Annotated in this window: 56 protein-coding genes (2 of these 56 only partly in view); 25 read left to right on the forward strand and 31 right to left on the reverse strand. The window is 55.4% G+C overall.

The window, feature by feature from the left end:
• The 3 genes in view from Q2T52_RS10025 to Q2T52_RS10035 are tightly spaced (each overlapping or abutting the next) and all read left to right on the forward strand, a layout consistent with a single transcriptional unit that may run on beyond the window.
• A protein-coding gene (locus Q2T52_RS10025) for a hypothetical protein (RefSeq protein ID WP_302076575.1) crosses the window boundary here: on the forward strand, nt 1-257 show its final stretch. 1,135 nt of this gene lie to the left of the window's left edge; 257 of the gene's 1,392 nt are visible here — the last part of the coding sequence; the start codon falls outside the window, past its left edge; its stop codon occupies nt 255-257.
• Complete coding sequence (locus tag Q2T52_RS10030) at nt 258-1,238, forward strand: DUF7483 domain-containing protein (RefSeq protein WP_302076576.1); 981 nt, start codon at nt 258-260, stop codon at nt 1,236-1,238.
• Nucleotides 1,235-1,837, forward strand: coding sequence for a hypothetical protein (locus Q2T52_RS10035; RefSeq protein WP_302076577.1), 603 nt, complete (start codon nt 1,235-1,237; stop codon nt 1,835-1,837). Before Q2T52_RS10030 ends, Q2T52_RS10035 begins: the two co-directional genes overlap by 4 nt.
• A 27-nt stretch (nt 1,838-1,864) precedes the next feature.
• On the opposite strand, the gene Q2T52_RS10040 is transcribed toward Q2T52_RS10035, so the two are convergent.
• Nucleotides 1,865-2,041: a YdcA family protein gene (locus Q2T52_RS10040; protein ID WP_302076578.1), complete on the reverse strand. Its 177-nt coding sequence runs from the start codon at nt 2,039-2,041 to the stop codon at nt 1,865-1,867.
• A gap of 84 nt (nt 2,042-2,125) precedes the next feature.
• Here Q2T52_RS10040 and Q2T52_RS10045 point away from each other — a divergent pair, with 84 nt between their 5' ends.
• From Q2T52_RS10045 to Q2T52_RS10060, 4 genes are read left to right on the forward strand one after another with little or no spacing between them, the layout of a single operon-like run.
• A complete protein-coding gene (locus Q2T52_RS10045) occupies nt 2,126-2,827 on the forward strand; it encodes an NlpC/P60 family protein (protein ID WP_302076580.1) in 702 nt (233 codons plus the stop codon).
• A gap of 24 nt (nt 2,828-2,851) precedes the next feature.
• A complete protein-coding gene (locus tag Q2T52_RS10050) occupies nt 2,852-3,178 on the forward strand; it encodes a cell wall anchor protein (protein WP_302076581.1) in 327 nt (108 codons plus the stop codon).
• Nucleotides 3,179-3,208: 30 nt separating this feature from the next.
• Nucleotides 3,209-3,547: a hypothetical protein gene (locus Q2T52_RS10055; RefSeq protein ID WP_302076582.1), complete on the forward strand. Its 339-nt coding sequence runs from the start codon at nt 3,209-3,211 to the stop codon at nt 3,545-3,547.
• A 10-nt stretch (nt 3,548-3,557) separates the two neighbouring features.
• Entirely contained in the window at nt 3,558-3,977 is a 420-nt protein-coding gene (locus Q2T52_RS10060) for a hypothetical protein (RefSeq protein WP_302076583.1), read from the forward strand.
• 5 nt (nt 3,978-3,982) lie between these two features.
• Here Q2T52_RS10060 and Q2T52_RS10065 read toward each other — a convergent pair whose 3' ends face one another.
• Nucleotides 3,983-4,651, reverse strand: coding sequence for a polysaccharide biosynthesis/export family protein (locus tag Q2T52_RS10065; RefSeq protein WP_302076584.1), 669 nt, complete (start codon nt 4,649-4,651; stop codon nt 3,983-3,985).
• 332 nt (nt 4,652-4,983) lie between these two features.
• The gene (locus tag Q2T52_RS10070) at nt 4,984-5,703 is read right to left on the reverse strand and encodes an SOS response-associated peptidase (RefSeq protein WP_302076585.1); all 720 of its coding nucleotides are present in this window, start codon (nt 5,701-5,703) and stop codon (nt 4,984-4,986) included.
• Between the two features lie 48 nt (nt 5,704-5,751).
• Here Q2T52_RS10070 and Q2T52_RS10075 point away from each other — a divergent pair, with 48 nt between their 5' ends.
• Nucleotides 5,752-6,033 (forward strand): hypothetical protein, encoded by a 282-nt coding sequence (locus Q2T52_RS10075; RefSeq protein ID WP_302076586.1) that lies wholly within the window; start codon nt 5,752-5,754, stop codon nt 6,031-6,033.
• A 26-nt stretch (nt 6,034-6,059) separates the two neighbouring features.
• Here the strand turns inward: Q2T52_RS10075 and Q2T52_RS10080 are convergent, their stop codons facing one another.
• Together Q2T52_RS10080 and Q2T52_RS10085 are read right to left on the reverse strand one after the other, a co-directional pair.
• On the reverse strand, nt 6,060-6,263 hold the full coding sequence (locus Q2T52_RS10080) for a hypothetical protein (protein ID WP_302076587.1): 204 nt from the start codon (nt 6,261-6,263) through the stop codon (nt 6,060-6,062).
• A 301-nt stretch (nt 6,264-6,564) separates the two neighbouring features.
• On the reverse strand, nt 6,565-7,584 hold the full coding sequence (locus Q2T52_RS10085; protein WP_302076588.1) for a LysR substrate-binding domain-containing protein: 1,020 nt from the start codon (nt 7,582-7,584) through the stop codon (nt 6,565-6,567).
• A gap of 18 nt (nt 7,585-7,602) precedes the next feature.
• Here Q2T52_RS10085 and Q2T52_RS10090 point away from each other — a divergent pair, with 18 nt between their 5' ends.
• The gene (locus tag Q2T52_RS10090; RefSeq protein WP_302076589.1) at nt 7,603-8,139 is read left to right on the forward strand and encodes a cupin domain-containing protein; all 537 of its coding nucleotides are present in this window, start codon (nt 7,603-7,605) and stop codon (nt 8,137-8,139) included.
• Nucleotides 8,140-8,369: 230 nt separating this feature from the next.
• Nucleotides 8,370-8,600, forward strand: a complete 231-nt coding sequence (locus Q2T52_RS10095) for a hypothetical protein (protein ID WP_302076590.1) — start codon at nt 8,370-8,372, stop codon at nt 8,598-8,600.
• Between the two features lie 214 nt (nt 8,601-8,814).
• On the opposite strand, the gene Q2T52_RS10100 is transcribed toward Q2T52_RS10095, so the two are convergent.
• Together Q2T52_RS10100 and Q2T52_RS10105 are read right to left on the reverse strand one after the other, a co-directional pair.
• Nucleotides 8,815-11,820, reverse strand: a complete 3,006-nt coding sequence (locus tag Q2T52_RS10100) for a cadherin domain-containing protein (protein WP_302076591.1) — start codon at nt 11,818-11,820, stop codon at nt 8,815-8,817.
• 294 nt (nt 11,821-12,114) lie between these two features.
• Complete coding sequence (locus Q2T52_RS10105; RefSeq protein WP_302076592.1) at nt 12,115-12,927, reverse strand: hypothetical protein; 813 nt, start codon at nt 12,925-12,927, stop codon at nt 12,115-12,117.
• 329 nt (nt 12,928-13,256) lie between these two features.
• Between Q2T52_RS10105 and Q2T52_RS10110 the strand changes: the two genes are divergently transcribed.
• Entirely contained in the window at nt 13,257-13,643 is a 387-nt protein-coding gene (locus tag Q2T52_RS10110; protein ID WP_302076593.1) for a hypothetical protein, read from the forward strand.
• On the opposite strand, the gene Q2T52_RS10115 is transcribed toward Q2T52_RS10110, so the two are convergent.
• Nucleotides 13,609-14,040, reverse strand: a complete 432-nt coding sequence (locus Q2T52_RS10115) for a hypothetical protein (protein ID WP_302076594.1) — start codon at nt 14,038-14,040, stop codon at nt 13,609-13,611. The genes Q2T52_RS10110 and Q2T52_RS10115 overlap by 35 nt on opposite strands.
• Nucleotides 14,041-14,146: 106 nt before the next feature.
• Between Q2T52_RS10115 and Q2T52_RS10120 the strand changes: the two genes are divergently transcribed.
• From Q2T52_RS10120 to Q2T52_RS10130, 3 genes are read left to right on the forward strand one after another with little or no spacing between them, the layout of a single operon-like run.
• A complete protein-coding gene (locus Q2T52_RS10120; protein WP_302076595.1) occupies nt 14,147-15,397 on the forward strand; it encodes a DUF4297 family anti-phage-associated protein in 1,251 nt (416 codons plus the stop codon).
• A gap of 9 nt (nt 15,398-15,406) precedes the next feature.
• A complete protein-coding gene (gene herA, locus Q2T52_RS10125; RefSeq protein WP_302076596.1) occupies nt 15,407-17,146 on the forward strand; it encodes an anti-phage-associated helicase HerA in 1,740 nt (579 codons plus the stop codon).
• A 16-nt stretch (nt 17,147-17,162) separates the two neighbouring features.
• Nucleotides 17,163-17,987 (forward strand): hypothetical protein, encoded by an 825-nt coding sequence (locus Q2T52_RS10130; protein WP_302076598.1) that lies wholly within the window; start codon nt 17,163-17,165, stop codon nt 17,985-17,987.
• Between the two features lie 17 nt (nt 17,988-18,004).
• On the opposite strand, the gene Q2T52_RS10135 is transcribed toward Q2T52_RS10130, so the two are convergent.
• Nucleotides 18,005-18,772, reverse strand: coding sequence for a hypothetical protein (locus Q2T52_RS10135; protein WP_302076600.1), 768 nt, complete (start codon nt 18,770-18,772; stop codon nt 18,005-18,007).
• A 211-nt stretch (nt 18,773-18,983) separates the two neighbouring features.
• Entirely contained in the window at nt 18,984-20,153 is a 1,170-nt protein-coding gene (locus tag Q2T52_RS10140; protein WP_302076601.1) for a metallophosphoesterase family protein, read from the reverse strand.
• A 23-nt stretch (nt 20,154-20,176) separates the two neighbouring features.
• Here Q2T52_RS10140 and Q2T52_RS10145 point away from each other — a divergent pair, with 23 nt between their 5' ends.
• The gene (locus Q2T52_RS10145; RefSeq protein ID WP_302076602.1) at nt 20,177-20,998 is read left to right on the forward strand and encodes a metallophosphoesterase; all 822 of its coding nucleotides are present in this window, start codon (nt 20,177-20,179) and stop codon (nt 20,996-20,998) included.
• A 2-nt stretch (nt 20,999-21,000) separates the two neighbouring features.
• Here Q2T52_RS10145 and Q2T52_RS10150 read toward each other — a convergent pair whose 3' ends face one another.
• Entirely contained in the window at nt 21,001-21,729 is a 729-nt protein-coding gene (locus Q2T52_RS10150) for a hypothetical protein (RefSeq protein ID WP_302076603.1), read from the reverse strand.
• Between the two features lie 325 nt (nt 21,730-22,054).
• On the opposite strand from Q2T52_RS10150, the gene Q2T52_RS10155 reads away from it, so the two are divergent.
• The 7 genes from Q2T52_RS10155 (at nt 22,055) to Q2T52_RS10185 (ending at nt 30,604) form a co-directional block, all read left to right on the forward strand.
• The gene (locus tag Q2T52_RS10155) at nt 22,055-22,513 is read left to right on the forward strand and encodes a hypothetical protein (protein ID WP_302076605.1); all 459 of its coding nucleotides are present in this window, start codon (nt 22,055-22,057) and stop codon (nt 22,511-22,513) included.
• A gap of 44 nt (nt 22,514-22,557) precedes the next feature.
• Complete coding sequence (locus Q2T52_RS10160; protein ID WP_302076606.1) at nt 22,558-24,549, forward strand: AAA family ATPase; 1,992 nt, start codon at nt 22,558-22,560, stop codon at nt 24,547-24,549.
• A gap of 457 nt (nt 24,550-25,006) precedes the next feature.
• Nucleotides 25,007-25,180: a hypothetical protein gene (locus Q2T52_RS10165; protein WP_302076607.1), complete on the forward strand. Its 174-nt coding sequence runs from the start codon at nt 25,007-25,009 to the stop codon at nt 25,178-25,180.
• Nucleotides 25,181-25,308: 128 nt separating this feature from the next.
• Nucleotides 25,309-25,920, forward strand: coding sequence for a hypothetical protein (locus Q2T52_RS10170; protein WP_302076608.1), 612 nt, complete (start codon nt 25,309-25,311; stop codon nt 25,918-25,920).
• A gap of 9 nt (nt 25,921-25,929) precedes the next feature.
• Entirely contained in the window at nt 25,930-28,197 is a 2,268-nt protein-coding gene (locus tag Q2T52_RS10175; protein WP_302076609.1) for a TnsB C-terminal domain-containing protein, read from the forward strand.
• Complete coding sequence (locus Q2T52_RS10180; RefSeq protein WP_302076610.1) at nt 28,194-29,144, forward strand: TniB family NTP-binding protein; 951 nt, start codon at nt 28,194-28,196, stop codon at nt 29,142-29,144. Before Q2T52_RS10175 ends, Q2T52_RS10180 begins: the two co-directional genes overlap by 4 nt.
• Nucleotides 29,141-30,604 carry a TniQ family protein gene (locus Q2T52_RS10185; RefSeq protein ID WP_302076611.1) on the forward strand — a complete coding sequence of 488 codons (1,464 nt, stop codon included), beginning with the start codon at nt 29,141-29,143 and terminating at the stop codon, nt 30,602-30,604. Before Q2T52_RS10180 ends, Q2T52_RS10185 begins: the two co-directional genes overlap by 4 nt.
• A 380-nt stretch (nt 30,605-30,984) precedes the next feature.
• Here Q2T52_RS10185 and Q2T52_RS10190 read toward each other — a convergent pair whose 3' ends face one another.
• The 4 genes from Q2T52_RS10190 to Q2T52_RS10205 form a co-directional block, all read right to left on the reverse strand.
• A complete protein-coding gene (locus tag Q2T52_RS10190) occupies nt 30,985-31,836 on the reverse strand; it encodes a phosphoribosyltransferase (protein WP_302076612.1) in 852 nt (283 codons plus the stop codon).
• 198 nt (nt 31,837-32,034) lie between these two features.
• On the reverse strand, nt 32,035-33,105 hold the full coding sequence (locus tag Q2T52_RS10195; protein WP_302076613.1) for a CBASS cGAMP-activated phospholipase: 1,071 nt from the start codon (nt 33,103-33,105) through the stop codon (nt 32,035-32,037).
• The gene (locus Q2T52_RS10200) at nt 33,102-33,545 is read right to left on the reverse strand and encodes a type II CBASS E2 protein (protein WP_302076614.1); all 444 of its coding nucleotides are present in this window, start codon (nt 33,543-33,545) and stop codon (nt 33,102-33,104) included. Before Q2T52_RS10200 ends, Q2T52_RS10195 begins: the two co-directional genes overlap by 4 nt.
• Nucleotides 33,542-34,792: a nucleotidyltransferase domain-containing protein gene (locus Q2T52_RS10205; protein ID WP_302076615.1), complete on the reverse strand. Its 1,251-nt coding sequence runs from the start codon at nt 34,790-34,792 to the stop codon at nt 33,542-33,544. Before Q2T52_RS10205 ends, Q2T52_RS10200 begins: the two co-directional genes overlap by 4 nt.
• A 205-nt stretch (nt 34,793-34,997) precedes the next feature.
• Here Q2T52_RS10205 and Q2T52_RS10210 point away from each other — a divergent pair, with 205 nt between their 5' ends.
• Both Q2T52_RS10210 and Q2T52_RS10215 read left to right on the forward strand, forming a co-directional pair.
• Nucleotides 34,998-35,327: a helix-turn-helix domain-containing protein gene (locus Q2T52_RS10210; protein ID WP_302076616.1), complete on the forward strand. Its 330-nt coding sequence runs from the start codon at nt 34,998-35,000 to the stop codon at nt 35,325-35,327.
• On the forward strand, nt 35,324-36,223 hold the full coding sequence (locus tag Q2T52_RS10215; RefSeq protein WP_302076617.1) for an ImmA/IrrE family metallo-endopeptidase: 900 nt from the start codon (nt 35,324-35,326) through the stop codon (nt 36,221-36,223). The genes Q2T52_RS10210 and Q2T52_RS10215 overlap by 4 nt, the downstream gene beginning before the upstream one ends.
• 343 nt (nt 36,224-36,566) lie before the next feature.
• On the opposite strand, the gene Q2T52_RS10220 is transcribed toward Q2T52_RS10215, so the two are convergent.
• On the reverse strand, nt 36,567-37,370 hold the full coding sequence (locus Q2T52_RS10220) for a DUF6236 family protein (RefSeq protein ID WP_367187291.1): 804 nt from the start codon (nt 37,368-37,370) through the stop codon (nt 36,567-36,569).
• A 369-nt stretch (nt 37,371-37,739) separates the two neighbouring features.
• Between Q2T52_RS10220 and Q2T52_RS10225 the strand changes: the two genes are divergently transcribed.
• Nucleotides 37,740-39,350 carry a Fic family protein gene (locus tag Q2T52_RS10225; RefSeq protein WP_302076618.1) on the forward strand — a complete coding sequence of 537 codons (1,611 nt, stop codon included), beginning with the start codon at nt 37,740-37,742 and terminating at the stop codon, nt 39,348-39,350.
• Nucleotides 39,351-39,787: 437 nt separating this feature from the next.
• On the opposite strand, the gene Q2T52_RS10230 is transcribed toward Q2T52_RS10225, so the two are convergent.
• From Q2T52_RS10230 to nikE, 15 genes are all read right to left on the reverse strand, one after another.
• The gene (locus tag Q2T52_RS10230; RefSeq protein WP_302076619.1) at nt 39,788-41,053 is read right to left on the reverse strand and encodes a three-Cys-motif partner protein TcmP; all 1,266 of its coding nucleotides are present in this window, start codon (nt 41,051-41,053) and stop codon (nt 39,788-39,790) included.
• Nucleotides 41,054-41,086: 33 nt separating this feature from the next.
• Nucleotides 41,087-41,923 (reverse strand): DUF5131 family protein, encoded by an 837-nt coding sequence (locus tag Q2T52_RS10235; protein WP_302076620.1) that lies wholly within the window; start codon nt 41,921-41,923, stop codon nt 41,087-41,089.
• A gap of 62 nt (nt 41,924-41,985) precedes the next feature.
• Complete coding sequence (locus Q2T52_RS10240; protein ID WP_367187296.1) at nt 41,986-42,504, reverse strand: DNA adenine methylase; 519 nt, start codon at nt 42,502-42,504, stop codon at nt 41,986-41,988.
• Nucleotides 42,505-42,553: 49 nt separating this feature from the next.
• Nucleotides 42,554-43,441 (reverse strand): MurR/RpiR family transcriptional regulator, encoded by an 888-nt coding sequence (locus Q2T52_RS10245; protein ID WP_302076621.1) that lies wholly within the window; start codon nt 43,439-43,441, stop codon nt 42,554-42,556.
• Nucleotides 43,442-43,465: 24 nt separating this feature from the next.
• Entirely contained in the window at nt 43,466-44,503 is a 1,038-nt protein-coding gene (locus tag Q2T52_RS10250) for an ABC transporter ATP-binding protein (protein ID WP_302076622.1), read from the reverse strand.
• On the reverse strand, nt 44,500-45,249 hold the full coding sequence (locus tag Q2T52_RS10255; protein ID WP_302076623.1) for a glycerophosphodiester phosphodiesterase family protein: 750 nt from the start codon (nt 45,247-45,249) through the stop codon (nt 44,500-44,502). The genes Q2T52_RS10250 and Q2T52_RS10255 overlap by 4 nt, the downstream gene beginning before the upstream one ends.
• A gap of 14 nt (nt 45,250-45,263) precedes the next feature.
• Entirely contained in the window at nt 45,264-46,073 is an 810-nt protein-coding gene (locus Q2T52_RS10260) for a carbohydrate ABC transporter permease (RefSeq protein WP_302076624.1), read from the reverse strand.
• Entirely contained in the window at nt 46,063-46,932 is an 870-nt protein-coding gene (locus Q2T52_RS10265) for a carbohydrate ABC transporter permease (protein WP_302076625.1), read from the reverse strand. The genes Q2T52_RS10260 and Q2T52_RS10265 overlap by 11 nt, the downstream gene beginning before the upstream one ends.
• A 55-nt stretch (nt 46,933-46,987) precedes the next feature.
• The gene (locus Q2T52_RS10270) at nt 46,988-48,247 is read right to left on the reverse strand and encodes an ABC transporter substrate-binding protein (protein WP_302076626.1); all 1,260 of its coding nucleotides are present in this window, start codon (nt 48,245-48,247) and stop codon (nt 46,988-46,990) included.
• A gap of 441 nt (nt 48,248-48,688) precedes the next feature.
• Nucleotides 48,689-50,227, reverse strand: coding sequence for a hydantoinase/oxoprolinase family protein (locus tag Q2T52_RS10275; protein ID WP_302076627.1), 1,539 nt, complete (start codon nt 50,225-50,227; stop codon nt 48,689-48,691).
• Nucleotides 50,224-51,300, reverse strand: coding sequence for an S-methyl thiohydantoin desulfurase family protein (locus Q2T52_RS10280; RefSeq protein WP_302076628.1), 1,077 nt, complete (start codon nt 51,298-51,300; stop codon nt 50,224-50,226). Before Q2T52_RS10280 ends, Q2T52_RS10275 begins: the two co-directional genes overlap by 4 nt.
• Nucleotides 51,301-51,371: 71 nt before the next feature.
• On the reverse strand, nt 51,372-52,964 hold the full coding sequence (locus tag Q2T52_RS10285) for an ABC transporter substrate-binding protein (RefSeq protein WP_302076629.1): 1,593 nt from the start codon (nt 52,962-52,964) through the stop codon (nt 51,372-51,374).
• Nucleotides 52,965-52,981: 17 nt separating this feature from the next.
• The gene (locus Q2T52_RS10290) at nt 52,982-54,145 is read right to left on the reverse strand and encodes an S-methyl thiohydantoin desulfurase family protein (protein ID WP_302076630.1); all 1,164 of its coding nucleotides are present in this window, start codon (nt 54,143-54,145) and stop codon (nt 52,982-52,984) included.
• Nucleotides 54,138-55,694, reverse strand: coding sequence for a hydantoinase/oxoprolinase family protein (locus tag Q2T52_RS10295; RefSeq protein ID WP_302076631.1), 1,557 nt, complete (start codon nt 55,692-55,694; stop codon nt 54,138-54,140). Before Q2T52_RS10295 ends, Q2T52_RS10290 begins: the two co-directional genes overlap by 8 nt.
• Before the next feature lie 17 nt (nt 55,695-55,711).
• A protein-coding gene (gene nikE, locus Q2T52_RS10300; RefSeq protein ID WP_302076632.1) for a nickel ABC transporter ATP-binding protein NikE crosses the window boundary here: on the reverse strand, nt 55,712-56,555 show its 3' portion. It continues 803 nt past the right edge of the window; the window shows 844 of its 1,647 coding nt (coding positions 804-1,647); the start codon falls outside the window, past its right edge; its stop codon occupies nt 55,712-55,714.

Here is a 56,555-nt window from a genome sequence, read left to right on the forward strand (position 1 = left end):
ACAGCCTCACGCTTGCCAACAACGCCACGCTCGCAAACTTCACGAACGCGGCATCCTATGTCGGGAAGAAGGGATCAATCGCCGGGCAGCAGGACGGCACAGGCGGCAGAACACTTGCATATGGCGCCAACTGGTTCGCGATCGGGTCTGCTACTGCTCCATCTGTGCCTACGGCGGCCAACGCCAAGTTCCGGATTGATTATCACATCGTCTCGTCCACCCGCACCGATTTTTCGGTGTCATCCGTGGGGGTATAAATGGGCATTTTCTCCGACAGCATGCTTCTGAAGCAGTCGGCCAAAAAGCTGGACGTTTCGAAGCTGTTCTCAACCACTTTGTACACAGGGGATGGGGCAAGCAGCAGGGCTATAGTCAACGGCCTGGATTTGGCAACAAATGGTGGTTTAGTATGGCATAAGGGCCAAGATAATTCGGTGGCCAACTCGTTTTACGACAGCGGGAGAGGTTTAGCGTCCGGTAGGCTTGCGTCCGACACGCAAAACGCTCAGGCTGGGTCTGTTGGTGCCGTTACTGCGTTCAACAGCAACGGGTTTAATTTATCGAACGCTCTTTCGTCTAACATTTCAAGCTACAAATATGTTGCTTGGTCGTTCATAAAGAGTGCCCGTTTCTTCGATGTATTAACTTGGACTGGTACTAGCAGCCTTAATAGGTCCATAGCGCATGGGTTGGGCGTTGCCCCCGGCCTCATTATCGTTAAGCGTACGGATACGGCAGAAGACTGGTGGGTTGGCCATAATAGTCTTACCGGCGGAATTTCAAATTCCGCGCAATTCTTGAAACTGAACGACACAGTTGCTGGGACTAGCGGCCTTGGACTGTCAGCCGATGCTACATCAATAACGCTTGACCAATCATCTTTGTTCTACAACGCTGGTGGCAAGCAGTACGTCGCCTATGTTTTTGCGCATGACACATCTTCGGATGGCGTCGTTCAGTGTGGTGGATACACCATCAGCGGCGGCGCGGACGCAGTAGTAAACTTAGGCTGGGAGCCTCAGTTTGTCCTTTGGAAGCCGTCATCTATCGCCAGCACGAACTGGCGAATATTCGATATCCCGCGCACTTGGGGAATAACCCTTATCCCCAACAGTACTGCCAGCGAATTGCCCTATGACATATTAACCAAAACCAGCACCGGCTTCACCGCTGTCGGTGCATCTCACCCCACCAATGGCAACTACGTCTACATGGCGATAAGAAAGGCCGGAACATGACGTGCTATCGCGAAACTGCACCTAACGTGTTTTCCGCTTGGGCTGGTGAGGTAATCAAGGATGTGCGTTATCCACTCAATATAGCGGACCTGTGGTCTGATGCCGAATTGGAAGCTATTGGGTTGTACCGGCCATTGCCGGCCGATCCGGTTCCGGCTGGCAAGATGGTCAAAGGATCGGCGGTGAGCCGCGTTAGCGGTGTCGTAAAGTGGGTAAACGATCTTGTTGATCTGCCTCCGCCCTTGGTAACAGCGGATGATGTCATTGCAGAGCGCGAGCGGCGGCTTGCCCTGGGCTTTTATTATGATTTCCAAGATGCGCGCGGCGTGCATCATCTAGCGACAACGCAAGGTGACATGCGCAAGTGGACGGATGAAGTCACGCCGCTGGCGCAAACCCGGATCAACCTTGGCCAGCCGAATTCAACCATCGGGATCTTTACCCAAACCGGGCCTGTTGAGTTGACGGCCATGGAATGGTTCCAGGTGCTGAATGCTGCCGGCGAATGGCGGCAACCGATCTATGCCGCAAGCTTCGCCCTGCAGGCCATGGACCCGATACCAGCAGACTATGCCGCTGATCATTGGTGGACGGCGTAAAGCCTTCGCGCTTGCGGATGCTAACGTTTACCGATTGCACTGCTGCTTGGATGCGCTGGTCGTGCCGTTGGCGCACATAAACTTGCCGCCAGCCGTGCATCCCACCACACCGCCTTTTTTGCCAGAGCAAGGCGTATTCCGGGCTTCGGCCAGGGTAGCGGTGCAAGCCACAATGGCTGCCAGAATCAATGTCGTAAATTTCATTGCCTTTCCCCAAATGGTTGCGTGCCGACTTTATGTGGCGCGCTAGCCAAGACGCAACCCTGAAGATCAGTAGATGGACACATCATGAAAACGGTGCTGGATGTGCAGCGCCGGCTGGCGGAGCTTGGATTCGATCCTGGTCCGCTGGACGGTCTGCGTGGCCGCAAGACGATTGCGGCGGTCGAAATGTATCAGCGGGTCAATCACCTGGCGGTGGACGGCATCGCGGGACCGGCGACGATCCGCGCACTCTTTGGCGGCGCGCCGGTTAGCCCGCAAGACACGCCCGATGCCACGCCCTGGCTAGATATTGCGCTGTCAAAGAAAGGCCTGCGGGAAAAGGCAGACAATGCCGAGCTGCGCGCCTTTTTGAAATCGGGCGGCGGCACGGTCGGCGATCCGGCCAAAGTGCCGTGGTGCGGTGACTTCGTGGAAACCTGCATTGCTATTGCCCTGCCGCGCGAGGTGCTGCCGAACAATCCTTATGCGGCCATGAGCTGGGCGACGTGGGGCAGGGAGTGCAACCCGCAGCCGGGGGCAATCCTGTCCTTCTGGCGCGGCTCGCCCGACAATTGGCAGGGCCATGTCGGGTTCTATGTCGCTGAGGACGCCACGCACTTCCATGTGCTCGGCGGCAACCAGTCGGATGCTGTCACCATCACCCGCATCGCCAAGACCCGCCTGCGCAAAGGTGGCGCTCGCTGGCCGCTCACCGCTCTCGCGATCGATGCGGGCGCCAGGATCTCGGATGGCTCCGGCCTGATCGAGACCACCAACGAAGCCTGATCCTCTCAACATTGGAGAAAACTCATGCGCTCCCTGCTCATTGCAGCGGCTGCAGGCTTTGCCCTGTCCGCTTGCACCACCGTGGATACGGCCAAGATCGACACGGCGATCCAGAAGAGCCTGCCGCAGACATGCGCTCTTATCTCGCTTGGCCACGCTGCCTTTGTGGCCGCCTCAGCATCCGGCGACATCAAACAGTCCACGGTCAATAAGGAGGCCGCTGCCTGGGCTGGCGTGCAGGCCATCTGCGCCGATCCCGAACATGCGACTGCCGCCGGCGCGCTTGTGGCTGCGGCAACGGCATACGCCACCATTTCCTCCGCCCTCAAGGAAGCCAAAGCTGCGCAATGACGTAGCGGTTATATATGAAAGGAAAGTTCCATGGATGCTAAAGTGATCACTGCGCTGGCGCAGGCTGTCAGCGCCACAGTGGCGCGCGATGATGTGCCGGCGCAAAGCGATGCAGTGCAGCCCATCGTCGACGCGGTAGCGCCGCTGGTGGCGCATACCGCGAATGCAGAGCCCTGGTATCAAAGCCGCGTGACGATTGGCGCCATCGTCTCCGTCGCCATTCCCTTGCTTGGCGCTCTCGGCGTGTCTGCCGACGTACTGAACGCCGACCAGCTGACCGCTATTCTTGTTGCGGCCGGATCGCTGATCGGCGGTCTCATTACGCTCTATGGCCGCTGGAAGGCCAAGACGCCGCTCGGTAGCAAGTAGGATATCTGGAATGGGGGATGCTGGGGCGCAGCAGCTGGACCTGATTGTCCGGATGCTGGAGCGGCTTGAACGCCGTATGGACGACATGGAAAGCAGCGCCCGGGAAAGCCGCGGGCGCATGCATCAGCGACTGGATGACCAGGCAGCCTCAATTGCGGAGCTTCGCACTGATTTCGAGGTGGCGGCCACGATCGCCGAACAGCAGCGCCAGGGAGTTGAAGCGCTTGCGGAAAAGCACTTTGACACGGCCAAGGCCATAGGTGAGCGGATCGACAAGCTGCAACCGGACATCGACCAGTGGCGCCAGATGCGAAAGCTGGGATACGGTTTTTCCGGCCTGCTGGTGGCACTCGGCATCAGCGGCAGCGCGTTCATCGTCTACCTCGGCGAAACGGCCCGCGCGATTGCCCGGAAGTGGCTGGGGGTATGAGTGCGTCAGTGGCGCCTACCTGAGACATATACGATGTCGCCCGGTCGCAGTTGGATATTCTTGTGAGGATTTCTGATAGCCTCTTCGAACTTTACCGATATTGGTTCGCCGTCTCGTATGACCGTGATGTAGGCGCTGGCAACCGAACGCATCAGGCCACCGGATTCAGCGACGGCATCAAGGAGCGTGGTTGGTGCGGCGTCAAGCTCCATTCGCACCGGAGTGCGCACGTCACCGAGGATGGAAATCCTGCGCGGCGGCCTGGAGACAATGGAAATGACGACCTGGGGCTCTATTGCGCGATTGGCGAATTTTTCAACGATCTCCTTTTGAACGTCGGATTGGGTTCGTCCGGCCAAATGTATCTGACCGGCATACGGAATGCTGATGTTGCCCTTTTCATCCACTTCCTGCTCGGGAAGGGTTACGAAGTTTCCCGGCCTGGCGCCGGCATCCTGCGGTATGAACAGCCCGCCGGTTTGCGCTTCGAAGATCGTAACTCGGAGCACATCCCCGATGCCAAACCTCATGAGCGAATTGACATCAGACCCTCCGGCTAATTCCTGACGTTCGGCTGCTGTTTCGGAGGGAGGTGTTTTCTGAGCGGCGGCGGTCGAGCTATTGAACGCGCAGGTGAGTGCTAGACCCATCGCCACAGTGAAAATGGATGGCAATCGTAAGCGTCCTCGGCTCTTCACTCTCATCCCCCGACCTCAAACGTATCTAGACGAAGATATGATAAGCATAGGTTGCGGCGAGATGACAGTGGTTACAATGTCTGGTCGGCAAACATCAGTTCAATCGTGCGCCGGAGCTGAGCCGAAGCGTCTAAGGCCTCTGTACATCTCTGGCTGATGCTCTCGACAATACCAAAAGACGATCGCCTTGCTCTCTTCGAACCCGTAGCAGCCCCACCTGGAGCAACGAGTGACATCGGCGAGGATATGATGACATGCGTGGTCTTCGTGGATATTGGCACCTGCCGCGTCTGTATGGTTCTCGATGCTCATGCTGTTTCCTTTGGCAAAAGTATGAGTTGATCGTCTGGCAGGGGGCGTTGTAGAGCCTTCGCCTCGTCCCAAGGCTTGGTCAGCCATGTCTCAATCTCGTCCTCAGTGCGGAGAATGACCGGCATTGCCTTCTGATGTATCGGGCCCACTATGCTGTTCGGTTCTGTTGTTAGGAAGGCGAATAGATCCGTCTTGATCAGTCCTTCCTTTACCTTGCGAACACTTTCCCAGTCAGGCGTCCACAGTCCCGCAAAGAACATCAGCGGCTGATCCGGCCCTCCAGCAAACCAGGCGTTCGGAGTCCGTCCCCCTTCTGGCTTGTTCGCCGGGTCCGGCTCGGCAAAACGGGTGAGGGGAACGACGCAGCGGTTCTCGACGCCCAGCCAGCGTTTCCAATGGCCACTGGACGTGTTTCGAATGTTCGTCGTGCCCTTGTCCGGTTCCATCTTCAGCAGCTGATCGAAATCGACAGGCTTGCCCTTTTCCCGCAACTTGTCGGCGCGCTTTGTCGCGGCGTCGAGCAATGCCTTCTTTGACGAGGGCATTCCCCAGCGAACCATCACCAGTTCACGCTCGCCGCCGTTGTTCCGCACGAGCGGGGCAGGGTAGTCCGGATAAACATCCAGCGAGGGCGGCATATTGCCTAGACGGTCGAGGGCTTTCGTGAGCGCCCTTATTGCGTCCTGGTTGGTCGAAACATTGTAAAGATTACACATGCGCACCTCCCGAAGAGATCAAAGCTTCACGTCCTGCCAAATCGGCACATGCCGTACCTCGATCCGAAGAAGCTCCCTGACAATCAGACCCGGGATTTCCTCGGCCGACAGACTCACAAATGCAACAGAGACCCCGTCTTTCTCGCCGCATTTTTCGCAGCGGAATTGCTTCTCAAGCTCGAAAACGTGTCGATCACCAAAGACCTTGATGAGGTCGCCCGGGCGGTAATGCCTTGTGATCCTGCAGTTCGCACACTTTACCCGCACAAACTGCCCGATCTCATGGGCCTTGGAAAGGCGCGGGATCTGCTGTTCTCGGTAGGGGTGTGACCGTCCCGCATAATAACCGGCGGGCATTAGGGACGCTCGTATGTCGGCTGCCATCCTCGCGTAAGCCCATGGCTCATGGCGCCTTCGGCCAGTGCAAGCTGTCCGCGGACAAATTTCAGATCTTCAAGCAGTGTGGCAATCGTTGCACGCGCATCACCCTGATGCCAGGCAAGAGCAGTGTCGACATCATCCGCGACTTCACGATCAATAACTGGTTCTGGTGCGGACATAAGAGCTCCTTCACGCCGAAGCGTGTCATGCTGATCGTATTGTGTGGCGAGCCGTTAGGCATGTTTGTTCTTATTATGTTCTCTGGCGAGTGAGAGTCAAGGCGGGTGCTCGCGCCTTTACATCCAGCCCACAACCCGAGCGATACCTACCCCGACCTCAGCCCCCGCAGCCAAAGCCGCCACCACAGCAATAAGCCATATCCACCAATCTCTCATGCGCAATATTAGCTCCCTGCTGATGGCGAAACCAATGTCTTCAGTTTCCTTCGGACTAAGCCGCCGGGCATGACGGCAACACCAGCTATGACGCGAGACTGGCGCAGATCTCCTCCATCAGATGGTTGACAAACACCGTCTGGCCTCTGCTTCCGCTTTTCATGAGCGCGAGATCAATTCCCTGGACGTCCGGCAAAACATGCCCTGGTTCGATTACATCAAGATCATCCGGCACGGAGCATCGGGCGATTGCCGCGACCGCGAGACCTGCTCGCACGGGGGATAATATGCCCGCGAGGCTGTGGCTCGAATAGGCTATGCGATAGGGCAGGTTTGCCTTCGCGCATGCTTCAATGATTTGCGCTCGCGCGACACAGCCAGGCTGAAAAACTGCAAGGGGCAAAGGCTGCGTCATGTCCAGATATTTACCACGAGCCTTTGCCCAGACAACCGGCTCAATTCGGATGACGCGAGAAGCATCATCATTTGGGCGCCGCGAAACAAGGGCAAGGTCGATCTCGTTGCGCCCAATCCGCTCCGACAGAAACTCGCTAGGTTCACAGGTTAGCTCTACTTGTACGTGTGGAAATCTCTGCCCAAACCGTTCCAGAATGTCAGGAAGTAGTGCATAAGCATAATCATCAGGAGCACCGAGTCGTACAATTCCAGATCCATGAGACTGAGCCATTTTACGCCACAGTGTCTCATTTAGTTGCAGGATGGCCCTTGCATGCGCGAGCATTTGCTCACCATGTTGAGTGAAACGCCTTTTCCTGCCTCTGGTTTCGAAAATAGGAGTATTGGGAAAAAGGGTTTGAAGCCGCTTCATTTGCATGCTTACAGCAGATTTGGTTCTACCCACTCTTTCCGCTGCCGCGGCAAAGCTTCCACTATCTGCGATTGCAATAAGTACTTCGAGGAGAAGTGGGTCGATCTTTCTGAGATTTGGCATCGAATAGTTCAACCAATTTGACCAATTAGGTAAATACAATTCGATTGTTCTAACAGAGTCAAGAAGATAGCAATTGCCTTGCACGGTATTTGTGCCGTGAAAATCAACCTTTGAAAGCAAAAGACAACGTAATGTCGTCCGGCGCAACACCATGCCGGCAACGGCCTAATTTTGTCTGCGCTCAACCGGAGATCGCTTATGTCGAATAGTTTTCCGTTCAAGGCCAACGTTTTCAAGTCATTCCCGGCAGGTGACTTCTTTCGTGCTAACGCTGCCAATTTTCCGGTGCTGAAAGGACTTGCGGTTCAGGCGCTGGAAATCCTACCTGGTGGCGTGCGTGAACCTCATACGCACCCGAACGCCAACCAACTGGATTTTTGCATTCAGGGCAAAGGCCTCGTGGGTATCGTCGGTCCGGATGGCCAGAAGCAGTATCTCGAGCTTGCACCTGGAGACATCTCCTTCGTTCCGCAGGGTCATTTGCACTGGATCGAAAACTTAGGCGACGAGCCGTTGTCCTTCCTTGTGGTGTTGTCGCATGAACTGCCGGAAACGATCGAGTTTTCGGAGATGTTCGCGGGGGTCCCTAACTCGACCCTGGCCAAGATGTACGAAGTGCCGGAATCCGCCTTCGAACAGATTCCGGAAAGGACCGTGATTATCGGCGGCGTGCCAGCGATGTCGCAATTCTGCGAAGCGGCTGAATAAACGTCCTTCTGCCTGATCGCGACCATCGCATTTCCTGCGCCACCCTAATCGCTGGCGTGCATCGGAGAAGTTAGCCTTGGTCGCGATCTGTTGGGGTCAGAAGCGTACTGAGCAATCAAGCCCTCAGGATAATGTCCGCCAATCAGTAGCTCCATGCAATTTCATCAGGTGCGATCATTTAATGTGCCTGAGCCGAAGGCAGAGCTTTGTACAAGCAAACGAGGTATTTCATGTGCCTGAATCTTTCCGACCGACCGACAATCCTGTTCGGTGTTGGGCTAAAGTTGCTGTCCCTTCGCTTCCAGGCACTGCAGCTTGGCGAAGATGATTTGGCGAGAGCGCTTGAAGATGCAGGAGCGGAAATTGATAGGTTGTTGGAGGAGTATCAAGAGGAGAAGGGGTGGCCCGTTGCTAATGAGGACGGAGAAGAGGCTGTCGTAAGCGTTCCCCCTGATATTTGATTTGCTCCGTCTGCACCTCAGCAAATCCGACCTCGTATTGAACGCTTATCGAACAGACTGCCACACCTGAGAAAAGTGTGGCATAACGGTTGGGGCCTAGATTACCACACCGTGGAAATTTCACGGCGAAAACAAACGCTTAGGTGAGGGGATTTGTTCGGATGGAGGCCTCGCCCGGAATTGAACCGGCTATCGGTCGTACTTTGCTCCCTGCTCAGACTGAAATGAGATCTACGGCTCCGACAAGCCCGATCTGAGCAGCATTCATAGCAAAAGCATGATTTCCGGACGCTTCGGTCACGTTGACTGTGAACTCCTGTTCTGAGGTGAAATTTCCATCGGATGCATTCACTATCAGGGTGTATCTGTGATCCGGACCGCTGCTCTGGTAGTTCAGCGGTGTGTTGACCGAGACGACACCGGTTTTGTCGTCGATTGAAAATAGCCCGCTCAGGTTATCTGAAAGAGAGTAGGTCAGCTGTTGGCCTTCCGGATCCTTGGCGGAAGCCTTGTAACCCGCGATTGGCCCTTGCGTATTTTCTGTTACGGAAACCTCCGCCTTGCTGCTTGCAAACTCCGGAGGCTCATCGAGGTTCATGACGTAAATGGAGAGAAGTGCCTCGGCCGTGTTTTTCCCGTCAGACGCGACGACCGTAAGGCCGTAGGCACTCTGCTTTTCAAAATCCAGCTGACCTCGGGGAAATACAAAGCCTGTTTGCGAGTTGATATCGAAGAGACCGCCCTTATCGTCCTTGAGCGAAAACGTCACCCTACCGCCTTCCGGATCTGTTGCCGTCAAGGTGGGCCTCATGAGAAAGTCGCCGGAATTCTCATAAACGTATGCCACACTAGTGCCTATGAAGTACGGTGCCTCATCCACGTCCGTAGTTTTGACGGTAAGAATCTGCTGTGTGATAAAGTTGCCATCGGAAGCATTAACGGTCAGGACGTAGCTGTGGCTATCGGATTGGCTCTCGTAATCCTGAGCGGTGTTCAGCGAGATCACACCTGTCTTGCTGTCGATCGAAAACAGACCCTTCAAGTTATCTGAAAGAGAATACGTCATCTCGTGGCCTTCCGGATCCTTGGCGTAAGCCTTGTAACCCGCGATGGGTCCTTTTGTATTTTCTGCTACGGAAACCTCTGCTTTTGCGCTTGCAAATTGCGGTGGCTCGTCGACGTTCAGGACGTAAATGAAGAGAGGTGCCTCGGCCGTGTTTTTCCCGTCAGACGCGACGACCGTAAGGCCGTAGGCACTCTGCTTTTCAAAATCCAGCGGAGTTCGGGGTAGTACAAAGCCTGTCTTCGGATTGACATCAAAGAGACCGCCCATATCGTCCTTGAGCGAAAACGTCACGCTACCGCCTTCAGGATCTATTGCCGTAAGCGTGGGCGGCATCGCCCAGCCGGAATCCTCATAATAAAATGCTTGCGTACTGCCTATAAAATATGGTGCCTCGTCCACATCCGTGACATTGACGGTAAGTTGCTGCTGGGCGGTGAAGTTGCCGTCGGAGGCATTGACGGTCAGGACGTAGCTGTGGCTATCGGATTTGCTTTCGTAATTCTGGGCGGTGTTCAGCGAGATCACACCTGTCTTACTGTCGATCGAAAACAGACCCTTCAAGTTATCTGAAAGAGAATAGGTCATCTCGTGGCCTTCCGGATCTTTGGCAGATGCTTGATATCCTGGGATTTGTCCACGTATGTTCTCGGCAATAGATGCTTCTACCTTGGTGGCGGTAAATGCTGGTGCCTCATTCACGTCCGTCACCTTGACGGTAAGTTCCTGCTCGGCGGTAAGAGATCCGTCAGAGGCAATCACTGTCAAGCTGTAGCTGTGGTTCGTACCGCTGTTTTCGAAATCGAGTGGTGCATTGAGCGAGACAACGCCTGTTTTGCTGTCGATGGAAAACAGCTCCTTCAGATTGTCCTTAAGGGAGTAGGTGAGGGCTGCGCCTTCCGCGTCCTTTGCAACTGCCTGGTAACCGGCGATAGGGCCTGTGGTGTTTTCTGCAACCGCAACATCCACCTTGCCGGCGGAAAATGCCGGTGCCTCATTCACGTCCGTCACTTTGATTGTAAGTTCCTGCTCGGCGGTAAGAGATCCGTCCGACGCAATCACCGTCAGGCTGTAGCTGTGGTTCGTCCCGCTGTTTTCGAAATCAAGCGGTGCATTGAGGGACACAGCACCTGTCTTGCTGTCGATCGAAAACAGGCTCTTCAGATTGTCCTTCAGGGAGTAGGTGAGGACTGCGCCTTCCGGGTCTGTTGCAGATGCCTGGTAACCGGCGATAGGGCCCGTGGTGTTTTCCGAGACGGATGCTTCCACCTTGGTGATGGCAAACACCGGCGCTTCGTTTACGTCTGTCACCTTCACATAAAGCTGCTGCTGTGTGGTGGCCGCGCCGTCCGACGCAACCACAGTCAGGCTATAGCTGTGGTTCACCCCGCTGTTTTCGAAATCGAGCGGCGCACTGAGCGAGACGATACCGGTCTTGCTGTCAATCGAAAATAGACCCTTCTGGTTGTCTGCCAGAGAATAGGTGACGACCGCACCTTCCGGATCCTTTGCGGCGGCTATGTAGCCCTTGATTTCGCCCTTCGTATTTTCTGCGACCGAAACTTCGGCCTTTGAGCTGGGGAACTGCGGCGGGGCGTTCACGTTTTCGACTCCCCCACCCGTTGTCCCGCTCCCTATGTCATTTCCTGCAAGTTTCTCCACCTTGGTAACTGTGGCGTCGACGGCTGAGACGCTACCCGGAGCGTCTTTGGTAACAGTCGTCAGAAACTCTCGCGCCGCCTGCGCTGCGGCGTTACCTGCGTAGGCGGCAATCTTGGCAGGCGTATCGAGGCGCGATGTAAAGAGGTCTGCTGCGGAGACCTTCGCTGTAACCGTCTGAAGATCCGTGCCGCTGGAGCCGTCCAGAATGGCGATCGCAATCGTATTGACGTTGAACCGGCCCGACTGCAATTGCTGCACCCAGAACTGCACGCCCGCAGTTTCGCCTGTACGGCCAAAGAGCGATTGGTAAATTGAGTTCACAACCTGTTCGTTGCTCATCCCAGCGAAACGAGACTGATATTCGGCCGTTCCTGTTAGGTTACCGATGCCAGAGAGGTTGGAACCGTTTTTCGTGACGCTATTGAAATAGGAAAGACCGCTCGGATCTGCTGGACGTCCAAATAATGCAACATAAATTCCTTGGATGCTAGCCATCCTTGCCCTACCCACTCAATTTCTGGTGGATCGACGGACATCAGTTTCACGGCAGTATTTCAATGACGATTATCTATGACAGAGGGCCGTGCATACCCTTTCATAGGAAAAATGCGCGCAAAAGCCATTTTGGTGTGGCGAAGCAGACCTGATAGGCCTCTGGTAGCTGCAGCGTTATAGAAGGGAGCATCTCGTGAAAATGATGAAAGGTTAGCCAAACCCAACTTGCTGAAAATCCGGTGAACTTTGACGCCCTCCGGGCCTCTGATTTTGCAACTTGCGCAGACCCGGTCCCTACGGAAGGGTTATTCCGAGAAGTGAAGCGGCGTGCTTAAGACTGGTGTAGGCTGATTCTACCTTAGGGACGAATTCGATAGCTTGCGCGACGCCCACGATTGCAGATTTGAGTTTTAGTCCGTTGGGTTTTTCCTTAGCTAGCTCGCTCAAGCTTTCTTCGGCAAGTTCCACAACTTCAGCTGACCCACCGCGTGCATTCTCAATGTCGTCTCGATGCTGTAGCACCAAATGAAGCGCAGCACGCAGCGCTTCATTTGCATCGGCCCCTAAGGTTTGGGTGTTTTGTGCGAAATTAGATTCGCCGCTTTGAACCACGCCTACCGGACCATTGAACACGAACGTGCTATTGCTATCACGTGGATTTCTCATTGGGGCAGCCTCCGCAATCAGATCGATTTCCACTCGGGTCCGAGTTATTTCGCCGTCCAAGATCTTGCGGTTACTATCTGTGAAGTTTTGAGCCCCACCCTCAGAGCCCACCTTAGATAAATACAGTGACTCCATAGTCTGAAATTGGCGGCGTATCTCTGAGATCACTACGTCCTTGATCTCAGTGGCATTGTCTGACGTGATAGGGATACCGTGTGCCGTAAGTACCCGAAACATCGTATTTCGAATTAGAGCTGTGCGCGGGACAATCTGCTTGCGCACTAGTTCAGACAACATTCTGTAACTAGCGGTCCCGCCATGGAGGCCGCGTGAGACAAGTGTCGAGATAGCTTGCATCTGGTCTAGTTGATGCTGCCTGTTAAACTCCTCCGCATCAATTTCGCAAAGCGTCCGAAAACTTGAAAGTGCTTTCTCGTCCACGTTTTAATCCTCGCTATTGTGCCCTTTACAAGGGCACAAAACGATTGCGCTTTCAAACCCTCAGAGGGGCCCGTGTTGAGTTTCACAATAAAATCAATGGCATTATGGAGGGGTGAATTTCGGATAAGTATCTGATTCAAAGGAAAATTATAACAACCTCCGGGCCCACCAAAAACTTGCTGTTCGCCACATGCCTTTGAACTTTCGCCTCGAAAACTGAGCAAAGCGGCTCGTTTTCTCGTGTTGGTTGTTCATATAATTCCTAGGCAAACACTCGGGTAATGATTTTTGTCTAAGCGTCAGCCTCAGAATTAATGAGGGACGCTCTTATGGCCATTCAGCTCAAATACAACGGTAAGAATGACAAGGCAGGTCAATGCGAGGTGACGATACGAGGGAAAACCAAATCGACGGGTGACGGAGAGCAAGGACGAATCCTAGCGCTGATCGAAATCGAAGCATTTGAGAAGGGTGAGGTTGAGCGCAAGGAGCTAATGGAAGCTTACGACGATATGGTCGCCAAATCAGTAGATGGTTTTGTGCTCCGCTTATGGGAACCGACAATGCCGCCAGCCGCAAACGAACTTCCGGAGGCAGCAATCAAGTCAGCTCGCTACGAAGCGTATATTGACGGAGAGGAAGTCTACAAAGGGGATGATCTCCAAGAGTTGCGCAATATAGTCAGCAATATTCCAGACTCCAGTTTCGGTCCTTGAAATCACGAGGTCTTGTTATTTGAAATCGCTTTGCTGCTTCTATTTTTTCAAGACCTATGTGCTGAGCGGGTGAGTGATTAAGGAGATGCTTGTAGTTCAACAGCGCGCCTTCTCCGTGAATATTCTCTATTTCCTTCCATTTCTCCAAAATGTATTCAGCTGCTTCAATGATGGCCGCGTCCTCGCCGATGGGATCGCTGGCGATGCTGTTGCGCACTCTGTCGATCCAAAATTCCAGTCCCTTGGTGTCGCCTAATTCCACACAGCAAACAACGGTTCCCACGCGGAAAGCTCTTTTGGATGGCATGCTTGGATGCTCAAGTTCCGTCACCCTGTCGGCGATAGCATTCCTCATCACGCTCAGATGTTTTTCTCGCATAGTGATGCCCTCGGTCATTAATAGAAGATTCTTGTCCGAGATTTCTATCGGCGCAAATCCTCTCACTCGCGCTTAGCGCTTCCTCTCTCCTATAATGTCAATCTGGGATTGATTCGGGGGTGGGATGCTGGAAGTCGACAAAAAACGTGAAGCAACAGCATCGATCAGGGGCTATTTGTACCAGCTTGATGCAGCCTTGCTCAAAATCCTGAACGCGGGCCTGGACGAGAACGTCGTTATTGAGGGCATTGAAGACTTCGACCGCTATACCGATGAAGGCGTCATTTATGGTCAGGTAAAATACTACGCGGAACAGAACCTGACAGACTCGGTGCTGCGCGATCCCCTGCATAAGCTCTTTGTTCATTTCCATGGGCTCGAAGAGGCTCAACGCGCAGGCAGAAAATACCTGCTATACGGGCACTTTTCTGAAGTTAAGATCGATATCGGCGAGCTTTCCGTCGAGCGCTTCAAGTCCGTGATGGAATACCGGAAAGAAGTGAAGGCCACTGACGGCACAAAATCCTACGAAAAGAAGTCTTTGCTCGACGGCATGGCCGCGCCAGATGGTCTAATTCAGGCGTTCTGCAAGAGCTTCAGCATACAAATCTCGACGGAATTTTCTCAACATCGCAACATCGTCATCGAGGCAATACGGAAAAACCAAAACGTAACCGCGTTTGAGGCCGAAGGCTTTCACTATCCAATGGCCTTCGACTACATCGCCACACTCGCCACGAAAAAAGATGAAAACGACCGCAAGGTCACCCGGCGTGACCTGCAGGAACTGCTCAAAGGTACTCAAGCTGTCCATAATCGTTGGCTTCTCCGGGAGAAGGATGCAAGCGAGTACGCGAAGCATATGAAACGCCTTTACTTCTCGCCCGCCAACGGCGCAGGAATCGTGCGTGCATTCATCATTGAATGCGATGCGGCAACCGACGGTTCGGTTGTCTGCGACCAACTCAGGGCAATCGGCAACAACTGGAGTTCGGCTAAGAAGCGCCGCATCCAGAATTCCGAGCGCTATGCACCATTCATCCTCCTACGCGGCGCGGATGAAAAACTCATCATGCAAGTGAAGAACGAGCTGTTCGATACCGGAACCATTTTCGTAGACGGTTTCCCATATCGCGGATCGCCATTCCGCATCGATCACGTTCTTAGCCAGCAGACCCAAGAGCACCAAATCGAAATTCGTCTTGTTGACGACGTTGACCAGTTGGTGGAGGCCCTCGCCGGTGTGGGACGGAAGTTGTGTCACATCTACGACTTCTTCCTTGAACGCCCAGCAGCCGTGGCTCTGCCTGGTCCAACGAGTCGGATGTATTCGATCCCCGTCAGCAGCATCTCCACAATCACTAAAATTATCTGAGGACGTACAATGACTGAGGAAATCGCCAATGCCGAGGTTGTCGCCGTTTATCCCAACAAAGTTCGAGTGGCCGTCGATGATCTCTTGAATTTCCAGGCTGCGGGCGAGTCTCTTCGCGTTGGGTCCTTTCTCAAGGTCTCGGACAATGACAACGTTTCTCTCATCTGCATCATTGAAAGCTTTTCAATCGAGATGAAAGAGGTGAAAGGCGACGGCAGCAGTGACTACAAGCGTGTCTATATGATTGATGCGCATCCTCTCGGGACCCTTAAAGATGGAAAGTTCAATCGCGGCGGTGACGAACTCGCCATTCCGCCAAAGAAGGTGGTTCCGGCGACGAAAGCGGAAATCGCAGCCATCTATGCAGACTGCTATGCGGCTGAAGACCGTTTTTGCTTTTCGTCATTGACCAGGCAGCGCGATATTGTCGTCCCTGTCCATGGCGACCGGTTCTTCAACAAACATATTGCCGTTGTCGGTGCTTCTGGATCGGGCAAATCATCGAGTGTGTCGTCAGTTCTGCAAAAGGCGATATCTGCCAAAACCGGCGAATACCAGGGACTCAACAACTCCCATATCCTGATATTCGATCTTCATTCCGAATATGCCACGGCGTTTCCGAAGGCGAATGTTATCACCGTCGATGACCTCGTCCTGCCATATTGGCTTCTCAACGAAGACGAGATGGAGGACATGTTCCTGGAATCGGGGGACAACAACAACTACAACCAGGAGTCGCTGCTCCGCTCCGTAGTGACCATCGCCAAGAAGATCAGCAATCCTGCCGTCGAAAAGGTCAATTTCGACAGTCCGCTTCGATATGACATTCAGCACGTAGCGAACGCTTTCCGCAACCTGACGCGGGAAACAAAAGATGCTGAGAACTCGCTGCATATCAAGTTTAAGGACGGCACGACCGAAACGTTCGATGACGTGGAAGGGCAGCTTGAGCACTATTGCAAGGCGTTGCGGGAATTCGCGGCCCCGGAACGCAGCAAAATCAACAAAGGCCCCTATGCCGACGGTAGTATCGACAAATTCGAGCGTCGGATTAGATCAAAGATATCCAACTCCCGGCTTGACTTCATATTCGGTGCGAAGGCCAGATCCGTGACCCTGGAGCAGGTACTTGAACAGTTTACCGGCTACAACGCGGGAGGCGAGTCGAATGTCACCATCATCGACCTCAGCGGCATCCCTTTTGAACTGCTCAGCATTACCGTTTCGCTGATCTCCCGTTTAATGTTCGATTTTTGCTATTATGCTCGGCGCGTTGAAAGCAAGACTGAACAGCCATTCCTGATGGTTTATGAGGAAGCGCACAAATACGCGCCAAAGAGTGGCCTTGCTCGCTACAAGGCTTCCCTGGCTGCAATCGAACGCATCGCCAAAGAAGGCCGAAAGTACGGCATCAGCCTTCTCATTTCGAGCCAGCGCCCGTCTGAAATTTCAGAAACTATTTTTTCGCAATGCTCCAACTTCCTGGCAATGCGTCTCACCAACCCCGATGACCAAAGTTATGTCCGCCGACTATTGCCGGATACCCTTGGCAATTTGACCGAGGGCATGCCCGCGCTGGAGCAAGGGGAAGCGCTTCTGATCGGGGACGCCGTCATCATGCCTTGCGTCGTGTATGTGGAGAAATGCAATCCCGAACCCTCATCGAGTGACGTGAAATATCTGACGCTATGGAAAGAAGAATGGAAGAAGATCGATTTCAAGCAGCGTGCCGACAATTGGCGGGGCTGACTTTGGGTGACATCACATGAAGGTTGGGTATACCGAGTTCTCATTTGGATACGCGTTCACCGAAAATCTCATCCGATCACACCCGACCGGGGCAACGGGTGCGCCGGTGTTCCCAAATCTGGTCCAAGAGGCGAAGCTTGGATACGATGTCCAAATCCAATTGCCAGCTGTGCCACTTTTCTTTCAATTTAAGCTGCCTGACCGGATGAAGAAGGGAACAGCTTTCGAGGTATCGACCGGCAGCTGTCCAGGGCTGAAGACGCCATTTTATCGGATTGGCTTGATGCGAAATGACCTGTCGAAGCAGCATGCCCATCTTATGGAGCTTGAGAAGAAACATCCGGGTTGCGTTTTCTACGCCGCCCCTTGCCTTGCAGACATTCACGCATTCAACAAATCTTATGGTCTGGGCAGGGTTTTCCAAGACACCGCATTTTTCTCGCCTAGGGATATCGGGCCACTTCCCGATAACAAGCAGCATACAATCGCCTATCGTAGCGATCTTGGACATGCATACTTCTGTTCTGATCCGCAGGAAGTGCGCCGGACAACGTTTGACGACGTTCAACAAAAGATTGGCGCGCTCCTCCAGCAGAAGCAATACAGTGATGCAAGAGAGACCGCTCGCAGTACCCGCGAGCAGATTGTCGACTTGGCGTCTTCGACTTCCCGAAGGCAGGCAGCCGGACTAGCCGACAGAATACGTGTTCGCGTCAGAGCCATCATGCCTTCGGCCGCGATTAACACTGAGCAGGAAGAAACGCTTACGAATTTACTCCTGGCGCGTGACATTGCTCGCATCGATCTTGGGATCGAACTTTTAATTGCTCAGCCAGGTTAAGGGCGGCGGTACAACGGCTAAGGCCCCATCCCGAAAACCACGGTTTTGTCCTGGCCAGGAACCTCAGGGTGATTGCTGCGTCGAAACGCCGGGCCATTGCCCAAGATAATCATCGACGGGTATCCCTGCCAATCCAGTTCAAGCTGGGCTTCAAAATACCTTGCCTTGGCCTTGGTCACCAACTCTTGGGGAGCGGTCTGATCGTAACCAATGGCCACGTCAGCGAGGGGATGATGCAGATATTGAACAGCTTGTAGTGCCAAGGTCACAGCGCAGGTGATGACACTTCTGTCTACAAACAGGCTGCCGTCGTGATCATTCGCAAACTGAAACGGACCACTGGCCACTGGTTTGTGCCCCGGGACAGTGAAATAGGCATAGCGAGAAACACCACGAAGAAATTCGCCGGTCGGCTGGTTGTCGTTTCCGGCGAATGTGGGATCGTTGCCCACCAATATGATGTCGATGCCGCCATCGCCTTCAATGGACCTGGACACGTATGCGCCCTCGATGAATAGGTTTAATTGAACATCGACCTGTAGGCATGGCTGCTGGCCGAATAGAAAAAATGCGTGTGCTCTTGGAAGTTTAAGGGCCTGCGCTTCAATGGTCGGCAGCTCCAACTCCAATAGATCGGCACCAATTCTTGAAACGTCGAAAATGCAATCCCCCGAAGCGAGGACGCGGGCCGCAATGGGTTCGAGATGAGCAATGGTTAGTAGGCGTTCGTCACGCTCGTCTGGCAACATACCGCTGAACTCTTTCGAGGCGGCCCAGTGACGCATGATGGCCTCCTGGCGGAATGTGTTTTGAAGCTCCGATGCGGCCAGGGAGCCCGAGATAGTCATGCCTAGCGCGTCCAGCCTACGGCGGAAGACGGCCTCGAACATCGTTGCGCGGCATGGATGGGGATATCGCATGAAAATGGTCTCAAGGTTTCGCAGAACCTATTTTGACCGCTAAGAGTGCAAGTAAGAATCGCCCATTTGAGGAAGCCTAGGCGAGAAACGGTGCCCCTGGCTTCTGGAAATTGTCCACGACCTCCCACTCATCTTGCCACCTTGGATCAACTTCCAGATCAACCCGACGGAACGCAAAGCCTCGTTGCCGTGTCCATTCCATCACGCCGTAATTGCCCGTGTTCAGATTCTTGTATTCCTGTTTTCGTTTCCCAGCGGCAATCGCACGCGACCGCATAAGCAATCGTTTGTCGAGTACAGAGACGTTCACGTATTGGCTGCCTTGAAAACTCGTTTCATTGAAGCCGTGCCGATGACCAAACAAAAAGAGTGGAATCCCGGGAAAATCGTTCTGCGTCTTCGATAATCGGTCGTGGGTTACGACAATTGTTCTGGAGTTTGCCCACTCTGACGTCTGGACGACATCAGATAATGCGGCGCGGTTCACCGCTTGGGCGGTTGCTGATACCGACAATAGATCGTGTTGGTACCGGTTGAACTCATCAGATTTCTCTATTTTGTTACTATCATCAATTACGGCATCGAGTTGCTTGCGTCGCCGCTTATCGAGAGCGTCCACTTTGGCTTGCGAAGGCTTCCTGCGCGAGCCTGACATCAAGTCTTGAAGCGCGGCCGTATACTCTGCTTCAATGACAGATATAGCGTGTTCCCTGATGAAACGAGCTGCGTTCAGTTCAGATATGACGGTCGTATGCCCATCTTCCACTTCTTGCCGCAAACGAACTGCAACGGGATTTTTTCCCCAACCCGCAGTGCACCCACTAAAGCCCACAATACGGAGGTCGCCTAGGGCGAAGGGGTTCAGATGTAGATGATAGCAGTTGACCCCAAACGACTTGTCATAGTCGAGCCCATGATCCCAGTTTCCATACACATACAAAACTGGGCATTTGAACGAACTGAATACATCGAAAATTTCCTTTGTGTTGTTAGAGCCGATGTCTCCCGCAATAATCAACGCATCATATTGGTCGGTTTCCTGCGACCGCATCCTCTTGGCGGCGACGAGGTTGTCATGAATGTCGGATGCGAGGAGGATTTTCATCGGAAACAATCTCGTCTGCCATATTTTATGCTGACCTTTTCTGTGCTCGATTCTCGCTTGCGGCCAATCAATTATTATTCCGCCTTTAATTGCGGTCGTTCGTGGCCCAAATACTTGAGTGGCAACGGAATTTTTCTCCATCAGAACAAGCCATGGGAAACCTTTTGAACGTAGAGGTCAACCAGATCACGGAACGGACACCATTCAGCATGAATCTGGCGTATGCAATCGGGGATATCCACGGCAGAGACGATCTCCTCCGTCCGCTCCTTGCAGCGATAAATGAAGACGCGGCCGATAGCGCTCGACGTTTCATATTCCTCGGCGACATCGTTGACCGTGGTCCAGACAGCAAGGAGTGCATGGAAATCGTCAACCAGACGATGTTGCTGCATCCAGGCTCCAAGTTCGTGCTGGGCAATCATGACGAGCGCTTCTGGCACGCCATCAGCGGCATTCTGAGACCAGACGAGCAGGCTGCTTGGCTGGAAGATTTTGGTGGCTGGCAAACCGTCGAGGCCTATTGTGGCGGTCACCGACCATCACTTCCTGAGTTTACCGCGCATTTTCACGAATTTTACGATCATCATCTCGAAATGCTGCAGTCAGCTGTCGACAAGGTGGAAACCACAAATTTCTGCTTCGTGCATGCCGGTGTTCGGCCAGGCTTCAAAATGGCAGATCAGGACCCTCATGATCTGCGATGGATCAGGGATGGCTTCATCGAATTCACCGGCAAGTTCGAGAAGACTATCGTACACGGACACACCATCACCGATAGTGAACTTCCTGAGGTGCACGGGAACCGGATAGCCATAGACACCGGCTCCTACCGCACTGGTCGGGTTTCTTCAGCTGTCTTCGTTGACGATGAACTCGCAGGCTTCATCTGTGCCGAGAAGATAAACGGCAACCCGCTCATTCGCCGCTTTGGCGCTAGAATGGAAACGCAAGATCAGACCGCTGCCAAGGTGACTGCCGTCTAAGGCTATGTTGCCGCGCTCGCTGACGCGGCCTTCGCCTTATCTGTCCAGAACTTCAAACTAAAATTGTTCAAGTGTCCGTCCCGATCAGGAACCGCTGTGAACGTTTCCGGAATTTGGTCTCCATCGCCACCGCCGCCGAAATAGTCCCTCAGCGTGTACAGGGCGCTTTTCATCATATGCTCCCAGGTCGATGACAGCTCGCTCTGACGGATTTCCTCCTGCTTCGCTTTGCTCGGTTTCCGCTTTGGTTGTGGCTGCAGATAAGACGGCCGAGGAACCACCTTGTGGTGAAATGTGATGCTGCCAAAGTTCCAGTCGTCTTCGACCGCTTTCCGCCAGCGGTAAGAGATCGTCACTGACAGGTTGTTTGTGAAATGATGCGGCCAGTAGACCCCGTCGTCGACGAACCAATACGGGCGCTGACGCTCCTCAATTTCCATCCGATCTTTCATTCGGCTGAAGGCAAAAGATAAATCGGAGCCCCTACGCCTTGCGTAACTGTGGGTCTCGTCCCTCTTCTTTGCAGACTTCGCGTCCCTGTAGGCGTTCAGTGCCTTCTCGAAATAATGCAGTTTGCTCGCGACGTACTCACCGCAGTCGCGTAGCCTGAGCCGGTAGAGGTCTCCAATTCTTTCTGTTCGAATGGCTTCGTCGATCAGTTTGGATAATTCGCGTTCATCTACGCCTTTGATCGCCTCGATTTCTCGTTGCTCCAGATTGATTTCACCCATTGGCCAAATCTCCTGCACTTGCTGCTGATGCTGGGTGGAGCAAATCACGAAAATCGAGCTTGACGCAATCATTTTTGTTCTCTATTTGTTCGAATTATGAAAAAGATCGCTCTGCACACCCTACGACTATCGCTCTGATCCGCCGCCTCTGCGGAGGCTGAGATTATTTGCGTTTAGGGTTTTGCGTATGAGCAGTCATTTGTCGGCTCCACCGGAGCAGCCGGTGTCATCAGTGGCACCTTTATTCCCCCTTCACACAGTTCGTTGCGATGGCCCTGCCGTTTTCCGCAACCAGTTAGCCCGAGACATCGGATGCCTGCTGGATGTGGATGACGATGTCATCTCTTGGTCCTGTGGGACCGTCGAATTGGCTATGGACGGTGTCACTCATGTTCCAGACCTGGTTGCCGAAAGCCAAAGCGGGATCGTTCTAATCGATGCGGTCACGAAGGCCGGACCTTCAGCCATAATCACTGAAATGGCTGCGGCAGCCGGATACCAATATCGCCCGTTATCCAGACCGGAATTGCCCGCCATCCGATTGCGGAACGCGAAGGATTTGCTGCGGTACGCGCGATACAGTGTGACTCTTGATGACCGTATTCGTGTCCTCGCGGCCCTGGATGAGTGCGGCACAATGACTTTGGCTGAATGCCTATCCGGCTTTCGCACGACGCAGCCCCTACCGGCTTTTGCGTCAATGGTCCTCCAGCGCTTCATCGCCATCGATCTTGATGATGCGCTTATCGGACCCGAATCCACCGTACGCCGCTTTCGTGGCTGACCACTGGAAATTCGTATTGCGACACCGTCGCCGGAAACAATCCAATGTCGTTTATCAAAAAGAACATCAGCGTCACAAAATCAGTTCGGGACTACGCCCTGTTCTGCACATTCAAGCATGCACTGCGTCGTCATCCTGTCTTCGCGTCGGGTCGTGCGGGGCTGGTGCTACTGAATGCTCCGGAAGGGTATTCACCTAAAGACTATTCGAACGCGATACTGGCCGAACTCTACCCGGACGATAATTTTCGCCGGACCGACGCCGGGTTCATGTACATCTTCATCCACGACAAGCCATCCAAGGCTACAGGCGAATATGAAGATGAGTGCCAAAACAAGGCAAGGTCAGTTATTGTCGTCGAACATGGCGCGTCTGTACCGCAAGAAGTAATTCTGGGCGCAGACATCATTGTCGATATATTGCCAATCTCTGCTCGCGACTTCCAAGCAGCCTGCCACGTCGTTCTGGGAATGAAGGTTAGCGAGCATGAAGCCAACCGCATCCTGCAGTACCCACATAATCACGTTTGGGCAGCACTGCGGCGAGGACGGCCGGTTTCCGACGTCATACGTCGGCTGTCCGAAGTCATTATCGAGCAGGACTTAAGCGCACCGAAAAAGCCCGAAAGGGATGTGCCTCCATTGTCAATGATGCACGGGTACGGAGATGCCAAAGAATGGGGCATCAACCTGGCACGGGATATCAGCGATTGGCAAAACGGAGGCATCACCTGGGATGATATCGACAGGGGTATTGTCTTGAGCGGGCCTCCCGGCGTGGGCAAATCGATCTTCGCAAAAGCGGTAGCAAAGGAATGCGATGTCAAATTGATAGCCACGTCCCTGGGACGTTGGCAGGCTCGTGGGCATCTCGGCGATTTGTTGAGGGCCATGCGTGCAGACTTCGCTGCCGCCAAAGATGCTGCGCCAGCCATCCTGTTTATCGACGAGATTGACTCAATAGGAGACCGGGAAAAATTCACGCACGACAACAAGGATTACAGCGTTCAAGTCGTGAACGCATTCTTGGAGTGCCTCGACGGACTGGACGGTCGTGAAGGTGTCGTGGTTGTCGGCGCGACCAACAATATTGCCAGAATTGACCCTGCGGTCCTGCGTGCTGGCCGCTTGGATCGCCATGTCAAAATACCGTTGCCGGATGGGCAAGCGAGACTGGCAATCCTGCACCAACATATCGACGGCATTATTTCAATCGACAGGCTCGCACCATTGCGTGCTTCCACGGTCGGTATGACCGGTGCCGATTTAGCCAAGGTTGCTCGCGATGCTCGACGCTTAGCCCGACGTGAAAAGCGAATGCTGACTGTCGACGATCTGCGTGCTGCATTGCCAGAAGTCGTCAGGATCGAAGGCGAGTATCGTCGATCCATCGCCGTGCATGAAGCTGGGCACACAGTTGTCGGGAACGAGTTGAAACACGGAGCTTATCTGGGCACCCAGATTGTGGACCAAGTGGTCATGAATGGCTCAGATCAGAACGGGGGAGCGGCCTATTTCGATCTGCCGAGAGTGTCTCGACGTGACCGTGATTTCTATCATGGCCAGATCACCATTATGCTCGCTGGACTGGCGGCAGAAGAAGTCGTTCTGGGGAGCACCAGTGACGGCGCAGGTTCCGGCAGCAATTCCGATCTGGCCATGGCAACACGAGTGGCAACGATCACCGAAACGATGTTCGGTATGGGAGCCAGCTTCCGCCACAGCCCGGCAACAAGCGATGAAGAATTGGAAAAGCTGAGAGCCGGTGATCGCGAACTGGCTTTCCGTGTCGACTGCAAACTCGCCGCTCAATTTGCTCGCGCCAAGGAAATCCTGGAAGGCAACCGTCCGCTGCTCGATGCTGTCGCTGACGCACTCGTGAAAAATGGGACGCTCACGCCGCAACAATACGAAGAGTTGGCCCGGCAGCATCAGGTGGGGCAAATGGAGCAGGCGACTGGAGTAAGTGATTTAAAAACAGATGCTTACGAAGCCAGCAAGTCGTCGCAGCAGGACAGTCTGAGCGGGGCGGCATAGTTGTCGCCGGTCGAAAAATTTCGACCGGCCTAAAACCGTCGGCCAAAAGTGAACGATCTATGAAATGAGGTTTTAGCCATACTTGAGAAATGCAGATGACTCCTCGGTACCGCGTCGCTTAGGCTCCCATCACGTTTGAATGGAGAACCAAACCGTGAAATCGGCAGCGCAAACACAACGAGGTCTATGGGCGTCAAGCCTGTAAGTGCGCTGAGTTCTTCTCGGCCGCTCACAGGCCGAACGTCCGCCAAAGCCAACTCTAACAGTGGAACGGTGGATATGAACGTGAAGAGTATGACATCGCCGATTTATCTGTGCTGCCTTGCGACCCTGTCGGGTTCCGAGGCAACGACTTGGCTCGTCCGCAAGCTCCTATCGCACATCGCGAACTGAATTCCGAAACAGTCCGAAGTGTCCAAGGCTCAACCCATAGGTTGCGCCAATGATGGAGCATGCCATGAAGTATCCGGTGTCTCAATTCTTGCGTGGCGCAACGCCCGTTCAATCTACCGAGGTCGTCGCCCTCGGTATTGCCCGTGAACTGATCCTGAAAATAGCTGAGCTGCAGGAAGCCGCGAACTCTGCCCAGCACAGTCTCCCTGTGTCTTCGGGCGAGGGAGGCGCACAATGAAAACTGGATTTGAACCCGGGAGCGGGCCCGTTTTTGAGCCCCCGCGCCGTGTCATGCATAAAACTCTGCCTGGCATCTTTCCGAGCAAAAAGGTGCTGGGCGGGTATGTGCGAACGAAATCGCCGCTGATGATGGACGGCTTGTACCATCTGGACACCAATCCGGATGTCGTCCGCATCCTGCCTTACCCGATCCGGATCGAATACCCCTCAAACCAGGATCAGGATGTCTTCTGCATGCGTGACCATACCTTTCAGATGGGTGTGGAACTGCGCACGGGTGGACGTGTCTATATCGATTATGAACCGTACAACATTCAGTTGGAACGGCCCTGGATTGCTGATCGCACGGCAAACCTGGTGCAGGTGACGCGGAACGAACTGGGCGCAAGTTATGCCTTGCTCGACGAGCGGACGATCTACATTCAGCCGCGCTTTTCGAACCTGAAAGTGATGTGGACACATCTGCATGTTTCTGACGATGAGGCACTCATGGCTGTTCGTCGGGCCGTTCAAATCGTCGACCTGCCAACGACCATCTCTGCGGTCCGTCGGCAGGTGAAAGTGTCTGGCGTCAAATTCGAGGTCCTGGACCCTCTCGGTCACGTCATAAGCCAGCGATCCTTGGAGGAGGTTGATCGCGTGTTCACGGCCATCATGCAGATGATCAGCAAGGGCGAAATCGACATCGATTATTCGAAGCCCTTCGACGATTCATCTCTGCTGTTCGAACGTCGTTAGGAGCGCCGCATGTCAATTCGTGAACACCCTGGTGCATTCCTGAATCCCGAATCCCTGCCGGTCATCATGACCGCAGACGAACTTGACTTGCCGTTGCCTGAAAACGGCCAGTTCCAGCAAAAGTATGATGTGGCGGCGGGCACCCGGTACAACATCTGGTCGGGAGACCGGATGCGCATCGGATATTACGTCGTGCAATCCTGCTCGAAAGATGACCGCTTTGGCGTGGTGATTACGATGAACAATATCGTGACCCAGAGCACCCTTCATCTCACTACGTCGCAGCTCGTCTTTCTGGAAACACATAGGCGGCTGAGACAGGAAAACGGCAAACGAGTGAACGAAAATGCGCCGGGTGCTGCATTCCGATATACGAATGCTCAGTTGGCCAAAGGCAAGTTCTATCTGAGCTATGTGGAGGCCATCCTGCGCGCAGCGGAGCGTGAAGGTGTAGAACCCAAAAGGGGATTGATAGAGCGCGTCGCAAAGGCCCACGCATTGGAGCGAGGCGATATCCGCCCACCTTCGTACAATACGCTCAGAGAGAAAATCGATAATTATCTGCAGGCTTCGTCTGACATCGTCGGTGCCTTGTGTCCCGGCATCAGCCCGGGAAATCGGCGCGATCATTTCGGAATGCAGGTGGAGAACCTGATGGCCGATGCCGTGGAAAAGGCATGGCGACTGGATAAGGGTGATTGGCGGGACGTCAAGAAGTTCTTTCTGGCATCGTTGCATGAGCGCCCAAATCGTCACCTGCTGGAGAAGCTCTGCAACGAGAAAGGGGTGCTGATCGAACCAAGCGACCACACCCTCCAGCGCCGGTTCGGTGATATCGACAAGTTTCAAAGAGCGCTGTGGCGACACGGAGTGGACTATGCTCGCAGAAATTTCAACATCTACATCACTCAGGCACTGCCGGACCATCCGCTCGATATTGTCGACGTCGACTTCACCCCTATCGACATCGTTGTCGTCGATGATGAGCGGCCGATCATTTACGGGCGTCCCCACCTAATCGCTTTTCGCGACCGAAAGACCGGCTCGATCCTCGGGTATTCCATTAGCTTCAAGGGAGCGTCGTTCGAGCATTTCCTTGAAGGTCTGGTGCACGCGATCAACCCAAAGGATATGTCGCAGTTTCCTGGCTTGGAATGGAAACAGTTCGGCACCTTCCGCAGACTCGGCGTCGATAACGACATGGCGCTGATCAACGATCATGCCCGAGAATCTCTGGCGCAACTGGGGATACAGCTGATCGAGTATCGGCCCGGGCATCCGTGGGAGAAGGGCGCTGTCGAGCGCCTGTTTCAGACAATGAACCAGGACATCATCCACAACCTCCCCGGATCAGCCAAAGGGGGGCCGAAGGAACGTGACTCATTTGCGGACAAAAACCCCGACTTGCCCATGCTCAAGCTGTCGGAGCTGAACGAGTTCATAGTCCGGTACATTTGCGGCGATTACCATGTGAATCCGCACAAGGGTCTCGGCTTGCTCAAAACCCTGGACGGGATTCCGAACCAGCTCTGGGATGACGGAATTCGCCATTCCCACGCACGGCGTCCTATCGATCCTGATGTGATCACCCGAATGATCGGCAACACAAAAGACATCATCGTTCGCCAGGGCTGTGTACGATGGGACAACCTCATTTATTGCCATCCCGATCTCGTGGTCATCCAGTCTGATGCCCGCAATCGTGCGGCAGTGCCAGGGGTTCAGTCGACGACCTACAAAGCTTGGCGCAACCCGAGCGACCTTGGTCAGATTTACGTCCTGAACCACCACACAGGTCAGACTATCGAAGTGCCGGTGCAGGAAGCAGACGCATGGTATGCGAAGGGACTGCGCCTGTATCAGCATCAAAAAATCATGGCATATCTGCGCGAGCAAAATCGGGATGCCCGGGACTTTCGCGGTGCGTACCACGACTTCGCCAAAAACCTCGAAGAAATCAACAGGATCAGGGTGAACAAGCGCACCCGGCAACAGTTGGCAAAGTTCCACACGAGCGCCACCAACAAGTATCGGCGTACGCGCGTTGTCGAAATCGATCACAACGACCCTTCGGGTTCGGTGCCGATGAGCCTTTCTACGGTTGTGAACGAAGTCCCCGCAGTACAGCCGGTTCCACCAGCCCCGCGTCCCATCACGTCTCCCGCTCCTGACGTAACGCCACCGCGCCAGGAGGACGGGCGCAAATACTCGTTCGACCTGAGCCAGGACGATGACGATATCTCCAATTTGTTCAAGCGTAAGGATGATACCGAATGATTTATCCGGATTTCCACACTAGGGCCTTCGAGACCGACGAAGAGCGACGGGCGGCTGCAAACCTGCCTGCGGCAACCCGGCAGTCGATGATCAAGAACGTGCTCTATCCCTATGAGAAATTCGTCGAAATCAGCAATAAGATCATGAAGTTTCATCGTCCCGTAGAAGGCGGGGAGCCGGATACCGGATGGATAGCAGGACTGCTGGGTGAATACCGGTCAGGCAAAACGTTCATCCTGCAGAACTTTGCACGGCAATTTCCACCTCGTTTGACCGACAACGGCTTCGAACATGACGTCGTCTACGTCCAGGCCCGTCAGGATTGGGATTCGCTGGAACTCGGAAAACAGATTTATATGATGACCGGCGTTCCTGCCGTTCCCCGGCTGACCATTGCATCGATGAACTCGAAAGCGGCCAGGCGTCTGATCGAATGCAAGACGAAGCTGCTGATCATTGACGACGCACATTGCCTGTTCGGGGCGGCAGGCAAGCGGCGTGCGGTGTACGCCTCACTCATCAAGTACCTGGTCGATCAGGCCAATGCTTGCAATGTGCTCTTGGCTGGCCCTGCTAGTATCGAGAGTCCGATGGAAGCCGATCTTCAGATGAAGGGACGAGGTGGATTTCCGCGTTACCGCGTCGAAAGCTTCGATCCCAAAACCCCCGAGGGGCGCAACAAGTTTCGCATCTTTCTGCATGGTGTGGACCAGCGTCTGCCATTCCGGCAGCTGTCCGACCTTGCCGCTAAACGCTATCTGCCGGACCTTCTGGAGATGACCGATGGGTCTCTGGGATTGGCGATGAATATCGTCATTGCCGCCGGGTACGAAGCCATCAACGACGATTCTGCTTGCATCATGCCCCATCACCTCCGGTCTGCGGCCGAAGATCGGTTGCCGAGTGGGAAGACTTTCCAGCCATTTGCGGAGGTCCAGGCCCAATGACGATTGCCTTTGATTTGCGGACCGCACCATTCAGCAGGTGGGATGTCATCAATCAGGTGACGGAACCTGCTCACGGATACTATGCCCGTTTGGTTTCAGCGGAAGGGCATACGAGCGTAACGTCGTACAGCGACTGGATCGATGTACGGGCTCGCAATGTTAGCCCTGAGCATCTGTTGGACGTTATCGAGAAGCTTCCTCTGTCGGCTGACCGCTTGAACAGGTTACGTCGTGCGACACCAAGGCGTCACGGCGCAAAAGTGATGCTGTGCGATGAGGTATTTCGTTACAGCGATTTTTCCTACACCAGGCGTCGCTGGTGTCCCGGTTGCCTTCACGAGCAGCCGTTTCATCGGGTTTGGTGGGATATCCAGGCGATCAGGCGGTGTCCTTCCCACAGGACGGCTTTGGTCGACACGTGCGCCGACGGCAAAACGCTGCATTGGTGGTGGCCAAACTTCGATATCTCACCCGATGGCGAGGCTCTTGGTCGCCCTATGGCGGTTCATGCTTTGGGGGCAACATTCGAAAGCTACATCCTTGGTCGCCTGGGCTATGCCGACAGGCTGTTTGCACCTATTATTGATACCTGCGACGCAGGTACGGTTATCGAGGTCTGCGATATCATCGGGCGGTTGCTCAGCAATCCTTGGTCGGCCGATCTTCCCGAAATGCCGTCAGACGCTACGGAGGTTGGCTTCCAAGCTTTGAGCCGTGACGGCCCTCATCTGGTGGAAACACTGCGAGCCTGGATTCGTGTGCGAGTGCCAGATGCCATGAAGACACGTGGATGGACCATTGTGTTTGAATGGGTCCGAATTCAGCAAAATGCCCTGGAAGACAGAAAGATCGCCGGGGTCGTAAAAACAGCAATTCGCAAGGCTCTCGCGCTCGAAGCTCGTGGAGCCGTGGACCCGATCCAGTCTGATGATTTCTTGAAGGAAGAGATCGGGTTGACGGAGTTGGCTGCCAGGATTGGGGTCAACAGAAAGGGTCTCCCTGCCGTGGCGGATGCACTTGGGCTTCGGCCAGAGCGGGAATGGTACCGCGCCCCGGTCAAATTCGATCCTGTAGAGGCTGACACCATCGAACACCATGTGCGTCGAATGATGACCCGTGTCGAGGCAGCCACGGCATTGGGTATGGCTTCACAGGACATCCAGCCACTCGTCGATGCAGGCTTTCTCAGGTCGTTCAGCAACGTTATCGGAGACGGGCCTGTCGGCCACCGTTTCCTGGTCCGCGACATCCAGAAGCTCTTGGACTTCACAGGTGGTTTGCCACAGATGAAGCACGCAAAATCGCGGTCCCTCACCACCTTCGCACGGAACGAGGGGTTGCGTATGGGCGATGCCGCAGTGAAGGTGATGAGCGGCGAATTAGACTGCATTCGAGGCGAAAACGGCAAGCCCGGGTTTCGGGCTGTACGCGTGATTATCCGAAACCGGCAATCGCATTAACTAATCATTTGATCGATTAAATATGCCATGACCTAAAGCGTTATTTCGACACGCAATTGTCCAGCGAGTCAGCTCTTGCCCCGTATACAACGCTGGCAATCATGAAACTTATGATGAGCGCGAAGGCGCTGTGAAAGCGGAGGCTTGAGCGTAGAATGAGTAAAGGGCGGGAAAATCCCACCCTTTACTCATAAAAATTTTTCGATGTCGGAACCATCAAACGCAGAGTTTCGTCACCTTGACTCGCACCCTACAAGCGTCCGATCCCTGCTTGTCCGAAGACTAAGCCTACATTTTTATCCAGCCCGGGGCGTAAGTCGGGCTGCAAAGATAGCCGAAACCATCTTCAGTTACCTAAGTAAGGAATCTCTCCCCTTATGTCAAGACTGCCGAACACGCCGACGCTTGCGCACGATCTCCACCTTCACTTGCTCGGCACGTTTTACGAACGAAATAGGTTGAACGGGGCTGAAAGCCGATACCACGATCACTTCTCTAGCGCCAGCATTGCGAAGCATCTCGGCCAAACACGCTGACGATTGGCCACTTCCAATCGTGTCCTCGATCAGAACGACCCGTGCACCAGCGATTCCTTCAGGGATGGCGCGGGTGTTCCTGAGCTTGAAAGGGTTAACATATTGGCGAAGAGACATTGGCAGGTCCTTCATCCGGAATGGCTCCTTCAGCGCGAACTTACCGAAGCGATTGATCTCGTTGATCACGTCGGAAATGATTCTCCGATCATCGCTCCCCATCTTCGCGGCAGTCTTTCGACGCATACAGTCCGCCAGCACGTCCTGATAGCTCCGCTTTTCGAAGACATCGAAAATCAAGCATTCCCGCACGCCCATGATACGATGAAAACGGCACGCCAAGAAACGTGAGAGCTGCGATGCAGATGGTGTGTAGAAAATATAAGATATCGGACCGAAAGTCCGGACGCGGTCTGCAATTGTCTTGAAGTTAGCCTCCAACTCTTCGTGCAAGAGCTGACAAGAACCAGCGTCGATCTGAAAATCTTTAAGACCTTTAATCGCGTAAACGAGAGGATTTCCGTCGGAACCGAATTCGCGGTTACCACCAATGCGCACAAAAGCTGAGTGGAGGAAGTACCCGTCACGCTTTTCGAAAAACGGCAATTTCGGAGATTTTGTAACAACATCCCTCTGATGATCGTTGGTCACTCTGACGGTGACCGTCTGATCTTCATTCTGAATACATTCAATACCCATTTAAGAAACTCAATATCATCTGCCTGCTCAATGAATGGGCGTCAAAAGGGAACGCCTTCAAGTTGTCCCTATGTAATTCATCTGGTGGCTTTATTGAAGATCAATGCTGACCATCGGACAGATTGCGGTCGACCAATTGGCGTGATGTGTTCAATCGCAGCGGCTGTGATTTGAGCGCGATGAGCGTCCCCGATCAAATCACGCACCTCGATTTGAAGCTGTCGATTTCATTAGGCTTGGAACGAATAGATCAGCTTCGTCCTGCAGAAACATCGCATCGATCAATTGGCCGGTACTCTCGGCCGTGTTCCGAGCCAATCGAGGCAGTTCCTTCTTCGACTGAGCGACATTGTCCAAGGCGATCTGCTGATCTCTTTCGTCAACGTCGATACGGACAATGTTGCGCCTCTGAACGAGAAGACCCGCCTGGCCGATGGCGTTTTTCGACTGGGCACGTGAAGCCATCTTAAAAAGGGGAGGAACACCTACCGATATTCCCCACCCATTTATTCCGCCCGTCAGCTGCGACTGCTTTAGATTCAGGACCTCTTCCCCAGTTCCCAAAGAGAGGATTCGGATATTCTCAAGCGGCACATCGTAGCACGCGATGACATCGACTAGCGCGTTCATGACCGGGTTGTTGGCCCAGACACCACCATCAATCATGATGTGTCCGTTATTGTCGACTGCTGCAAAATAGGCCGGAGCCGCCGTCGTGTGCAAGGCCGCGTCGACAAACGTTTTGTGGCGATCTGACTGATAGTCCGGATGATGAGGCGTCTTGTAGATGTACGGCTCACCATGCACTGCCTCGAAGGTTGGAATGACCAGCCTCGTCGATGCGTCATTCAGGACTTTGCCGCCGAAAATTCTTAGAAGTTCATCCTTCAGTATGCGCTGGTCGTGTTTCGGCTTGGTGAGAAATCGTACAGATTTCATTAGGCCTCCAAGCCCCTTTGGTGCCGGAAAGATTGTGTCTCCGCGCTCGGTATAGATTTCCAGCACCTGCTTGGCCGTCATCCCATGTGCGAGGCCCAGCGCGACAATCCCTCCGGTCGACGTCCCCGCGATCATATCGAAATGTGACGTGATGGCTTTACCATTCAGGAAGCGGTTTTCGATTTCAGCCAGGTAGGCTGCCGGGAAAATGCCCCTGATGCCGCCGCCATCGACGGAGAGTATCCGGAACAGACGATCTTTGGGCCAGGGTTGCTTTTGACGGCCACGGTGATTAGTGCCGTCAGATCGAGGCGGTGCGATATAGTTCATGCTAAGGTCTCCTCGGGTCCTGAGGTCGCATGGCGTCCCCCGCCGGACCAGACACCCGTCATCAGCCAAAATTCATAGAATGCCAGCCACTCAATGGTCCACGGAATGATCTTGTCAGCGATCAGCATCGTGGAATTCCATTCATCTGTTTCAGGATCGAAGAGGCAAAGCGTCGGATCGCTGGACGGCCCATACACATGAGGAAGAGAGCCCTCTTCATTTCCCGGCAAACGTTCAAGCGTTGGCGATAGGACCCGGACCTGTGGGTAGGTTCCCACAACGTATCGAATTTCGATCCGATACGTTGTGAATTGCGGCTTCAAGATACCGGACCATGTCGCAGAGCGAGCGACGCGGTCACGCTTTCCGACCCGAAACATGGGCCATGCAGCAGCCATTGCCTCGATCTGTTGCTCGATGGTTTTGCGCTTGGCGTTCATTCGATGCGATCCCCGAAGTAGGTGTGGGGTGATGCTCGAACAGGAGAGGTGTATGCCGTTGCGATAGGCGCTCCCGCAGATGCAGGAACGAGAATGCCACCACGCTTGGTATATCTCTGAGTGCCGACTGCTGCTGCCGCCTGCGCATCCCTTGCCATCATGTCGACTGCCTTGGTCACAACACGGTCACCAAACATATCGCGCAGCCAATCCTGAAGCCTGTTGGCCAGCATGTCGCCAGCAAGGGCGGTTTCAAGGCCTCGGATCAGTTCCTTCAGATCGTTGGCGAAGCGATTTTGCTGGTCGGCATTTTCAGGCCAACGGTCTGTGAAAATGTCATCAGCATAAACCGGATTTGCAACATGCAGCAGACGACCATAGAGGGAGGCGTTCTCAATATCCCTCACGATGTTGCGCGAGACCCGAAGGAGCATTTCGCTCAACGAGCTTCCCGATGATGCCGACATGGCGCAATAATAGGATAGCATGACGCTCGGCGGCATCCTGCCCGAGCGATTGGCATACCGGATGTTTCGGTAGCGCTTCAGAAGCTGAAGGACCAAAGTCGCCGTATTTTTCACGACAAACTGTGTCTGAACTGGCACTGGATCGACATCGGCATCGGCAAGTGCACGATCATAAGCTGCCCACTTGTTAGAAAATGCTGCGACGACCCGGCGTTCAATGGGCGTCTTCTTCTTGTACCACTCGACGAAGCCGTAGGCGTTCATTGGCACTGCGAAGTCCTCACGGGACGCAGCTGGACCACGGGCATGCATGATGACACTCTGGCGCTCAGGCGAACCCCAATCACGAAGCGAGGGTGTGATATCCAGGTGCATGTTGTCGGCGTAATAGATGGTCACGCAACGAGTTTGGCGGACGACAGTTAGTCCACGGTACCCGATAAGGGCCTTTTCAAGTTCAGTCAGAATGTAATTCGGTGACCGTGAGGAAAATGCCGAGCCCAACTGAGCAACGATATCCAGATCATATTCGTCATCGGTGCCACGGGTTGAGATAGTGGCGTCAATCGCCATCGAACCCTGGGGATAGAAATGCTCGATCTGGCCGCAGAAAGACGAACTGGTTGCTTCAAGATGCTTCCGTACAGCGTCGTAGCGACCAACGGCCTTCTCGTGCAGCGATGGCGGAAGCTGCACACTGAATGCGATCTCCGCGAGGATGGCATCGACGCGATCTGAAAAGGGGTCAATTCCGTCGATAGTCGTGATGTATTGGTTCAATTGTCTTCTCCAGTTGTTTTGTGTGATGCGCGTCGTGTTTGCTTGTCATCGTCGTTCTCCCCTTGCTTGCTCACCGAGTTCGCTAAAACTTAATTAAAAAGTTCGCTACTCCGAACTAGAGATATGATTCTTGATTTCCGAAGTCAAGGGCTCTAAAATATGCCTACTCCGAACCTGTGGGAAAACGAAAAAAAGAGAGAATCGGATGGCGCAGAACACCTTTGGAGCGCGGATTAAAGCGCTGCGTACAGAAAAGAAGCTGACGTTGGATCAACTCGGCGAGCTGTCGGGCACATCGAAGAGCTACATCTGGGAATTGGAAAACAAAGCCCCGCCTAGGCCGTCTGCGGAGAAATTGTCTGAAATCGCAAAGGCGCTCGGGGTCACAGCGGACTATCTCATCGGGAGCGATGATACGACCCGCAAAGAGGCCGAAGATATTGCGTTTTTCCGGCAGTACAGCGGGCTGCCGGACGAGACCAGAAAGCACCTGCGTGATATGGCTGACTCCCTGGCAAAAATGACCAAGAAATGAGCCGTGACGTGACCCCGAAGCCGATGGTCGAAGCAAACCGCATTACGAAAATGCTTGATCTGGTTTTTGGGGAAGATCGATTTGATCGTCATCCGGTCGATGTGGAAAAATTAGCCGTTGAATATTCGCGGCAGATCGCGCCGCACTCGCCAATCCATAAAGTTGTTGGACAAGATTTACCCGGCTGTGTCGGTGCCTTGGTTTACAGCGACACCGCTCCTCGGCAGTGGGGTATTCTCTATGATAGGGAGCAACCCGAAACCCGCCGGGCTTTTACCGTCGCGCACGAGTTTGGGCACTATGTCCTACACCGGGGACTGGTTGAACAGGATGAGCGCTTCGATGGAGGGATTTATTGCGACGAGAACAGTGTTGATCGTCGTGCGGGGGAGGGTATCGAAAAGGAAGCAGATCAGTTCGCTGCCGCGCTATTGATGCCCTTTCACGATTTCAGAAGGCAGATTTCATCGAAAGAACAGCCGAGCCTTGAACGACTGGGGGAGGTGGCCAGGCGATACGGCGTGTCCCTTACGGCTGCGATCTTGCGATGGTTGGAATATACAGAGTCGCGTTCGATGCTGATCCTGTCAAACGAGGGTTTTGCTCTCTGGGCGAAATCAAGCGAGCCAGCGTTGAAATCCGGTCGCTACATTCGCACCAAGAATGACATGTTCGAGTTGCCACAGTTGTCGGCTACAGTCCGTCAGGATTTTGATCTCAGCATAGGGGCTAAGCATCCGGCCGGTGTCTGGTTCAATGAGGCAGCAACAGAATTTTGCTTTCGCTCAGATCGCTACGATCAGGAAATCACCTTACTACATTTCAAAAACCTGGGACCACGATTTCAGTCCGAGGAAATGGTGGAGGACGTCTTCGACCGGTTCAATCCAAGGTAATGACTGCTAGACGTACGGAATGACATCACAGGCATCAATGTTGTTAACGGTTGATTGCCAACCGTTCATGGTCATTCAGCAGGTCATTTTCGCCTATGCGATCAGTTTCTTCACCCTTGCCGCATCTTCAGAATATCCCATTTGCTGATACAGGGCGAAGGGGGAGGAACCTGGCTGGACATTCGCAGAAGTCTACGAGTTTATTCATCCGTCGAAGCGAAAAGGCTATGAGGGTTGGGAAAACGCTGACTACGGCGACGACCGCGACGACGAAATATGATTTCGACGGCAAACAATCCCGGTCATTATGCAGGATGCTCAAACCGTGCCCCTCACATCAATTCTACCATTCCAACCGCTCTTTCATAAGCCCGATGTAGGCGTATGGCGTGTCTCGATCTCCCGCCTTCGCGTTGAGGGAAAAGGTTGGACCAAAATGGATCGTAAGAGCGCTACCAAATACGGCACTCTGCCAGGAGCCCGTCGCCCCGTACAAAGTAGCACCGGCGAAGATCGCAGCTGGAATGTTGAACCTGACCTCCAAATCCCACAGATCAAACAAGTGGTTTGACTGCTTTGCCACGCGTATCTGATCTTCGATTGCTTTTGTTAAATTTAACATTGCAGATTTATTGGCAAAGTCGGGATCGGGCGATTTCAGGGAGTCCAAATATAACTCGCATACTGCGTCCAGCAGCGCCAAGCGCTCACTGTTATGCCGCCGTTTGAACTCGTAAATTCGGTCATACGGAACTTCATGTGCTGGCACGGGGAGACAACGCATGAATCTCAGAAATGCGCCCCTGTTCTGCACTACGTCGGCATTTGGGAGCTGCGATGTATCGATATGGCCGCAGATGGACCAAGCCCCTCTATCCTGTCGCTCTCTTTCCTCGAACGCTCTTAAGCAATTATCAGCGGCTCTTGCGAATGGCGAGGTGTGACGACTGCTCTCCATGACCGAGCGGTCCAAGAAGGGAGCCGCACTTTCCGACTCAGGTGGTAGGTGACAATGCTCGGGATAGTCGACTTTATCCCAATAGGTAAGGCAGAATCTGAGCAAGTGAGCATTCGCATAGACATAAGGTGCACGCCCCATGTAGCACTTGGAAAGGTCTACACATTCCCGCAGCACGATCCCATGCATCTTTATCCTGCCCCGATTGACACTGACCTCAGTTTATATTCGTCGCTCACTTGCGCAACCGCGTCCTGTTCAGACTTTAACAAAGGTTCACGATGGAAGGCTGCGCGTTGAAAGTCTTCGCATGAGATCACCGTCAATTATAGAGGAGCAATCAAATCCAATAATCGGCAACAAACATCGGCAAAACCGATTTTCCATACGACCTAAGTCATTGAAAAAACATTGCAAATTTCTTTTTAAAGATCGGCAAATCGGAGCTTTTTGTATGGCTAAACAAGATCGGCAATCAACATCGGCAATTCTGTTGATATATGCGCCTTAAGCTACTAATGTTAAATAAGTTTCAGGATTTTCAAGATCGGCAAAAATATGGAAGAAGTACGCACTCGCATTGAACCTGCCTTTTTTGAAGATAGCATTCCCCCGATTCTAGCTGACCTCGTTGTAGAGATACAGGGCGCGGCGTCACAGTTGGGTCAAAGCTTGAACGAAGATGCCGCATTCGAGCTATCAGACCTCGTCCGCGTGATGAACTGCTACTATTCAAACTTGATTGAGGGGCACAACACTCGCCCTAAAGATATCGAACGTGCATTAGCGGGTGCACAGCTTGAAGAGGCGACACGGCCACTGGCGCTGGAGGCCAAGGCCCATGTTGTTGTTCAAAGAGAAATTGACCAACTGAACAGGCTTGGCAAGTTGCCTATTCCGACATCTGCAGAATTCATATCCTGGGTGCACAGACGCTTCTATGAAGAGATGCCAGCTGAATTTCGTTTCGTTGAACAGGCTGACGGTAAAAGGTTTGAAATCGTTCCTGGGGTCTTCCGCGCAAGAGCGGAAGATGACGTTTCCGTCGGGCGGCATCAGCCTCCATCATCCCAGTATGTTCTCGCCTTCATGAAACATTTCTCAGCGAGATACAAAAGCGCCCAGACGGGCGCAACGAATAGAATTATTGCGATTGCGGCAGCTCATCACCGCCTTAATTTTATACATCCCTTTACTGATGGAAACGGACGGGTCAGCAGGTTAATGTCCCACGCGATGGCACAGAATTCGGGGATCGGCGGGAAAGGCCTATGGTCGATTTCTCGGGGTCTTGCGCGAGGTCTAAACGACAAAACCGAATACAAGCGCATGATGGACCACGCCGATCAACAAAGGATGGGTGATAGAGACGGTCGGGGAAATTTGTCAGCGAAAGCACTCCAAGACTATTGCGAGTGGTTCCTTTCGGTAGCTCTCGACCAAATTAAATTTTCGAACGTCGTATTCGCCTTTGACACACTGGAAGCGCGTTACAGGAAATTGGCTGAAACCCTGATAGACGACAAGCGGGCACCGGATGTGATCTCTGCCGTCTTAAAACACGGAACGATGGATCGTGGAGACATTAGCCTGATCACAAAAACCTCAGACCGCACCGCTCGAAACACGCTGAAAGAATTACTAGACTTTGGGTTTCTGAAATCGTCGACGCCTAAAACTCCCGTACGCATCGCCTTCCCACTGGATTACCGGGACCGACTCTTCCCAAATTTGTTTGCAGATGTTGAGGTGGACGCGCCTGCGCCCAAAGTTCCGGCGTTTCTCATGAAAAGCGAAACTAAATCCAAAGCCATCCCGCTGACGACGGCATCGCCAGATGTGGAATTCCAAAAACGCATAGATTTCGTCCCGATGCTCCTGCAGACGATGGGCATACAGTTTATCATTGGAAAAATTGCCGCTGAAGCACTCGCAGACAGCGGCGGACAAGAGGTTGATTGGCGTGATGTCGAAGATCGCGTGATCACCGAAGCTATTGGCGAGCACGGCTTCTCTCGGACGGCTGTGATCGACGACTTGTCGAAGTTTAGTCCCGGTACTCTGACCGAAAACCAAAAAGATGACCTCACTATGAGAGTGTACGAAGCAGCTCCTTACCTGGTGGCCAAATACAATAAAAAGTTCGAAGGCAAAGGACCGAAACGCTGATATGCAGCCACGCTTCGGCACGAAAGGGATGCGAAGGTACAAATCATCGTCAGGGTTCTAGTTCAGCTCACCGTCACTTGCGAACTTTAGTCGGTTTTTAGGCCGCCTGGACGCCACTCCCGGCTGTATCGTTTTTCAATATGGAATTATGTTCAAACGTATGTGGTGACGGACCCCTGTTTGCTCAGGGGTTTGAGGCGACGCGCTCAAATGAATGTGGCGACTGCGTCTAAAAAATTAGGATTTTCAATGCGCCTCTGTTCGAAGGTATGTGGCGAGCGGCAAAACTAATAATTTCAATTAGTTAATTTGTGCTTGTTGTAGCCGGACGCGGATTTCCGGAATTTTGACACCGCGATCCGGAATTTTGGTTTTCCGGGAGGAATTCCTAATTAGCGAATGCGATGCTGATAACTTCTATCCTTGCCGGTCAGTCATCAATCCTTAAAGGACCAAAACCTGCCCTGTCGGTTTAACGAAATCGTGTCCTTCCACGTTGGTGTAGAGGCTCGTCTCTCAACGTTCTTTTCGTTTCTAAGGTCAAGCTCCCGCTCGCTTACGAGAAATGCAGTCACATCGGCAATGTCGGCCAGTCGCGCCGGTGTCTCGTTCGCTATGGACTTCACGAAAGCTCCGTAAGGAAGCCTGTCGTCTTGGTGTTGTTCGTGTAGCCGCTTTAGGAAATCTTCTGCCAATCTCTCCCGCATTAAGGCCCTGTCTGCTTGGCCAAACAGGAAGTCGGGAGCGTTATGTGGATCGGCTTTCGGGTCGAACCCGAGCATCTCTAATCCTCCATGTCCCATATGTAATGATTGATTGTTGATCGCCCAGTGGCTGTCCACCATAACGTTCCGAGCTTTCACGTGGTGGGAAAGGTGAAGGAGCCAAAGATCCTTGCGGGCTTTCTGAGAGCGCAAGAAAAATGGGCTCTGAAATGTGGTCCCGGTTCGAAACTTGAGGTGTTGGAGAAGTAAGCGTTGGATAACGTAGCGTCCGCCCCAATCGGCCTTCAAACGAAGAAACTCACTAATTTGTGCTTCGGAAAGTTCAATTGGCGCGGTCCGCTGGACGATTGCCGGATTTTTCGACAGGTAATCGATCAGCCATCCAACAGCGAAAGTAAGAATGCACTCTGCTGCTGAAAAGCGCAGGATTTGCCTGACAATTTCTAGATTTACATCCGTGTAGCCGAGCTGGTCGAGAAGAAAGATCGATCGGCCGACAGAGCCGCGAGTTCTCTTTTCTATCCGCGCTGAAATGGTTGGAAAGACGTCTTCGAACTTCGAGTTATGAAGGAAGATCGTTTGACCAATTTTCGCGGAGTAACCGTGCGTCTTCAACTCTTCGTGGAGGAAATCTATGTGGTCTTTGTCGCTGTCGACGAAGTGAAATTCAGCGTCGATGTCAAGTTTCTGATTTCGGCCTTGGTTCGCTCTCTTTTCGGCAGCTTCTACCGCCTCTAGGAACAGCAGAGGTGTGCCTTTCACAAATTGTCCGTCGCGAACGAAGCGTCCACCACCACAGAAGCCATCCACCAGTGTGATTCGTTGCCGCGTCTGTGCAGGGCTGACCAGAATGGCTGGGAAATAGCTTTCAAGATAAGCAGAAATCAGTCTGAGTTTCGCGTCGCTGTGGTCCTCAAGAGGAGGAGGCGTAGCGCCCGGTTTCCAGCCAAACGTCTTAATTGTTGTAACTCCCACCATTTACAGGCAGTGAGTTGTGATTGAGATGATTCGTCAAGCGCGCAACTTGAGATCACCTTCCTTTATCTGGGGAAATTCTCGGATCAACTCTCCGTCGAGCAAGCCACCACCTTTACCAAACTGGTCGAGCTCCTTGATCAAGTTGGCCGGGCACCCTTCTTCCTGGACCAGTGGGTTGTTTGTTGCTGCACCCCACTGCTTGTGGAATGGAGCAATGCCGAAACGGCGGCAGTCGGCAACAATATCGCGTGCCCACTGTGCCATCATCGGTCGTGCGCCAGGTCCACTTTCGCCTCCGCTGATTAGCCAATTCGGCTTCGGATCATCTTCCGCGAGCCGCAGCGGCCCGATCGCAGGTTCATAGGATACGAACCACACTGCCGCAGGAATTTCAGAGATGAACCGTTTGCGCTGCTCAAAACGAGCTTGATCTTCTGCCGTGAAACCGAGCCAAACGTTATGGTAGCCTTGCGTGCCCCAATCTGGTGGGAGCATCTTCTTGATGTTCTGTGGCCTCTTCGTAAGAAGCTGCCAATCCAAGGCAGGTGTCGCCTTGATTACTTCGAAGAGATCCGCACGCCATTGCGGATCTGCCTGGTTATCAAAGACGTCTGCCAGCGAAGCACAAAACACGCGCTGCCGTCGGCCGTGCTGTGCAGCAAATTGAGCCGCCTTTTGCTGCCAGATATGAGGGGCTTTCCAATAAGCCTCGGTTGTTCGCTTTCGCGGCGAGTTGCCCCATTTGACGTGGCCGGATCGTTTCGACCAGGCCTCTGCATAGCAATTGTCGCAACCAGGGCTAATGTTGGTGCAACCGGTCCAGGGGTTGAACGTGTGGTCGGTCCACTCAATAGCTGAATTCATGGCCATCGCACGTCTCCCTGCACCAAATCACGCTCATTCTACCTTCAACTTTTATGGTCACCAAAGACTTAATCGTAGGACCTAAAGTTCGAGATTATGATTTCCTTGACCTCCTTGATCCGCCCCTGGCCTTGAAGCGAATAGCTGCAATCCACCTCCTGGATCTCGAATTTTGAAAAGGTCTCAAAGACCTCTTGAAGGGCGTTCAAAGACATTATGAAGCGGCCTTGAAGCCGTCCGAGAACGTCCGCCATCTCCGCAAACTCCTCCCGGCTGAACACGGCCTTGCCGTAATCATCCTCGCAGCCCCAATAGGGTGGATCGAGATAGAAGAGTGTGCCGGGGCGATCATATCGTTCGATGAAGGCGCGCCAGGGCAGGTTCTCGATGACGACGCCTGCCACGCGCTCGTGGATCTCTTCAAGCTGCGGTGCGAGCCTTGAGAGATTGAACCGGCCACCGTCCATGGTCACGCCGAGGGTCTGGCCCCGAACCTTTTCGCCGAAGGCCAGGCGCTGAAGGTAGAGGAAGCGGGCGGCTCGCTCCAGGTCGGTCAGTGTTGATGGGGCTGTTTGCGAACACCCAATCGATTCCGCTCAAGGGCGCGGATCGCCGGTCTAATGAAATCAAGATGCGTTAACCGCCAGGCATTAATCGCGAGGTCGCTCGAAACGCGCGCAACTTGCTCAGAGCCCTTATCGATCGACCATCATCGATAGCGGCGAGATCGAGAATAATGGCATTGGCAATGGTCATCGGCACCACCAGCGACTGTGATTGACCCGGCTCACCGCGCGATACCGCAATGTGATGATCCGGGGCGGGATCCATCCGCGCTGCGTGCAGATCCGTCAGTGCCAATGTCACGGCGCCGCGTTCTGCTGCAATTCGCCGAACCTCTTGTACCAGAGGAGCAGCGCGACGGAAGGAGAGAAGCCACAACACGTCCCCCTCCGACAGCGAACACAGCAATTCCGGCAGTTGCTCCATTTGTGCCGCTATATTGATTGCATGATAGCCGGATCGCGTGAGGCGAAGCCCAATCAAGGCCGAAAGGGCCGCCGAATGACCGCGGCCGAAGACAAAGATGCGGCGGCCATCACGAAGGCGCTCGGAAAACGCGCGAATATCGCTATCGGAAACGGCATTGCGGATGTTGTTCAGGGCGGCGATCTCGCTGTCCAAAACGGATGCCAGCAAGCTGCCTTCCTCTGCGCGAACCAATCTAGCCGCCATTCGGGCCGCAGAGCTTTCAAAATCCCCGTTCTCACCTTCTGTCAGGCTGGACTGCAGGAAGCTGCGGAATTCAGGATAGCCCTTGAAGCCGAGCCGGCGTGCAAGCCGTACCGCCGAGGCGGGATGGACACCTGCACGGGTGGAAACATCCTTTCCATTGTCCATGGCGGCGCGGATCGGATCCTGGATCAGCACATCGAGGAGCCGCGTATCCGCCTGCGTCAGGCGCGCCGAATGCTGGCTGATCAGATCGCTCAGTTGGAGTGGTGCTGTACTCTGGTCGTTCATGCACATTCCCGTTTATCAAGGAACTTACGCGTGATGCGTCGGCTCCACTCTTGCCCCAGTCTGGCTATCGAAAAAGAGTGCCCGGTCAGGATCATAGGAAATCCACAGGTCGTAGAGCCCTGCCGAGACCGACCTGCGCGGTGCAGCGGCCGTGAGCCGGCCAGCCGGGGTGTCGCAATGCAACAGCATATCGGACCCCGTCATCTCGGACAGCACGATCCGCGCCGGCAGAGCCGGTTCGCCCGGCTTGCCTTCATGGACGGATAGGATCTCGGGTCTGAGACCCGCGGTCAGCCCCTGCATGCCTTGCAAGCCCGGCAGTTTAACGGCATCCACGAAGTTAATCGGCGGAGAACCCAGGAAACCGGCCACGAAGCGGTTTGACGGACGGTCGTAGATCTCGGCAGGACGGTCGAATTGCAGCAGATGGCCATCCTTCATGACCGCAATTCTGTCTGCCAGCGACAAGGCCTCCGTCTGGTCGTGCGTCACATAGATCATGGTCGCGCCCAGTTGCCGGTGCAGTTCCTTGATCTCAGTGCGCATGGTGATGCGAAGGGCGTTGTCGAGATTCGAAAGTGGTTCATCCATCAGGAAGATCGAAGCGTTGCGGGCCATCGCCCGCCCCATGGCAACACGCTGGCGCTGACCGCCCGACAGCGCGCCGGGCTTGCGGTCCAGATAGGGCTCCAGCTGCAGCATGCGCGCCACGTCTTCGGCGCGGTGGTTGCGCTCGGCCTTCGGCATCCCGCGCAGTTCCAACCCAAACGCGATATTTTCCCTGACCGTCATGTGCGGGTAGAGCGCATAGCTCTGGAAGATCATCGCGATATCGCGATCCTGCGGCGGAAGATTGTTGGCGATCCGCCCGCCGATCTCGATCTCGCCTTCTTCGCAGCGGTCCAGCCCCGCGATCAGGCGCAGCAACGTGGATTTGCCACATCCAGAGGGGCCAACGATGACGACGAATTCGCCGGGCTGGATATCCATGGAAACGCTGTGCAGGACTTGGGGCCCATTCGGATAGGCCTTGCGAATGTTGCGAAGGGAAATGCCGCTCATGCCGATGTCTCCGAACGATAGCGGTGGCGAAGTGCAATCGCCAAGGTCGGTCGATCCGTTGTGAAAACCTTGACGCCCAGTTCGAGTGCCTTTTCGATCTGCGGCACGGTGTGTGCGGCCCAGCAGCCGAAATCGATACCAGCTGTCCGGACCTCCTCGGCCAGTCGGGCATCGGCATTGTCGATGTGCACCCCGATTTCCGGAATGCCATGCGCCTTGCAAAGTTCGATCACGGCGTCTGTTCCCACCTGGCGCAGCACTTGCGGACTGACCAGCCACAGCCGTGGTCGGTCCGTTGCCGTCGCTAGCTCATCCAGTGATTCGATCAGGAAGGATGAGAAGATCGTGCGCTCCAGCATGACATGCTGCGCTAGGACATTGATGACCTCAGACACAAAATCCGGATACGGAATGCCATCGACACCGGGCTTGATCTCGCAGCGGAAATCAACGCGGGAGTGAGCATAGAGTGCGCACAATTCCTCAAGTGTCAGCGGGTGGCCGCCAGCCCCGTAATTGATGGTGGCAGCTTTCACGTCCGCGAGCGTCTGCGTGGCGATTGCGCCGGTGCGGTCGGTGGTGCCATCCAGTGTGGCATCGTGATGAACGACGATGGCGCCATCTATCGTCGGATGGACGTCGAATTCCACCTCTTCCAGCGCCATGGCAGCCGTGGCCGCGAAACCTCGTGGCGTGCTGTCGCCGAACTCCAGAGTTCCACCACGATGGGATGCAATGCGTGTCATGTTCTGTCCTTGAATTATTTCACAGCGCCCATGGTGATGCCGCGCACGAGATGGCGCTCTACCAGGAAGAAGCCCAGGAGAACGGGGAGGATGGTGATGGTGGAGGCTGCCATGACGAGCGGCCAGTCGACCAACCCCTCGCCAGGATTGATGCGGTAGAGCCGGGCAAGGCCGATCTGCAGTGTGTAGAGATCCTGCTTGCCGACAGCCACCAGTGGCCAGATGTAATTGTTCCACTCGCCGATGAAGATGTAGAGCGCCATGGAAGAGATCGCCGGGCGTGACAGCGGCACGATGATGCGCCACAGCACCTGCAGATGCGTTGCACCATCCATATAGGCCGCCTCGTCCAGCGCCTTCGGAATGCCGCGCATGTATTGCCGCAGGAAGAAGGCAGCGAAACCATTCGAGATGGCAGGCAGGACCAATCCGGCATAGCTGTCGAGCAGCCCGGCCTTTGCCAGCGTCAGGTAGTTGGGGATGAGGCTGATATGGCTCGGGATCATCAGCGTTGCGACCGTTGCCCCAAACATCAGGTCGCCGCCGCGGAAGCTGAATCGGGCAAAGGCGAAGGCGGCGAGTGTGGCCACGGTAATGCCGAGCACAGTCACCAAGCCGGAGACGATGACGCTGTTGATCAGATAGCGGGCGAAGTGGAACTGGCCGATGGCTCGCTGGTAATTGTCGAGCGTGAAGGTGACGCGCCCTGCATAAAAGTCGTCGGCGGTCTGGAACGACATCCAGATGGAATAGAGCACCGGTGACAGGAACAGCAGGCCGACGACAAGCGACAGCACCGCAACGAAGGGGTTTTCAGGCTTCATAATGCACCTTGCTGCCGATGATGCGGGATTTGAGGAGGGCAAGCCCGACCAGCAGGACGAACAGGATGACGGCAAGCGCCGAACCGCGGCCGATATCGAACAGGCCGAAACCGATCTCGTAGAGCAGGTTGACCAGCATGTCGGTGGCACCGGCCGGCCCACCCTTGGTCATCACGTTGACGATGGTGAAGACCTGGAACGCCTCGATGACCGAGATGACCAGCAAAAAATAGGTGGTCGGCATCACCAATGGGATCGTCACGCGCCGGAAAACGTCAAAACGCTTTCCGCCATCCACCGCCGCGGCATCGTAAAGCTCCTGCGGGATCGCCTGCAGACCGGCGATGTAGATGACGATATCATAGCCGAGCTGCCGCCAGGTGTTGACCACGATCAACACCCAAAGCGCCAGATAGGGATCCTGCAGCCATTGCGGCCGTCCGAGGCCGACGAGGTGCAGGATCCAGTTGACCATGCCGTAATCGGTGGCGAAGACCCAGGAGAAGACCACGGCAATCGAGACGATTGAGGTGACCGAGGGCAGGAAGAAGGCGCCACGCAGGAGTCGCGAGGAGACTGTTTCGCGCAGCAGCCGGCTCGCGATCAGAAGTGCTGCGCCGAGCCGGAGCGGCACCGACAGAACCGCAAACACGACCGTGACCCTCAGCGAATTCCAGAATTCGGCTGACGCCAACAATTCCTCGTAATTGCGTAAGCCCACAAAGGGCATGTCCGGTGTCAGGAAATTCCACTGGCGGACGCTGAGGTTCAGGCTGGTCAGGATCGGGATATAGGTGAACACCGCGATGAAGATCATCAGCGGTGCGACGAAGAGATAGGGCGTGAGCTTGCGGAGCATGGGGAAAACCTGCGCCGGCCGGAGTCTGTCCGACCGGCGCCCTTGAGAAGAGCGATCAGTTGCCAGCGCGCTGGTTTTCCTTGCGCGTCTGTTCTGCGAAATCCTTCAGCGCTTCGTCTGCCTTGCGCTGGCCAAGCGCAATTGACTGCCACACCTTGTATTCATTGGTGCGCATCCAGGTGACGACCGTGGTGCGGGCGCGGCCATGGGCATAGGGCAGCGAATTGATTGCCACGTCGATGCCTGGCTGGGTTTCGAGCGCCTTCAGCGTGACCGCAAGGGTGGCGCTCTTCTTGTTGATCGGCAGGTAGCCGGTAGCGGCAAACCAGATCGCGTTTGCTTCCGGAGAGGCCGCGTAGCTTACAAATTTGTAGGCCGCATCCTGCACCTCCTTCGGCGAGGAGGCCATGATGCCGATGCCGGCCCCGCCGATCGGAACCGAGCAGACCTTGTTGCACGGCATCGGGCGCACAACGAGATTGTCGCCCAGTGCCTTCTTGCGGCCGCCGTAGCTGCCGGTCGAATCCATGTCGATGCCGACTTTGCCCGCCATGAATAGGGCATTGCCCTTGTCCTCGTCGGTCACACCGTCGGGAGAAGCGACCTTGTGCTGGCTGACTAGAGACGCCATCCACTGATAGGCCTCGATCGTGTTCGGCTTGTCGAGCAGAATGTCGTTGGTCTTCGGGTCGATCAATTCGCTGTCATTTGACATGACCAGGCCCCAGCGGGCGAACTGGCCAGGTGCGCCAATGCCGGAAATGCCTTCCGAGCCGAGCTTTGCCTGGATGGTCTTTGCTGCCGCCAGCACATCGTCAAAGGTCTTCAGCGGCGTATCGACGGACAAGCCCGCGCGAGTGAAGATATCCTTATTGAAGTAAAGGACCGGTGTCGAGGAGTTGAACGGCACGACATAGTTCTTGCCCTTGATCGTGCCGATTTCGCGCGCGAAATCATAGAGATCATTCTTCAACGGATCTGCATCGACATAAGGCGTCAGGTCGGTCAGCACGTTGTTGTTGGCAAAGAGGCCGTAACGCGTGATTTCAAGGATGACCGCATCCGGCGTGCGACGTGCAGGAATACCAGCCTGCAGCTTGGCAACCATGTCATTGTAATTGCCGACGAACTCTTGCTCGACATGGATATCGGGATGCGCCGCCTCGAAGCTGGCGATGATCTTCGTCAGTGCCTCGCCATTGGTCTTGTTGAACGTGTGCCAGAATTTCACGGTCGTGGCGGCTTCGGCGCTACTTCCAACTGCAAGCAAGGCAAAAACACTAACCGCAACGGCGGCATGCAATTTCCGTATCATCGTTCTCTCCGCTGCAAATGGGATTGCAATGAGAGTGAAATAGCGGGGATGTGCGACAGGAGCGTGAACCACGTTGACGAGCCGGGTAATAGTGGGAGGCATGCCCCTTCTCCCCCTGCCACCGATCAAACCTTGGCAATAGGTGAGACTACCTATGCGACAAATGCTCGAATAGGAACCCGACAGACGGCGGTTTATCCTTTCAAGAGCTGCCGAATCGTGATTGATCAAATCCGCATTTCGCTGCCAGATGTCGGCGATCAGCATGTATGCAGGCGACGAGGTGATGTTATTCCGTCAGTAACACGAGGTTTGGCTTGCAGCAAAAATTCAACTTGTCCCACCAATCGCGCTTCCACTCTGCTCAGTGGGCATATGCGATGCGGTAGGATTGACACAAATGGAAGCGTAGTCTCGACCACGCCGCCATCATATCACCACTCATCCGAAGGCGATGTCGCCGATAACGCGCACGCGTACCCGTCGCGCCCCGCCCGGAAGGTAGGCGATCGGAATGTCCTCAACTTCCAGCGTCTTGAGGCTGTCGCGCAGCGCGCCCGAGGCGATGGCGGCCTCCTTGGCTGAACTTTCCGCCGCGGCCAGCGCCTCATCGCGGCTCATGCCGGAGAAGACCTGGTCGACTTCACCGGAAACCTGCGCCATGGCTGCTCCCAGCGCGTTGGCGACGCCAGCATTTTCCACCCGCACCACTTCCGACGCGCCCGGAACCCTATCCGGAATGAGAAAAGCGCCGCCGCCGACGGCAATCAGGGGCACATCTTCGGCGGACGTCTTCATGCGATCGAAGTTTTCCGCCACCATCTCGCTGATTTTCGCAAGCGTGCTGCGCACCAGATCTGCATCGAGATCCTTGACGCGATCCCGATCGCCCATCTCGATGATGCCGGCCGCCGCAGCGATATCGGAGGTGGTGAGCGTCGAACCGCCGAATACCTTTGCTTCGGTAAGGATACGGTAGCCGACCGAGCGCGGACCGATCTCTCCGGTTTCCGGGTTGATGATGGTGCCGCCGCCAAGCGCGATCGGCAGGAGATCCGGCATGCGAAACAGCGTGCGCACGCCGCCGATATGCACGATATTGTTCGCCTCGCGCGGAAAGCCGCCGATCAGGCAGCCGATATCGGAGGTCGTGCCGCCGACATCCACCACCATGGCATTCTGAAGACCGGTCAGGAAGGCAGCACCCCGCATGGAATTGGTAGGGCCGGAGGCAAAGCTGTGCACCGGATTGGCCGCCGCCACGTCGGCGAGTGCGACAGTGCCGTCGTTCTGCGTGAGGAAGAATGGCGCCTTGATCCCGATCTCGGACAGCGCATCGGCAAAGGCCTGAACCGTCGTTTTGCCGAGCGTTTGCAAAGCGGCATTGAGGATCGCGACGTTTTCCCGCTCCAAAAGGCCGATGCGCCCGAGCGTGTGGGACAGCGTAATCTTCGCATCCGGAATGATGGAGCGCACGATTTCGGCTGCTACCACCTCGCATTCGGTCGTCAGAGGCGAGAAGGTGGCGGAAATCGCAATCGAGGTAATGCCGGCATCGCGGATGCGCATCGCCGCGTCGCGGATTTCCTCCGGGTTCATCGGCACCAGCGGACTGCCATCATATTCATGCCCGCCATGCACCATGAAGATCATGGGATTAACGGCCTCGTAGAGGTCGCGCGGCCAGTCACACATGGGCGGCAGGGAACCGCCGGTCGGAAGCGCCACGCGGATCGCCGCCACGCGCTCCAGCCGGGCGCGCTCAACCACCGCGTTGGTGAAATGCGTCGTGCCGATCATGACCGCATCGACGGCAATGCCTGCCGATGCCGGTGCATTGATCACATGCGAAAGGGCGGATTTTACCCCCGACAGCACATCCTGCGTGGTGGGAACCTTGATCGAAGCGACGATGCGCTCGCCATCGACAAGAACAGCGTCCGTGTTCGTGCCGCCAACATCAATACCAATGCGTTTCATGGGAATACCGATTTGAAGTCAATGGCATAGCCGAAGGCGCGAGGGCCGACGGCGGCAATGCCGGCAGGCGTGGTGAGAAGGCTTGGAGCAGGCAACGCCACCACGGTGACCCGCTGGCCATAGCGGACGGATTCAGTGCCGATCGCGCTGCCGGATATGGTGTCGAGGAGGCAGAGAAGATCCGGCGTCATGGCCATTGGCTCGCCATCGCGGAAAGCAACCGCCCATTCGTTCTGAAAAGCCAGTTCCATGCGGGCGCCGCGATCGGTGTCGATCCCTTCGATGATCGTACGACCGCGCAGGAAGCCGCCGGTCGTTTCGCGGGCGACATCGATCACCTTGCCGCGGAACAACTGCTTGCCGCCTTCGTGGTCGAGAATGGCCTCGACGGGATCGGCATGGCGACGGCGCGCATCGAGCACCGCCTTGCCGAGCTCGACTGCCTTGGTCACGGTGTCATGAATGCCCCATTCCTTCACCTCGCGGCCGGTGCGGGGTGCCTTGCAGGTGGCGGCGGTGGAGCCGACTTCCGTGCAGACCTTGCGCGAGATGCGCTCCATCCATTTCCAGGAGGCGGCCCGCGTGACGATCACCTCATTGTCCCGCACATCAACCAGCGACAGCGGGAACATCGGGAGGTTGCCGATGGCGAAGGACGTCATCTGCGCTTCCGGATAGGCGCGGCCCATCGCGTCGGCATTGACGACCGGACGATTGAGAACGGCAGCGGCGAGAAAGGAGGAGAGTGCATTCGATCCGCCGATCTCCACGCTCATGATGGCGCGGAAGCGCTTGCCGATATAATCCTCCATCACCTCGACGGCGCGGGCGAGATGCACGGGGTCGCCGAGACGTTCCTGGCCAACCAGCGGCGCGCCCATCTTGGAGACGACCGCAACCATGTCGTCATCGTCAAGCGCCATCGGGTCCATCAGGTCGACACGGGCACCCTCGGCATAGAGACGCCTCAGGTTCAGCGTGGAGATGTAGGGATCGCCGCCGCCGCCGGTTCCAAGAATCCAGGCACCAATGGCAAGCGGTTCGATGTTTTCTTCTGCAAATTGTTGAAGCATGTCCGACCTTCGGCAAGGAGGGGTATCCGGCCCCGATATCGGGGCCGGTTTGTCAGCGCGAAGCGAAGGGATTACTTCGCCTTGCAATCCCAGGTGAAGTTAAAGAAGTTCAGGTCCCAGCTCTGCATGGGAATGAACTGGTAGCCCTGCAGGCACTTGTTGGCTGCGTAGCGGCGGTTCGGTGAAACGGCCCAGATATCCGGCTGCAGATCGGCGATCTTGGCCTGGAGGTCCTTGTAGACGGCGTTCTGCTCAGCTGCATTGCTGGTGCTGCGCGACTTGTCGATCAGCGCGTCAACTTCCGGGTTCTGCAGCCATTCCATCGACATCCATGTGCCCGAAGCCTTGGAATGATACTGGTTGTAGAACATCGAATCCGGCGAGGGATAGGTCGGCGAGATGTTGACCTGGGTGGAAGCCGGCGTCGTTTCCGGCTTGGACGACAGCTCGACGATACGGTTCCACGGCTCCGGCTTGATGTCCAGCGTGATGCCGATCTGCTCGAGATTGGCCTGCAGAAGCAGTGCGACTTCGGATTCGAAGGCGAGAGGCGCGACATAGCTGTTCACCAGCGTGATCTTCTGGCCGGCATATTTCGACTTTGCCAGTTCCTGTTTTGCCTTTTCGAGGTCGAAGATGCCGGGCTTGATGTCGCCGTTATGGGCGTCCTTGAACGCGGTCGACAAAGGGCCCTGCATATCGGTGCCGGGATAGATGATGTCCTGGATCGTCTTGTAGTCGGTGGCATAGGCGATGGCGCGGCGCACATGCACGTCGTCCGTCGGGTAGACCTTGGTGTTGAGCTTGATGACGAAGCCACCGGAGGTGCGGGTCTGGATCAGCTTGTAGTTCGCCATCTTGCCGATGGCCTCGTAGGTATCGTTGCCGAGGCCGTGCGAGGAGAGGCCAAGCTCGCCCTTCTCCGCAAGTGCCTTGACGGTGGCATCGTCGCTGGTCTGCACGAAGCGGACTTCATCGACCGGCGTGCCCTTCTTCCAGCCGAGGAAGTAGTCGGCGTTGCGCGCAATCACCATGTCGGCAGAGCGGTTGTAGCTCACCAGCTTATAGGGGCCGGAACCTGCCGAATGTTCGCCGACATAGGCTTCGCCCCACTTGTCGTCCGGCTTGGCATTGGCGGTGATCAGCGTCTTGTTCAGCGCCATCATCAGCGGCGTTGCGGCCAGGAAAGGCGAGAACTGCCGGTCGATCTTCAGCACAAGCGTCTTGTCGTCGGGGGCGGTGACGTTTTCGGGCTTCAGCACGCCGGTGATCAGGTTGGAAGGACCCTTGTTGATGCCGAGCAGGCGCTGCACCGACCAGGCCATATCGGAGGCCTTCACTGGCGTCCCATCCTGGAACTTCACGTCATCGCGCAGATGGAAGGTATAGGTCAGGCCGTCAGTGGATACGTGCCAGGACTTCGCTAGCTGCGGAACGATCTCGCCGGAAGGGCTGACGGTGGTTAGACCGTCATACATGTTCACGACGGCCATATAGCCGGTGTAGTCGGTGACCTTCGCTGGATCGAGCGAGCTGAAGATCTGCTGGACGTTGACGACCGTCGAGATCTTGTCGGCAGCCGATGCCGCGGAGAGGCTGCCGCCAAGGGCGATGGCCGTCCCGAGGGCGAGCGCGGTCAGATGATGCGAAAGCGTGGTTCTCATGCTGGAAGTTCTCCTCTTTATGCGGCCGGAGCCGTTTCGCTTGTGGTTTTGGCATGGGCCGCCGCCGGTTTCGGCAGGGGCTGGAAGGGAATGTCCGGATAGCCGAAAGCTGCCGGACCAACGACCTCGAGGGCCGCAGACGAGCGCAGCAGGTCGTGGCAAGGAATGGCGATGACCGCGACGCGCTGGCCATAGCGGAGCATTTCGGTGGTGATCGGATAGCCGGTGTCTACATCGAGCAGTACGATCAGATCAGGCACCGTCACCTCGACCACGCCATTGCGGCGGAAGATGAGGAACTCGTTCTGGATTGCCACGCTCGCCGTCTCGCCAGCCCAGCCGTCAAAGCCCGAAAGCTCCAGATCACCCACGGCAAATCCTCCGCGCAGATGTCGCTTCAGGTCGGTGATCTTGCCGTTGAAGATCCGGCGTCCGCCTTCGAGATCGCAGACCGCGGCAATTGGGTCCTCCTGCTGGCGGCGTGCACGAATAACCGCCTCGCCGAGCGCGATCGCCTTGGTATAGCTGCGCGGAATGGCAAACTGGTGGACGAAATGCGCCTGCATGGGCGCTGTTGCCAGCATCGCCCCGCCGCCTTGGGCGACGACGCAGGCGCGCGCCATGCGCTCGTGCCAGACTTCTGAGACCGCGTGACTAAAGATGACGGTATTGCCATGCAGGTCGCACATCACCGAAGGCGTGGAACTGTGGCCATAGATCGAGAAGGTCGTCATCTGCATTTCCGGGAAGGCGCGGCCCATGCCGTCGCAATCGAGGATCGGCAGACCGCCGAGTGCTGCCGTCACCAGCGGGCTCATGGAATTGGCACCACCGATCTCCTCGCAAACAATGGCATCAACCGGGGTGCGGATCAGTTCTTCCATCGCGGTCAGGCAGCGCAGGCCCTCGCGACCCTCGCGCATTCGTTCCACGCCGACCACCGGCGCACCGATGCCGCCAATCGACATGCACAAAGCATCGGCTTCGATGGCATCGGTGGCGAGGATCTTCATCTCATAACCGGCCTTCAACGCCTCAAGCGCCAGAAGCTTGCCCTGATAGGGGTTGCCGCCACCGCCGGTGCCCAAAATGCCGGCGCCGATTTCCAGCGCTTCCAGATCATCGCGCGTCAGGGTGCGCAGGGCGGCCTCGTCATATTTGCGTTTGCGGCTCTCAGCCATGATAGGCTCCCATCTCTCCGACGACCTTCACGTGAATGCGGGTGGCGTTGCCCGGCAGGTAGGCAAGCGGCGTGTCCTCCCGCTCGATGACCTCAAGTGTTTCGGGGATCGCGCCGGCGGCGATCGCCTTGTCGCGCGCTTCGGCCTCCGCCTCGGCGAGAGCTGCTTCGCGCGTCTTGCCATCGATGAGGGAAAACACCCGGTCCGTCTCACCGCTGATCTGGGCGATCGCGGCGCCGACGGCGTTTGCGACCGCGAAATTGTCAGGCCGCAGAACCTCCAACTCGCCGATACGGTCCGGCATCAGGATTGAGCCACCGCCAACGGCGATGACGGGCACCGGGGTAGATGAAATGCGGCTGCGCTCGACGCAGGCTTCCAGCATGGAATTGATACGGGCAACGGCTGCCTCGACCAGGGCAGGGGCGAGGCTATTGACCAGCGCCTTGTCCCCAACGTCAGCTTTGCCGGCGGCAACGGCGATATCGGTTGCCGTCAGCGTCGAACCGCCAAAACAGAGCGCCTCGCGGCGCACGCGGTAGCCGACGGATTTGGGACCGATGGACACTCCCTTGTTGCCGTTCACGACCAGCGAACCGCCGCCAAGGCCGATGGAGAAGACGTCGGGCATGCGGAAATTGGTCTTCACGCCGCCGATGTCGACTGTGGTGGAGGCCTGGCGCGGGAAGCCGTGAGAGAGCGATCCGACATCGGTGGTGGTGCCGCCGACATCCACCACCACGGCATCCTTGAGGCCGGTCAGGAAGGCGGCGCCGCGCATGGAGTTGGTCGGGCCGGATGCGAAGGTCAAGACCGGAAAAGCGCGGACCACGTCGGCTGCCATCAGCGTGCCGTCGTTCTGGGTAATATAGAAAGGGCAGGTGAGTCCGGCCTGGATGAGAGCCTTCTGGAAGGCGGCGACCGTTCGATCGGCCAGCGACAGCAGGCTTGCATTCATGATCGCCGCACTTTCGCGCGCCAGCAGGCCATGGCGGCCGATATCCTTCGACATCACGACAGGCACGCCGGGGCAGTGGCGGTTCAGGATCTCGCGTGTGCGCAGTTCCATTGCATCGTTGATGCCGCTGAAGACGCAGGTCACTGCCGCAGCCTTCAGGCCCTTGGCCCGGATCTCGCCAGCAATGCGGATGATCTCGTCTTCGTCCAGTGGCGAGAGGATACGACCGTCGAATTCGTAGCCGCCCTTTACCTGATAGCCATGATTGCCGACGATCTCGCGAATGTCATCCGGCCAATCGACCATTGGCGGCAGGCCGGCGCCAGACGGCAGGCCGAGACGGATGGCGGCGACTTCATCCATGTGACGGCGCTCGATCACCGCATTGGTGAAATGCGTCGTGCCGATCATCACGGCGCCGATGGCCTTGCGGTCGATGCCCGAAGCAGCGATGACGTTTTCCAGCGCCTCGATGACACCCGTCGTCACGTCTTCCGTGGTCGAGGCCTTCACACCGGCCAGAACCTTCTTGTCCTGCAATATGACGGCGTCCGTATTGGTGCCGCCGACGTCGATCCCTACGCGATACACGTGAGGCTCCTCTTCGATCAATCTGTGGATTTCACGAGGAAGCGCATGCGTTCCTCTTCGGTTACGACGGGCTTTTCGCGCTCTTCCACGTCGGAGACGACGGGAATGGCAGCAATCAGGGCCCGGGTGTATGGATGGGTGGGTGCGGCGAAGACATCCGGGGTCGCGCCCTCCTCGACGATCTCGCCGCGTAGCATGATGGCGATGCGCGAGCAGAAATTGCGCATCAGCGACAGATCGTGGCTGATCATCAGATAGGTCAGCCCCAGTTCCTCGCGCAGCTGGACCAGAAGCTCGATGACCGTCTTTTGCACCGAGACATCAAGGGCTGCGGTCGGTTCGTCGAGGATCAGGATCTTCGGCTCGGCAGCCAGGGCCCGTGCGATTGCGACGCGCTGTTTCTGTCCACCGGACAGCTCATGCGGATACTTTCCCAGATAGGATTGCGGCAGGCGCACCAGGCCCATCAGCTCAACCAGACGCGCTTCCCGCGCATCCCCCTGCATGCCGATCGATTTTAACGGCAGGGTGAGCGTCTGACGGACGGTGCGCTTCGGATTGAGCGATGTGCCGGGGTTCTGGTAGACGATCTGGGTGAGGCGGCGCCCCTTGGCCGGGGCCGGCGCATCGATCATCAGGTCACCGGAGGTTGGGCGCAGAAGCCCCATGATCATCCTTGCGACCGTCGTTTTGCCCGAGCCGGATTCTCCGGCCAGTCCAAAAATTTCGCCCTCGCGCAAGGTGAGGTTCACATCGCGGACGGCGTGATGGCCATTGCGGCGACCGTAGATCTTGTTGAGATTCTTGATGTTGATGATCGGTCCGCGGTCGCTTTGCGGCATGTCAGTGACGCGAGGCCCG

It is taken from the genome of Rhizobium oryzicola, from assembly GCF_030504645.1.
Classification (GTDB): domain Bacteria; phylum Pseudomonadota; class Alphaproteobacteria; order Rhizobiales; family Rhizobiaceae; genus Neorhizobium; species Neorhizobium oryzicola.

Excerpts from the sequence above, each read along its gene's own strand:
- Q2T52_RS10235 (WP_302076620.1), bottom strand. The coding sequence starts at position 41,923 with ATGGCCATGAATTCAGCTATTGAGTGGACCGACCACACGTTCAACCCC.
- Q2T52_RS10110 (WP_302076593.1), top strand. The coding sequence starts at position 13,257 with ATGGCCATTCAGCTCAAATACAACGGTAAGAATGACAAGGCAGGTCAA.
- Q2T52_RS10115 (WP_302076594.1), bottom strand. The coding sequence starts at position 14,040 with ATGACCGAGGGCATCACTATGCGAGAAAAACATCTGAGCGTGATGAGG.
- Q2T52_RS10140 (WP_302076601.1), bottom strand. The coding sequence starts at position 20,153 with ATGGAGAAAAATTCCGTTGCCACTCAAGTATTTGGGCCACGAACGACC.
- Q2T52_RS10250 (WP_302076622.1), bottom strand. The coding sequence starts at position 44,503 with ATGAGCGGCATTTCCCTTCGCAACATTCGCAAGGCCTATCCGAATGGG.
- herA (WP_302076596.1), top strand. The coding sequence starts at position 15,407 with ATGACTGAGGAAATCGCCAATGCCGAGGTTGTCGCCGTTTATCCCAAC.
- Q2T52_RS10245 (WP_302076621.1), bottom strand. The coding sequence starts at position 43,441 with ATGAACGACCAGAGTACAGCACCACTCCAACTGAGCGATCTGATCAGC.
- Q2T52_RS10255 (WP_302076623.1), bottom strand. The coding sequence starts at position 45,249 with ATGACACGCATTGCATCCCATCGTGGTGGAACTCTGGAGTTCGGCGAC.
- Q2T52_RS10260 (WP_302076624.1), bottom strand. The coding sequence starts at position 46,073 with ATGAAGCCTGAAAACCCCTTCGTTGCGGTGCTGTCGCTTGTCGTCGGC.
- Q2T52_RS10075 (WP_302076586.1), top strand. The coding sequence starts at position 5,752 with ATGCCGTACCTCGATCCGAAGAAGCTCCCTGACAATCAGACCCGGGAT.
- Q2T52_RS10200 (WP_302076614.1), bottom strand. The coding sequence starts at position 33,545 with ATGAACGCCAAGCGCAAAACCATCGAGCAACAGATCGAGGCAATGGCT.
- Q2T52_RS10150 (WP_302076603.1), bottom strand. The coding sequence starts at position 21,729 with ATGGGTGAAATCAATCTGGAGCAACGAGAAATCGAGGCGATCAAAGGC.
- Q2T52_RS10190 (WP_302076612.1), bottom strand. The coding sequence starts at position 31,836 with ATGGGTATTGAATGTATTCAGAATGAAGATCAGACGGTCACCGTCAGA.
- Q2T52_RS10280 (WP_302076628.1), bottom strand. The coding sequence starts at position 51,300 with ATGCTTCAACAATTTGCAGAAGAAAACATCGAACCGCTTGCCATTGGT.
- Q2T52_RS10175 (WP_302076609.1), top strand. The coding sequence starts at position 25,930 with ATGTCAATTCGTGAACACCCTGGTGCATTCCTGAATCCCGAATCCCTG.
- Q2T52_RS10290 (WP_302076630.1), bottom strand. The coding sequence starts at position 54,145 with ATGGCTGAGAGCCGCAAACGCAAATATGACGAGGCCGCCCTGCGCACC.
- Q2T52_RS10100 (WP_302076591.1), bottom strand. The coding sequence starts at position 11,820 with ATGGCTAGCATCCAAGGAATTTATGTTGCATTATTTGGACGTCCAGCA.
- Q2T52_RS10085 (WP_302076588.1), bottom strand. The coding sequence starts at position 7,584 with ATGGTGTTGCGCCGGACGACATTACGTTGTCTTTTGCTTTCAAAGGTT.
- Q2T52_RS10210 (WP_302076616.1), top strand. The coding sequence starts at position 34,998 with ATGGCGCAGAACACCTTTGGAGCGCGGATTAAAGCGCTGCGTACAGAA.
- Q2T52_RS10120 (WP_302076595.1), top strand. The coding sequence starts at position 14,147 with ATGCTGGAAGTCGACAAAAAACGTGAAGCAACAGCATCGATCAGGGGC.
- Q2T52_RS10135 (WP_302076600.1), bottom strand. The coding sequence starts at position 18,772 with ATGCGTCACTGGGCCGCCTCGAAAGAGTTCAGCGGTATGTTGCCAGAC.
- Q2T52_RS10055 (WP_302076582.1), top strand. The coding sequence starts at position 3,209 with ATGGATGCTAAAGTGATCACTGCGCTGGCGCAGGCTGTCAGCGCCACA.
- Q2T52_RS10130 (WP_302076598.1), top strand. The coding sequence starts at position 17,163 with ATGAAGGTTGGGTATACCGAGTTCTCATTTGGATACGCGTTCACCGAA.
- Q2T52_RS10030 (WP_302076576.1), top strand. The coding sequence starts at position 258 with ATGGGCATTTTCTCCGACAGCATGCTTCTGAAGCAGTCGGCCAAAAAG.
- Q2T52_RS10040 (WP_302076578.1), bottom strand. The coding sequence starts at position 2,041 with ATGAAATTTACGACATTGATTCTGGCAGCCATTGTGGCTTGCACCGCT.
- Q2T52_RS10060 (WP_302076583.1), top strand. The coding sequence starts at position 3,558 with ATGGGGGATGCTGGGGCGCAGCAGCTGGACCTGATTGTCCGGATGCTG.
- Q2T52_RS10270 (WP_302076626.1), bottom strand. The coding sequence starts at position 48,247 with ATGATACGGAAATTGCATGCCGCCGTTGCGGTTAGTGTTTTTGCCTTG.
- Q2T52_RS10080 (WP_302076587.1), bottom strand. The coding sequence starts at position 6,263 with ATGTCCGCACCAGAACCAGTTATTGATCGTGAAGTCGCGGATGATGTC.
- Q2T52_RS10225 (WP_302076618.1), top strand. The coding sequence starts at position 37,740 with ATGGAAGAAGTACGCACTCGCATTGAACCTGCCTTTTTTGAAGATAGC.
- Q2T52_RS10045 (WP_302076580.1), top strand. The coding sequence starts at position 2,126 with ATGAAAACGGTGCTGGATGTGCAGCGCCGGCTGGCGGAGCTTGGATTC.
- Q2T52_RS10195 (WP_302076613.1), bottom strand. The coding sequence starts at position 33,105 with ATGAACTATATCGCACCGCCTCGATCTGACGGCACTAATCACCGTGGC.
- Q2T52_RS10170 (WP_302076608.1), top strand. The coding sequence starts at position 25,309 with ATGATGGACGGCTTGTACCATCTGGACACCAATCCGGATGTCGTCCGC.
- Q2T52_RS10265 (WP_302076625.1), bottom strand. The coding sequence starts at position 46,932 with ATGCTCCGCAAGCTCACGCCCTATCTCTTCGTCGCACCGCTGATGATC.
- Q2T52_RS10220 (WP_367187291.1), bottom strand. The coding sequence starts at position 37,370 with ATGCATGGGATCGTGCTGCGGGAATGTGTAGACCTTTCCAAGTGCTAC.
- Q2T52_RS10275 (WP_302076627.1), bottom strand. The coding sequence starts at position 50,227 with ATGAAACGCATTGGTATTGATGTTGGCGGCACGAACACGGACGCTGTT.
- Q2T52_RS10185 (WP_302076611.1), top strand. The coding sequence starts at position 29,141 with ATGACGATTGCCTTTGATTTGCGGACCGCACCATTCAGCAGGTGGGAT.
- Q2T52_RS10180 (WP_302076610.1), top strand. The coding sequence starts at position 28,194 with ATGATTTATCCGGATTTCCACACTAGGGCCTTCGAGACCGACGAAGAG.
- Q2T52_RS10215 (WP_302076617.1), top strand. The coding sequence starts at position 35,324 with ATGAGCCGTGACGTGACCCCGAAGCCGATGGTCGAAGCAAACCGCATT.
- Q2T52_RS10070 (WP_302076585.1), bottom strand. The coding sequence starts at position 5,703 with ATGTGTAATCTTTACAATGTTTCGACCAACCAGGACGCAATAAGGGCG.
- Q2T52_RS10050 (WP_302076581.1), top strand. The coding sequence starts at position 2,852 with ATGCGCTCCCTGCTCATTGCAGCGGCTGCAGGCTTTGCCCTGTCCGCT.
- Q2T52_RS10230 (WP_302076619.1), bottom strand. The coding sequence starts at position 41,053 with ATGGTGGGAGTTACAACAATTAAGACGTTTGGCTGGAAACCGGGCGCT.
- Q2T52_RS10035 (WP_302076577.1), top strand. The coding sequence starts at position 1,235 with ATGACGTGCTATCGCGAAACTGCACCTAACGTGTTTTCCGCTTGGGCT.
- Q2T52_RS10160 (WP_302076606.1), top strand. The coding sequence starts at position 22,558 with ATGTCGTTTATCAAAAAGAACATCAGCGTCACAAAATCAGTTCGGGAC.
- Q2T52_RS10285 (WP_302076629.1), bottom strand. The coding sequence starts at position 52,964 with ATGAGAACCACGCTTTCGCATCATCTGACCGCGCTCGCCCTCGGGACG.
- Q2T52_RS10095 (WP_302076590.1), top strand. The coding sequence starts at position 8,370 with ATGTGCCTGAATCTTTCCGACCGACCGACAATCCTGTTCGGTGTTGGG.
- Q2T52_RS10165 (WP_302076607.1), top strand. The coding sequence starts at position 25,007 with ATGAAGTATCCGGTGTCTCAATTCTTGCGTGGCGCAACGCCCGTTCAA.